We start from the raw sequence: 56,585 nt of genomic DNA on the forward strand, positions 1-56,585 counted from the left end.
TGGCGGACCTGGCGGAGGGGTTGCACCGCTCGCTATCCAAGCTGTTCGCCATCTTGCGCCGCGGCGACCCCACCACCGGCGCGGTGGCCAGTGACCTCACCCTGGCGCAGCTGTCGATCCTGATCACGCTGCTCGACCGGGGCCCGATCCGGATGACGGACCTGGCCGCACACGAACGGGTACGCACACCCACCACCACCGTGGCCATCCGCCGGTTGGAGAAGGTCGGGTTGGTGAAACGCTCGCGCGACCCGTCCGACCTGCGCGCCGTGCTGGTCGACATCACTCCGCAGGGCCGGGCGGTGCACGCCGAGTCCCTGGCCAGCCGGCACGCCTCACTGGCCGCGATGCTCAGCCAACTCCCCCACTCCGACCTGGAGGTGCTGATGAAGGCGCTGGCGCCGCTGGACCGGCTCGCCTCCAGTGAGCCGACGGGTCCCGCCCCGGCCTCGCCGTTGCCGAACCAGGTCTGAGATGCCCACCGCGTTGATCACCGGCGCCAGCGGCGGCATCGGTTCGGCGATCGCCACGGCGTTGGCACCCAGCCACACCCTGCTGTTGGCCAGCCGTCCGTCGGGACGTCTGGATGCCGTCGCGGAGCGCCTCGGCGCCACCACGTTTCCGTTGGATCTGACCGACACCGACTCGATCGAGTCCAGCTGCGAGGTCGTCGACGAACTCGACGTGCTGGTCCACAACGCCGGGGTATCCGTCCCGGGCCATGTCGCCGAGTCGCACGTCGACGAGTGGCGCGCCACGTTCAGCGTCAATGTCATTGGGGCGGTTGCGCTTACGCTGGCGCTACTGCCGGCGCTGCGCGCGGTCCGCGGCCACGTGGTGTTCATCAACTCCGGCTCGGGCCGCAACGTGTCCGCCGGCATGGCCTCCTACTCGGCCAGCAAATTCGCCCTGCGCGCGTTCGCCGACTCGCTGCGCGCCGACGAACCGCGGCTCTCGGTCACCTCGATCTACCCCGGTCGCGTCGACACCGACATGCAGCGCGAGCTCGTCGCGTACCAGGGCGGTGACTACGATCCGGCGAAGTTCCTGCGGCCGCAGACCGTCGCCGAGGTGGTGGCCAATGTGGTGGCCACGCCGCCGGACGGACACGTGCACGAAGTGGTGATCCGGCAGCGGTAGCCGCGTCCCCCGGCCCCACTGCCCGCCGAATGTGCGGCCTGCGACGGGATTTCCGCGAGTCGCGTCGTCACATGCACAGTCAGTGTTGCCGATGGCGTTAGATCACCAGGTTCACCATCCGGCCGGGGACCACGATGACCTTGCGGGGCTCCGCGCCTGCCAGGAAGGCCAGCACTTTCTCGTCCGCCAGCGCCGCGGCCTGCACGGCATCGGCGTCGGCGTCGGCGGCGACCAGCACCCGGCCGCGCACCTTGCCGTTGACCTGCACCGGGTACTCGACGGTGTCGTCGACCAGAAACGCCGGGTCAGCGACCGGGAACGGGCCGTGCGCCAGCGAGGTGGTGTGGCCGAGCCGTGACCACAACTCCTCGGCAAGGTGCGGAGCCAGCGGCGCCAGCAACAACACCAGCGGTTCGACGGCCGCCTTCGGGACACCGTCACGATGCACCTTGGTGAGGTGGTTGGTGTATTCGATCAGCTTGGCGGCCGCGGTGTTATTACGCAGTGCCGCATAGTCTTCGGACACGCCGGCGATCGTGCGGTGCAGGGCACGGGACGTCTCGGCGGCCAATTCGGCGTCCACCACCCGAAGTTCGCCGGTGTCCTCGTCGACGACGAGACGCCACACCCGCTGCAGAAAACGGTGCGCACCGACGATGTCCTTGGTGGCCCACGGACGCGACGTCTCCAGCGGGCCCATCGACATCTCGTAGACCCGCAGGGTGTCCGCGCCGTACGCGTCGCAGATGTCGTCCGGGGTCAGCGAATTCTTCAGGCTCTTACCCATCTTGCCGAATTCCTGGAACACCTCGATCTCGCCGTCCGGTGTGGGATACCGGAAGGTCCCGTCGCGCTCGATCACCTCGGCGGCCGGCACGTAGGTGCCGCGGGCGTCGGTGTAGGCGTAAGCCTGGACCAGGCCCTGGTTGACCAGCCGCCGGAACGGCTCGCGGGAGCTGACGTGGCCGAGGTCGTACAGCACCTTGTGCCAGAAGCGCGAATACAACAGGTGCAACACCGCGTGCTCGGCGCCACCAACGTAGAGGTCCACCCCGCCCGGGTCATCGACGCCGTGCTCAGCCGGGCGCGGCCCCATCCAGTAGGCCTCGTTCTCCTTGGCGCAGAAGCGCTCCGAGTTATGCGGGTCGGTGTAGCGCAGTTCGTACCAGCAGCTGCCGGCCCACTGCGGCATCACGTTCGTGTCGCGGCTGTAGGGCCGCAGACCGTCCCCCAGATCCAACTCGACGTGCACCCAGTCGGTCGCTTTGGCCAGCGGCGGTGACGGTTCACTGGCGGCGTCGTCGGGATCGAACAACACCGGCAGATAGTCCGGGACGTCGGGCAGTTCGACGGGCAGCGCGGCCTCATCGAGCGGGTGTGGGCGTCCGTCGGCGTCGTAGACGATCGGGAACGGCTCGCCCCAATACCGCTGCCGCGCGAAAAGCCAGTCCCGCAGCTTGTATTCGATCCGGACGCGGCCGCGGCCGGCCGCCTCGAGGCGCTCGGTGATGGCACGCTTGGCATCCGCGACGTGCAGGCCGTCGAGGTAGTCGGAATTGACCAGCACCCCGTCGCCGGGATACGCCGAGTGCGAAATGTCGCCGCCGGCAATGACTTCGACGATCGGCAGGTTCAACGCCCGGGCGAAGTCCCAGTCGCGTTGATCGTGTCCCGGCACGGCCATGATCGCCCCGGTCCCGTATCCGGCCAGCACGTAGTCGGCGATGAAGATCGGCACCGGTTGGGCGTTCGCCGGATTGACGGCGTAGGCGCCGAGGAAGACACCCGTCTTCTCGCGACTCTCCTGGCGTTCCAGGTCGGTCTTGGCCGCGATGGCGCGCCGGTAGGCGGCGACGGCTGCACCGGGTGTCGCGGCCCCGTATGTCCAGGACGGGTGGGTACCGTCCGGCCAGGCGGCGGCGACCAGCCCGTCGACCAGTTCATGCTCGGGGGCCAACACCAGATACGTGGCGCCGAACAGGGTGTCGGGCCGGGTGGTGAACACCTCGATGTCCCGGGCATCCCCGTCGGCCCCGGTGGCCGAGAACAGTGCGGCCACACCGGTCGAGCGTCCGATCCAGTTGCGCTGCATGGTCTTGATCGGTTCGGGCCAGTCCAGGGCGTCGAGGTCGTCGAGCAGCCGATCGGAATAGGCCGTGATCCGCATCATCCACTGCCGCAACCGTTTCCGGAACACCGGGAAGTTGCCGCGGTCGCTGCGGCCGTCAGCGGTGACCTCTTCGTTGGCCAGCACGGTACCCAGCCCGGGGCACCAGTTCACCACCGAGTCGGCGCGGTAGACCAGCCGGTGACTGTCGACGACGTCGGCCCGCTCCCCCGCCGGCAGCGTCGCCCAGTCCCTACCATCGCTCAGAGTCCTTGCACCGGAATCGAATTCGGCGACCAGTTCGGCGATCGGGCGGGCCTTGCCGGCGGCGGGGTCGAACCAGGCGTTGTAGATCTGCAAGAAGATCCACTGCGTCCACGTGTAGAACTCGACGTCGGTGGTCGAGAAGCTGCGCCGGCTGTCGTGGGCGAGACCCAGCCGACGCAGTTGCCGACGGATGTTCACCTCGTTGGCCTGGGTGCGGGTGCGCGGGTGGGTGCCGGTCTGCACCGCATACTGCTCCGCGGGTAGCCCGAACGAATCGAAACCGAACGCGTGCAACACGTTTCGGCCGTTCATCCGGAAATACCGGGCGTAGACGTCGGTGGCGATGTATCCCAGCGGGTGACCGACGTGCAACCCGTCCCCCGACGGGTAGGGGAACATGTCCAGCACGAAGAGTTTGTTGTCCGGGACCGCCGCGCCGTCCGCCGGCGCCAGCGTGCCCACCGGATTGGGCACGTTGAACGTGCCCTGCTCGGCCCAGTTGTCCTGCCAGGTGCGTTCCAGCGCAGCCGCCACCTCGACGGTGTAGCGGTACCGCGGCGCGTCGGCGTCTTTGGCGCCGGGCGGGTCGACGGGAGCGGTGGGCGGCGATTCGGTCACGCCCAACAGGGTATAAGGGGCCTTTCGCCGACCCGGCCCCGATCGCCCGGCCACGGGTTGGTCTCGGTTGCGTTGCACAGCGATCAGAGGTTCATCCCAGCTGTGTTTCGAGCGTGGTCGGCGCTGTGAGCAGTGGTTACATTCAGCCTCGATGGCGGGCTTGAACAAGCAGCTCTTCTGGAGGGACCGGGGCGAAATGATTCGAATCGCGTGCAGTTGGCGGACCTTCGCCGGCGGTGTTGCCGCCGGGGTCGTCGGCGTCGTGATGGCGGCGGGCGGGACAGCATCGGCGGAACCGCTGGTACCTCAGCCAATCAATCCCGGACAGGTCCCGATGCAGCAGACCAGCCCGCCGGCTCAAGGATCGGCAATCTTCCCGGGCGGCGTGACGAGCAACAGATTCGCCCCCGCCCCCGCGCAGGCACCCGCCGCCGTCCCGGTCCAGGCACCCGCGGCCGTCCCGGTCCAAGCGCCCGCGGCCGTCCCGGTCCAGGCGCCCGCGGCCGTCGCCCCCGCCCCGGCGGCCACGGCACCGGCCGTCACCGGGACCCTGCGCGAATACCTGGAGGGCAAGGGCGTCAAGCTCGAAGCGCAACGACCGCTGGGATTCAAGGCCCTCGACATCACCGTGCCGATGCCGCCCCGCTGGACTCAGGTACCCGACCCCAACGTGCCCGACGCCTTCGTGGTGATCGCCGACCGGGTGGGCGGCAACAGCGTGTACACATCGAATGCGCAGGTAGTCGTGTACAAGCTGATCGGCGACTTCGACCCTGCGGAGGCGATCACCCACGGCTTCGTCGACAGTCAGCGGCTGCTGGCGTGGCAGACGACCAACGCCTCGCAGGCCAATCTCGGCACCTTCCCGTCGGCGGTGATCGAGGGCACATACCGCGAGAACGACATGACGCTGAACACCTCGCGCCGGCACGTGATCGCCAGTTCCGGCTCCGAGCGGTACCTGGTGTCGCTGTCGGTGACCACCGCCGCGTCGCAGGCGGTCAGCGACGGTCCCGCCACCGACGCGATCATCAGCGGCTTCCGGGTCAGCGCACCCGGCGCTGCTGGCCAGGCACCGCCCGCCGCGGCTCCCGCACGAGTCGGCACGCCTGCCCCGGCCTCGCTGGTACCCGCCGCACCAGTACCGGCGCCTGCTCAGTCACCGGCTCCTGCCCAGCCGCTGCAGCCCGCACCTCGGGCCGCGGTCCCCGGGGCGGTCCAGCCCGGCGCCGCCCCGGCGCAGGCGGCACCACCGTTGCTGGCCGTGGTCCCATCGCGCTGACCCGCGGGCACGGATCCCGGCGCGCACAATCGTCGGCGGGCTCGTATTGTGAGCGCATGCTTATCGCGGGCGTGCTGTGCGTGTGTGCGGCGCTAGCCGCTGCCGCCTTCGGGATCTGGTCTCTTGCCCAACCGCCCGCCGCCGATCCCACCCAGCTGGCCCTGCGCGCCATGGCGCCGACCCAGCTGGCCGCGGCCGTGATGCTGATCGCCGGGGGAGTGGTGGCGCTGGCCGCGCCGGCGCAGACCGCGCTGGTGGTGGTGATCGTGTGCGTCACCGGCGCGCTGGGCACCCTGGCTGCCGGGTCGTGGCAGAGCGCGCGCTACGCACTGCGTCGTGAGGCCGCCGCGGCCGAGGCCGGCTGTGCCGGTAACTGTGCGGGCTGCACACTGTCCTGCAACTGAGGTCCTGCCACTGAGCAGACGGGCTAGTTGCGGCTGAGGTCGATCGGGTGAGTGGCCAGCAACGAAAGCGGCAGCGGCTGACGGCGCAGCACCTGACCCCAGAGGTCCGACCGCGGTGGCGCCAACACGTCAGATGGCAACGCCGACAACACAATCCAGTCGTCGCGCTCGATCTCGCCCTCCAGTTGGCCGATGGTCCACCCCGAGTAACCCGCGAAAATTCGCACCCCTTCCACCACCGGCGCGATCAGATCGGGGTCGGCATCCAGATCGACCATCACCATGCGCCCGGCTACGTGACGTAAGCCCGGCACACCGTCGGGTTCGGCACCGACGCGCAGTACCGCCAGGCACAGGGCGGCGTCGCGCTTGACCGGTCCGCCGATGAACATCGTCTTCGGCTTGGCCGCGAGCTTGGCCCACTGCGGCAGGACGTTGTACACCGCTGTCTCGCTGGACCGGTTGAGCACCACTCCCAAGGTGCCGCCGTCGTTGTGCTCGACGATGTAGATCACGCTGCGCCGGAACGTCGGCTCGAGCAGGTCGGTGTTGGCCAGCAGCAGGGTACCGGCGCGCACGCGTTGCGCGGCTGGAGCGACCGAGTCGTCAGGGTCATCGTGCTGAGCCACCACAACATCATCGCACTCGCGGTCGCCTCACCGGTGCAAACATCCGCCGCCGGCGAAGATTTGTACTGTATTGAGACGACGCACGGCCGCTTCAGCCTTCGCCTGCGCCGATCGTGGAAGTGGGTCCCGTGATTCGCAGCCGGTTGCAGGCGAGCGCGCCCGTCGAGCTCTGGCGGTCGGTGCGGGCGCTGCCCGACTTCTGGCGACTGCTGCAGCTGCGCATGGCCAGTCAGTTCGGTGACGGACTGTTCCAGGCGGGTCTGGCGGGAGCGCTGCTGTTCAACCCCGACCGGGCTGTCGGGCCGCTGGCGATCGCCGGGGCTTTCGCGGTGCTGTTTCTGCCGTACTCGCTGTTGGGGCCGTTCGCCGGTGCGGTGTTGGACCGGTGGGATCGGCGGCTGGTGCTCATCCGGGCCAACGTGGTGCGGCTCTGTTTCATCGGCGCGATCGGCGTCATCCTCGCCGTCAGCGCGGGGGAGGTGCTGCTGCTGTGCGCCGCACTGTTGGCTAACGGCATGGCCCGGTTCGTGGCCTCCGGGTTGTCGGCGAGCCTGCCGCACGTGGTGCCGCGCGAACAGGTGGTGACGATGAACTCGGTGGCCACCGCCTCAGGCGCGGTGGCGGCCTTCCTGGGCGCCAACTTCATGCTGGTGCCGCACTGGCTCGGTGGCCCCGGTGATCGGGGTGCGGCGGTGGTCATCTTCACCGCGCTGATCCCGGTGTCGCTGGCGCTGCTGCTGTCGCGGCGCTTCGCGCCCAAGGTGCTCGGACCCGACGACACCAAACGCGCCATCCACGGCTCGGCGGTCTATGCGGTGGTCACCGGGTGGTTGCACGGGGTTCGTACCGTTTTACAACGCCCGACGGTGGCCGCCGCCCTCTCGGGCCTGGCCGCGCACCGGATGGTGGTCGGGATCAACTCGCTGGTGGTGCTGCTACTGGTCCACCACATCAAGGACGCCGATAAGACGGGCTTCGGCACCGCGCTGGTGTTCTTCGCCGCCACTGGTCTGGGAGCTTTCCTGGCCAACGTGCTGACCCCGGCTCTGGTGCGGCGCTGGGGTCGTTACGCGACGGCCAACGCTGCGCTGGTCGCGGCCGCGGTCATCCAGTGCGGCGGCGCCACACTGCTGTTGCCGGTGATGGTGGTGTGCGGCTTTCTGCTCGGGTTGGCCGGTCAGGTGGTCAAGCTGTGCGCCGATTCGGCGATGCAGATCGATGTCGACGACGCGCTGCGCGGGCACGTGTTCGCGGTGCAGGATGCGCTGTTCTGGGTGTCCTTCATCGTTGCGGTCACCGTGGCGGCGGCGTTCATTCCCGACGACGGCCGCGCGCCGGCGTACGCGTTGTACGGTTCGGTGATCTATCTGGCCGGGTTGCTGGTGCATAGTCTTGTCGGCCGACGACGCGCGGCGGTCAGCAAATAGTCGAGGAGGAATCATGGCAGGTCCAGGTCCGTTCGTCGCCGACCTGCGCGCCGAGAGCGACGACCTGGACGCGTTGGTGGCGCCGTTGCCGCCGCAACGCTGGGCCGAGCCGACCCCGGCGCCGGGCTGGACCATCGCCCACCAGATCGGGCACCTGTTGTGGACCGACCGGGTGTCGCTTTTGTCGATCACCGACGAGAACGGGTTCGCCGACGTGCTGGCCGGTGCGGCTGCCGATCCCGGTGGATTCGTCGACGCCGGCGCGGAGGAGCTGGCGGCCAGGCCTGCCGCTGAACTGCTCACCGACTGGCGCGATACCCGCGGTCGGTTGCACGCGGCGCTGTTGGAGGTTCCCGACGGACGCAAGCTGCCCTGGTTCGGGCCGCCGATGAGCGCCACGTCGATGGCCACCGCGCGGTTGATGGAGACCTGGGCGCACGGGTTGGACGTCGCCGACACGCTCGGCATCGCCCGGCCGGCCACCGACCGGTTGCGGTCGATCGCGCATATCGGTGTGCGCGCACGGGACTACGCGTACCTGGTCAATAATTTGACCCCGCCCGCCGAGCAGTTTCGGGTGGAGTTGCGCGGGCCCGGCGGGGACGTGTGGTCGTGGGGTCCGGCAGAGGCGGCGCAGCGGGTTACCGGTTCGGCGGAGGACTTCTGCTTTCTGGTGACGCAGCGGCGGCCGCTGGGGTCTCTGGATGTGACGGCGGTGGGGGAGGACGCGCAGCGCTGGCTGGGGATCGCTCAGGCGTTCGCGGGGCCGCCCGGCGCCGGGCGATGAGCGCGCCCAAGCGCGCGAAGAGAGCCGGCGCCATCTACCCAAGCTCCGGGCGATGAGCGCGCCCAAGCGCGCGAAGAGAGCCGGCGCCATCTACCCAAGCGCCGGGCGATGAGCGAACCCAAGCGCGCGAAGAGAGCCGGCGCCATCTACCCAAGCGCCGGGCGATGAGCGAACCCAAGCGCGCGAAGAGAGCCGGCGCCATCTACCCAAGCGCCGGGCGATGAGCGCGCCCAGCTAGGTACGGTCGCCGACCACGACGCGAGCGCGGGCCACGTCTTCCTTCTCGGCGGCATTTCCGCGCGCAAGCATGCCGGCCGGCGTCATCGGCACCGGAGCGCCACCGGTCGATGCAGTCGGACCGCGTACCTCAGCGGCGTTCAGCATCCCGGCGCGCAGGCTGCTGGGTTTGCCACCCTCTGGCTCGAAACTGCTGGTCGGACGGGTGTAGCTGGTCAGGCCGGCCCCGGGGAACCCGCCACCGGCACCGCCCACCGTAGCGACCCCACCACCCGAGGCGCCGGCGCCGAGCACGGGTTCGGCGGTCAGCGCTGCGGCGTTCGGCGCCCCGGCCGTGGGGAACATGCCCCCGAAGCCCTGCATCAGGCTCTGCGGCATGCTGGTGAGCCCCTGCATCATCTGCATCGGCGCCTGCGCCATCTCCTTGAGCGGCCCGGTCACGCCGGACACCATCTGCATCGGTTCCTGCATGAGCGAACTGAGCTGCTCAGTGGCTTGGGCGGGGGCCGACGTCTGCCCGGCGGCCTGCGCGACCTGCGTCGAGGCCTGCACGGCATTCTGCATACCGGTCTGGGCGGCGGCCTGGGCCACCGCTTGCGCCGCGGTCGCCGGGGCGGCCGGAGAAGCTCCCATCGGGGCGACCGGCGGGGGTACGGCTAACGTCGCGATCAATGCGGTGAGCGCCGCGGAGTAGGTCCAGCCGACGCTGCAGTTGTGCGGCCAGTGCTCACCGAAATATTCCCCGTCCCGCTCAACGATCCCCGGCGTGTTCTGTCCGAAGAAATTGGTGGCGTTGAGCACGGTCCACTCGTCGCGGTTGGTCTGGGAAACCACCGACGGGATGACCGAGGACCGCGCCAGCATGAACGCCTCGACGGCGGCCTGGGTGACGCTGATCTTTTCGGCGGTCCAACCCACCAGTGTCTGCAGACCCGCGTTGAGGCCGGTCGCGGCGACCGTGGAGGCAACCGACCCCACGCCCTGCCATTGGGCGGCGGTGATGAGGCCGTTGATCTCCGAAAGCCCTGCGGAGATTTCGTTGTTGGCTGTCTCGGTGACCCACACCACGTTGTTGGCCAGCACGGACGCCGGAGAGCCCGCTTCGAAGATCGCCGCTACGACTTCAGGCGGCCCTGTCCACCGGGGGTCGGCCATGTGCTCAGAGCCCGACGGCGCCCGCGCTGAACCCTTCGGCGGCGACGGCGGTGGAAGAAGACAGACCCTGCGCGCCGGAGAACGCGGTGCGTTGGCCGACGTGTTCGGCGGCTGTCGCGAGGTAGGCGGCCCCAGCAGCGTTGAGGGCGGCCGCGAACTCGATCGAGTCGGCGTCTGCCGCCATCGGCAACACGCCGGTGAGCGCGGCGGACCCTGCGGCTGTCGTAGCCGCCATTTCCTCGCTGATCCCGGCCTCGGTCGCTGCCGAGAGGTCGACCGCTCCCGGCACCATTCCGAACAGGCCACCACCCATTTCTGCCTCCTCAAGCTCGCTTCCGGCGTCAAGTTGGGCTGAGTCTAGGGTGACGACCCGCCCCTGTCGATTCACCTCTGGGGATCGCCGACCAGCACTCCCTCCATCACGCCGTCGGTGGTGACCAGCAGGCCACGTCCGGGCGGGAGTTGCTGGGCAGCGGTTCTGCCGAACACCTTCACCGCCGCCGGGTCGTTGTCCATGAACAGCGTGGGCGCGCGGGAGCCGGTCATCTTCTGCAGGAAGGGACTGGTTACCGACACTCCCGCCCAGTTGCCGGGCAGGCGCGACGCGATGACGTGCAGACCGATTTCGCGGGCCCGTTCGATCAACCCCCACAGCGGTGCGGTGGCGGCGGCCTTGCCGATGACACCGTGCGGACGCAACTCCTGCTCGTCGTCGATCAATACGAAGTGGTGCGGCCCGTCCCAGGTCCGGCGGCTCAGCAACTCCTGCTGACTCAGCCCTGAGGGTGGCAGCCGGTCACGCAGCGACTGCGCCAGATCGCTGAGCACCGCATCGATGTCCTCGGGCGTGTAGGCGTACGCCCGCACATGGTCACCCTGGATCTTGCCGATCAGCGACGTCTTGGGGTCGATGATGGTGATCTGGGCCTGCTCCGGCGTGCACCGGGTGACGATCATCTGTCCGATCGCCGCCAAAGTCGTTGTCTTGCCGCATAGTTGGCGTCCGACCACCAGCATGTTCGGAACCACGCGGGCCGGCAGCACCGCAGGTCGCAGCGCGGTCTCGCCGATTCCGAACGGGATGTTGAACGGATCGGCTGCTGCGGCGGCACCGCTGAACGCCTCGGCGATCTCGGCCAGAGGGATCGCGTCCGGCAGCCGCGCCAGGCTCTCCACCCGTCCGGCACCGGTCAACTCCGCGATCAGCGCGCCGATGTCACGCGTGGTCACCCGTTCCCCGTTGACTCCGAGCACCTCGGGCACCCCGACCAGTAACTCGTGGCCGTCGCGGGTCAGCCCGAACCCCGGCCGGTCCAACGTGTTGCGGGCGGCTTTCTTTCGTTCGAAGCCCTCACCCATTTGGGTTTCGTCGGGATTGCTCAGCCGCAGTTGGATACGCGCGTTGGAGACGTTGACGAGTTGTTGCTTCTGACCGACCAGCCACGCCGTGGCGGTGGTCATGATGTGCACCCCGTAGGACAGGCCCTGCCGGGCTATCGCGATCGCCCGTTCGCCCATCGCGGCGTCTTTGTCGAAGAGATCGCTGAAGTTGTCGATGACGAGGAAGACGTCGCCGAACTTGTCGTCGGGATCGGTGTGGGCCGCACCCCCGTCGGCGTCGAAACCGAAACGGCGCTCCCGGAATTCGGAGATGTCGATCTGATACCGCTTGAACGAGGCCTCGCGCGCGAGGATGAGTCCCTCGATGGAGGCGATGGTGCGCGACACCCCCTCGCGATCGGTGGGGCTGACCACCGAGGCGACGTGGGGCAGGGACTCGACCGGAAACAGCGATGCCCCGATGCAGAAGAACGTCACCCGTTCGGGTCGGTACATCAGTGCTGCGGCAGTCATCAGGGTCATCAGCGTTGTGGACTTGCCGCGCTGCGCTGTCGCGACCACCATGATGTTGTCCATTTCGGCATTGATCGCGTGCACCCGCTGGTCGTGTTCTTCAGGTATGTCCACGATCCCGATCGGAAAGACCAGGCCGGGGTTCCGCCCGTAGGCGTCATCCCACGACCTGCCCCGCCAACGCGCCACCAGCGTATCGACGGTCTCACTGACTTCCAGTGGCGGCAGCCAGATTTGATGAGGCGGGCGGGCGGGATGCGAGACCAGTGACTCGCGGATGACGTCGACGAGTTTCTTCTTGCGGAAGCCGTCTGGGTGGAACAGGTATTCGTCGGGTTCCTCGGGTTCGTCGGCGACAGCCAGTGCGGCACTGTCGGACTCACTGAGCGGCTGGTAGGTCGAGGTGTAGGCGCGTGGCTGCGAGAAACTCATGGCCACAGTGGGATTGACGTTCGTGGCCCGTTTGGGCACTACGAACGGCGCTGATACGTAGAAACACCGAAACTGTTCGAGATCCCGGGGCCCCACCTTGAGCAGGCCGTAACCGTTCTCCTGCGACGGGAGATGCAGCGCGGCGTCACTGCCGATCACGTCGCGGGAGTCCTCGGCGGTCTCGGCGCGCAGCGCCACCCGGAAGGCGATGTTGCTCTTGGCTTTACTCAACGAGGACAGGTCCAGCCGCTGCCCGCCCAGGGTGAAGAAGACGTTGCACCCGCGGCCTTCCTGACCGATATGGATGACCAGGTCGATCCACTCCGGGTGGTGGATGAACAGTTCGAGGTACTCGTCGATGATCACCAACAGGATCGGAACGGGTTCCAGGTCACGGCCGGCAAGCCGCATCTCCTCGTACTCGTTGGCGTCGCGCGCTCCGGCATCCTTGAAAAGCCGGTAGCGGCGGGCTATCTCACCGTTGATGGCCTTACGCATCCGCTCGGCCAGATGCCGATCGTCCTTGCCCAGGTTGGACAGGGACCCCGCGACGTGCGGAAACCCCTGCAGGTCTTGAGCTGCCGACTCGAACTTCATATCGACGAAGATGACGACGAAAGCCTCTGGCGAGTGGGTCAGCGCGATACCACTGCACAACGACAGGAAGTACTCCGACTTCCCCGAACCGGAGGTGCCGATCACCACGGAGTGAAAGCCGTAGCCCCCGAAGTCCTTGGCCCGCAGTATCACATACTGCAACTCACCGCCCTGTTTGACGCCAACCGGCACCATGGCCCACTTCGGATCGCCGCGGCCCCGGCTCTCACCCCACAGTCTGTCCACATCGAGCTCGCGCGGGTCGCCGATACCCAACGCCCGCAACAACTCTCCGCCCTGACTGTCGGTCTCGGACAGCTCCCCGGGACTCATCGGCGACCAGCGGGCCAGTGCCCGCGCATACCGGTTGGCGGTGCTGTCGGCGAGCATGTCGGCTACGGCGTAGAACGTTTCACGGTGCATCAGCCTGCCCTGGTGCAACGAGAAGCGCTGTTCTGCTTCGGCAAAGCCCACACCGACCCCGACCCGGGTCGCCAGCCGCAATACGGTGATGCCTGCCATGCCTTTCTGTCCGGTGACCCCTTCCCACTGCTCCGGGGTTCCGACGTTGTCGTCCACGATCACCCAGTGCGGACCCAGCGCCTGACCGGTTGCCGACTCGATCGGCGACGGCATGGACGTCGGGTTACTGCCGACCGGCGGAGTCCACGGCCCCCGACCTTTGCGATGCAACTCGGCATCGAGCGCTTCTTCCAATTCCGTTGGAGATGCGAACACCAGCCGGCGCAGGCCGCATGCGTCGAACATCTCGTCGTGCTGGTTGTGCGGCAGCCAGACCAACCAGTGCCAGGCTTCGGGCTGCCGGGTCACTACCATCAATTTGACGTCGTGGGGGCTGTGGTAGACCGCCAGCGAACACAACATCGCGCGCAGCAGGCTGTGCAGTTCACCGGGATCGTCGGCGATGAAGCTGAACCCCGGCTTGGACCGCAGGTTCAGTACCTTGCCGATGCCGCGGATCTTGCTCTGTTCCAGGATGAAATCCCGGAGCGCACCGCCGGTTACCGGTTCCAGCTCCTCGCCGATCGGAACATCGGGCCACTGCAGCGAGACCGCGGATTCGCTGGCCTGCTGCACTCCGACGCCGAGCCGGACATCGAGGAAATCCGGATCAGTCGGTCGTCGCTCCCACATGCGCGGACCCCCGATGACGGTGTCGAACCGCTGCGGGTCCGCGTGCACGAAGAGCTGACCGCGCCGCTGCTCACCGGCTGCGCGCTGCACCTCCTCGCGGTCTTCATCGAGCTGGCGCAGATAGCTGCGCCGTTGCTTTTCCTGTTCCCCCCAACTGATTCGACGTCCGCGGCCGAAGCGTCCGCCGAACATCAGCGCACCGAATCCGACCAGCCCGACCATCGGAAAGAATCCCGACTGCAAGGACCGCACCCCGGATGCGTACATCACCACCAGGGTGCCGACGATGCCGACCAACACCGCGGGCAGGGCGATCATCAACAGAATGTTGCGTGGCTCGCGCTCGGGTAAGGCCAGCGGCGCCGCGACCGCGACCCGCACCGGCGGGATGTTGGGTGGTGGCGTGCGCTTCCCGCGGACGAATCCTCGTTTGGACATGGCTAACCTCCCGTCTCGGACGAATCGGGAATGGGTGCGACCACCCCACCCGCCGGCAAGGCGTCCCGGGCGACAAGGGCCGCTTCACGACTGATGGCCGGTCCGGGCGCAAAGGTGCGCACCATCGGCCAGGGCGCTTGCACCGCAAGTTTCGGGTCCAGCCCCAGTGCCTGCAACGTCCGCTGGTCCGACTGGATGCCGTACCGAACCCCTTGCGGCGAAAGCCAATAGAGGCTTTCCCGGCTGTCCGACGTCGCAACCCCACTGGTGGTGGCCACGAAGTTCGCGGCGCCGGGCAATATCAATGTCTGATGCGCCTCAGCGGAATCGGGGTTGCGGTCGTCGCGCACGAGGTGCACCAGGCGGGAGTCCATGCTGATCGGGACCGGCAGACCACGACCGTTGACGACGGTGATGCGTGCCTGCGGGTCGTTCTGCTGCTTCTCCCAGCCCACGCAGGTGACCGGATTCGCCGTGGTGTCAACGAAATTGAACTTGCCCGACGGGTAGTAGTCGACGTTGAGGATATCGACGACCGGGATGTGTATCAGTTTGTCCGGGGCGATCAGCGTCGGTGCGGTCGAACCCTGAGAATCCGCGGTGCGCAACAGGTCTGCGACGAATGCGGTGATCTTCTGTACGCCGCCGGGCAGCAAGACATAGAAACCCGTAACGGCACCGGCAGCGTCGCGGGACTCCAGCACGCTGCCGACCTTGGCGCCGGCCACCCATCGCGACGGGGAGCCGGCCTCCGGAATCGACGGCACCACAAGCGGTTCCGTCGACGGCAACGCATCGAACAGTGCGTTGGAGATCTCAATGGGATAGGTCACGCCGGGATCCAGACCGAGGTTGAAGGTCACCGACCGGTCGGTCGCGTCGATTCGCGAGCGCCGGCCACCCCAGATCACGTAGGTCGTGCTCTTGTGGGTTACCAGGATGGCCTGGGTCGGGCTCATCGCGGCGGCCCGTCCCGCAGCGAATAGCGGGCCCGCGATGGCGGTCACCACCGGCGGGGTTGCGCTGCCCCGCCCTGCGCCACCTGTCTGAGCGGTGTCACAGACGGCCCATGCCGAGCCGGCGCCGCCGGTGGCCGGGAGGCTGTCCGGCACACCCGGGATACCGATCATCGGTCCGGTCGGGTATTTCGCAATCTCGGCGGCTGTCACCCAGGTGGGCGCCGCGGCATTGCCGACGGCCAGTCGCGCCGACGTGAGATTGAGCGCGGGGTAGAGACGCCCGTTGATCTTGGCGAAGATCGCGCCGGTGTCCCGGTTGCCGACCACAGCCGACTGGGCGATAAGACCGGCCGGCTTCATGACGTGCAGCAACGCCATCCAGCCCACACCGATCAGGACAAGCACGATCGACAACGCCACCGCCGCTTGTTGTTTGCGGTCGTCATGCTTCATGCGCACGGAGAATCTGGTGATCGCCGCGCGCAGTCGCCGGCTATAGAACAGATGCCCCGAGTTCTGGTCCCGGTTGGACAGATTGAGTGGCACTGATCGTTCTCCTTCCGGCGGTCGGCGCATGTCTGCGTGCCGACGCCGACATCACTGCAGGCTGTCGCCGTACCGTGCCCGGTTCTCGGCTTCAGCCTCTTCTCGCAGCGCTGCGATGGCGAGGTTCATCCTGTCGGCCAATTCGGTGTGCGTGTAGCCGACCATCACGTCCGGGTGCAGCGTCAGCTGCAGCAGCCGCCCGTCCGAGTTGGCCACCGCCGACACGTCGCCCAAGTCCACGCTGTACGTGACGGTCTCGGCCTGTGCGACGAGTGCTTCCCACCGGTCGGCTGCTTCGCTCAGTTCACGAAGTACCGCTTCGACGAGTGCCTCGTCTTCGGCGGCACTGCGATCACCGCTGACGCTGAGGTCGCTGAGTTCGCCGCGACGACCCGACCCCGACACCAGGACAGTATGTCGAGGGCCCCGACCAGCGTCAATTCACGATTGAGCCGGTCTGCCGGGCGCTCGATCCGCCAGTTTCTGGAACCAGGCGAAGTGATAGTTCGCCGACGTCACGTCGCCGGTGGCGCTGCTTTCGGTGGCGGCGAGCAGCATGCAATTGAGCAGTTGTTCAGGATCGACGTCGGGATACTGGGCGAGCAGCTGGTAGCGGGTCGTGTCGAGGTGCACTCGCAGCAAATCCAGTTCTTGGTCGACGACGTCGGCCCCGGCAGCAGCGGCCTTGGCCAGCGTATTGACCAGGCGCGGCAAGCCCTGGCGCCAGTGCGTGGCGACACCCAGTTCCCAACCCAGGTCGGTGACAGGAGGCAGTTCCTTCGGCTGCACGGACGCTGCCACACCGGAGAGCCCGACGGACAGCTTCGACGAGTCGCCCGGCGCATAGGTCGCCGCCTGGATCGTGTTACCCAGCAACTCCGCGGCCCGTCCGGTCCGGGTGCCGGGTTCCAGCAGGCGCACGCCTTCGGGCACCGCGATGCCCGGCGGGATCCAGCCGTGCGCCAGGTCGGTGACCAGCACCGTCGTACCGTCCTCGTGTTCGCCGACAGCCCAGCTCAGTCGCGGTTCCTGGCGGGCGACGAATGCCAGCAATAGCGGCAACCGCTCCGCGGTGGTCGGCTCGGCGTCTTCGGGGGCGGCGTCCGCAGGGGGTGCGGCTTCCGGATCCGGAGGGGGCTCGGCGGGCGGCCCGTCGTCGACGACGGCCGGCAACACCTGGGTCGCGTCAACGTCCTGTGCCGGAACCTCGTCTTGCACGGCCGGCAACACCTGGGTATCGCCGATGTCGAACGGCTCGTCCCGTATCACTGGCAGCACCTGCGTCTTGGCCAGGTCCGGCCGGGGCGCCGGCCGGACCTCGGGTGGCGGCTGGACCGGGGCTTGCTGCGCCGTGCTCTGACGGAGTTGCCGCAACGTCGATTCGACTCGCCGCACTGCCAGGGCGCGGGCCTCCTCGATCACGCGGGCCTCGGCGGCCCGCCGCGCGGTGTAGACCATGCCGGCTTGGCCGATGCCCCTGAGTTCTTCGTTCGCGGTCGCCGCTATCCGCTGCAGGTCGGACTTGAGATACTTTGCCAGCGTTGCGGTTTCGTTCCTGCTCTGCGACAGCTCGACGGGCCACAGGCCGCCGATCACCCACGGCGTGCAGTCGAGCGGCGCACTGAAGGTGGGGACCGTGAGGGATTCTTCGGTCGCTCGGCGCAGACGCTGGCGCGCCGTCACCCTGCCGAAGATTCCCACCGGCTAAGCGTAGCGGTAGCCCGGTGTTGATCGCCTCGGCTTGTGCGAGCGGTGAATTGTGCGGTTGTCGTGGTGTGGGTAGCGTGCAACCATGGCCGATTCCGGGTTGCAGCAGCAACTCGACGAGGTACGTGCGCTGCTGGCACGCGCCCGAGAGTTGTTCGGCGCCAACCCCATCGAGCCACCCGCAGATGTCGCTCCGGATCCCGACAGTGCCAGGACCTGGCTGCTCTAATCTGCCGTGGCGCGTGCGTGCAGTTGGTGGGCGAGCAGTTTTTCGATTGCCGAGTCGAGATCGGCGGCGGTGGGCACCGCGGCGGAGGGTGTCTGCCCGGCGGCGATGATCTCGTCGCGCACTTCCAACAATGCCTTGAGGCAGGAAACGTCGGCGGTCAGCAGAATCCCCTCAGCCAGAGTTTGCGCATCTGTCTCCATTGCCGCCTCACTCAGCGCGACGCTGTGCAAATAGCCACCGCGGCACGAGCGCACCAGAATGTGCCCGCTGGGATGCACGGTGTCGAAGGCCGGATTGGCGTCTGTCATGGACTCTGCTGAAACCTAGCCGTCGACGATGTCGCGGAGTTTGGCCGCGGACTCTTGCTCGCGCTGCTCCCACGTCGCGGCCGAGGTCACCAGATTCTGCGCGAGATCGGCGTGGTCGTCGGCCTGCTGCTCGTAGCACCGCCGCCGGGCTTCGAGCAGCACGCGCCCGGCCTCGCGCAGATCGCCGAAGACGGGTCCCAGCGAATCCAGGCTTTCCTGGATCGCGGCGTGGGTGGTCGGGATGCTCCGCAGCTGGCCGGCGGTCTGCTCGTGCCGGGCCGCGGCTTCACGCAGGTGCGCCGGCACCACATGAATACGATCGGCCATCTGCTGCCTCCTCCTTCAGTGCCGGCACCGTGCCGGCGATTATCGTCTCGGTTCGCTGATCAGCCGGCGACGGCCGCCGGTCGGGTGGGCGTGGGTGTCTGCGTTGCGGACGGCACCGTCGCCTGCACCGGCGTCGGCGGGTGCTCCCAGCCTAGAAAGCTGGGTCCGCTTACGGCGGAGATGCGCTGGATTTGTCCGTCGAGCAGAGCCTTGCTGTTCCCCAGGGCCAGCGCGTGACGATCGGTGAGCATGCCGATATCACCCGGCACGACCTGGGCCGGATCCAGGGGATTGGTGACCGCCGTCCCGGGGGGCGGGATGGACATGCCCTGCTGTTGGAACGCGTCTGCAATGGGGGCACCCGCTGCGGCGGCCTTGATGGCGGCGGCAAGTTGTGGACTGGCCGCAGTCACCGTCTCGCCGTTGGGCAGACTCACCGTCGTCGGACCCGACGGCTGCGGTTGCGGCTCGCCCGGCTCCGGCTCGTGCCGCGGGTCGTCGTGGTCGTCCTTCTCGCGCTCGGTCTCGTCGTCGTCGGGTCGGTGCTCACGCGGGTCGAAGTCCTCGTCGAACAGCCCGTCTGATGCACCGCGCGGGTCCCGTCCGGTTCCGCCGCCCGACAGGTTAGGCACTGAGAAACCGCTCGGGGCGCCCCAACTGGGCGCGCCCGCCCCGCTGCTCGGACTCACCCCGGTCGGGGCGGCGCCCCCGGCGCCGGTGACCGGGAGCGGTGCAGCGGCCGCGGGCTGCTGGACCGGGGCGTCGAACAGCCCCGGATCGTCCAGCAACGTCGAGTCGAGCAGCGGATCCGGACTGCCCTTCGCTGCCGGCCCACTCGACGACGACGCGGCGGGCGGACCACCGTGCCCGGTCGCGGGTTCGGCCGCCGCCGGCCGGTGCTCCGCCGGGGCGTCCGGGCCGGCCTTCGATGCGTTATACAACGACGTCCACGCCGCCATCAACGCCGACTTCGAGGTGTCGTCGAGGCCGGCTGTCGCCACCACCGCGCGGATATCGCGGAGTTTGCTGATCAGGAACCGCTGGAAGTCCCGCGCGCCGGCCGGAGTGTCCAGGTCGGACCGCGTCGCGAGGGCGGTCTCGATCTCGTGCTGGAGAGCGTCCAGCGCAGTCCTGCCTTCGGCGTTGGTCAGATGCGCGTTGAGGATGGCGGTGACGACTTGCAGATCCAGCTGCGAGCTCGCCGAATTCTGATGTGCCAGAGCAGTTTCGGCCGCGCTGATGGCGCTGGCGGCTTCGCCTTCGGAACGTTGCGGCGGCGCCTGCGGGGCTGGCGCCGGAGTGAACAAGTCCGGATGTTGGTGGCGGATCTTGGCCAGGATCACGTCCAGACGCTGTGGCGGCGTCGCGGGCGACAGTACGTCGCCCATTTCACCCGGCGTCAGCCCCGACTGCCACGCGGCCGGATCGCCGGTGCGTTGCTGAACAAGTCGCATCACGTCGAAGACGTCCTGCTGGGTCGCCACGCCGCTGGACAGTACCCACGCGCACAGCCGCGGACAATTCACTCAGCGGCTCAGATGGAATAGGTGTCCCGCAGGCGGTGCAGCACCGCGCTTTTGCTGCGGCTGACCTCGCGGGCCTCGGTCACAACCTCGGCGATCTCGCGTTGCTTGGCCGCCAGAAATCTCTCGAATTCGCGCGCCCCCATCGGGGTATCGACGGGCTGCCCGGGCAGTGCCTGTTCGATCTCGGCGGAGATCGCGTCGAGTCGCCGGACGCTGTCGCGCATGACCTGATGCGCACTGGCGAGCGCCGCTGCCAGCACGCGGTCGGCCTCGGCGATTGCCCCGTGTCTGCGCGCGAGCGCGGCCTGCCGTTGCTGAATGGCCGCTACCGACGCCCCGCCTTGTTCCGACATGGCCTCAACCTTCTCATCCGGCCCAGCCGACTGGGCGATTGCTGGTACTCACCATGGCCGCCGGATCGCTACGCTGCCGCCCAGCCGGCTGATCCGGACCGAGGCGCCGGAATAGGGCGCCTCGACCACCAGGTTGTTGCCGATCGCCAGCTGTACGTGGCCGGTGTGCGGAAAGACCAGGTCGCCGGGCCGGACTTGCGACCGCGGCACCGGCACTCCGTCGTTGATCTGCTGATAGGTCGTGCGATCGAGGTGTACGCCGGCCTGCGCGTAAGCCCATTGGACCAAGCCGGAACAGTCGAACTGGTCGGGCCCGGTGGCCCCCCAGACGTAGGGTCGGCCCAGCCGGGACAGCGCGGCGCGTACCGCGAGTCCGGCGCGCCCGGCCGGTACGGGCAACCGCCCGCCGCGGTGGTGTGCTGCCCGGTAGCGCAACGCGCGTAGCGCGGCGGCGTGTCGTCGCGAGCGGCCCCTCGCGACGGCGACGTGCTCGCGTTGAGCGCGCAACCGCGCCACGCGGCGACGCAGCGCCTCGCGCTGGGCCAGCGGCGACAGTCCCGGCACCGGGGCATCGGCGCGAGCTTCATCGAGCACGCCACGAGTGAGCTGACGGGCGGCGGACCGATCCCGGTGCGCACCGGCGACGATCGCCGCCAGCGCCGAATCCGTGTGGCCGGCCGCGCTCAGGGCGGCGTGGGCGCGGGTCGCCCGTTGCTGGTAATGATGCTGTCCGCCAACAGGATTCGGTGGCACCGCACCGGCATCGAGGCCGGTTTCGATCGGCGGGTGCGGGCCGCTGCCGGTGAACAGACCGTGGGCTCGGCTCAACGTCTCGAGCTCGGTCGGACTCATCGGTTCTGCTCGCTGTCCGGACCGGACCCGGCCACGCCGACTCCGGCTTCGGCCTCCGTGGTTTCGGTGAATGCGCGCACCCGGGGGAGCGCGCCCGCTGGAATCGCACCCCGGTTGCGGATGTCCCAGACGTCATCGACCGCGACACCGATCAGTGCGGCGATCACGGGTTCGGGCAGCGTCGAGCGCGCACATGCGCGGTCGAAGCGCGCACTCAAACTGCTGGGCAGCCGCTTCAGCAGGTCGCCGCGCGTTGCTTCGAGTGCCTGCAGGTGCTCCATCAGGCGGTCCGTCGAATCGGCACTGGCGTTGACCGCGACCCGCCAGGAGCTGGCGGCCAGCATCTCCGCTTTCACGCATTGTGCGATCACAGAGAGAATATACGTCTCATATTCGTTTGATGTCACCGGCGGTAGTCGATCGATGACGGACTTGATGGTCTCCAGTTGTGCTTCGGCGTATCCCTCCAGCACATCGGTATCGCTGTGCCGGTCGACGACCGGTGCCCCGGCGCGTCGCGGCGGCACCGGTTCGGACGGCTGCGCGGCGATCAACCGGGCGAGTTCGGCGTCCGGGTCGGCGGCGACGATGAGCCGCGAATACGTGCCCGGCGGCAGGCCCAGGCCGTTTTCCACCTTTTGCACAGTGCTTTTGTGCGGTTTGCGGGCGCCGCGCTCGAGATAGCTGAGTCCCATGATGCTGACGCCGGTCGCCGCGGCCAGGTCCGCAAGGGACCAGTCCCGCGACTCACGCAACGCGCGCATGGCCGCACCGGCCGATTCACGGCTCACGGCCGCGCTCCCCGCATAGCCGGATATTACACAGGCCGTCCACCACCCCTCCGTTTATACGTTTTCTTCTCGTTTCGCTTGTCCATCCTGAGTATGTGTGTATACGATTCTGCCTACGTTTTCCGTCGAATGGAGGTCGGCTCGTGTCAAACCCTTGTGCAACCAACCCGGAACTCTGGTTCGGCTACCCCGACGACGACGGCGGCGACGGCGCGGCCAAGGCACGCGCCTACGAGCGGTCGGCCACCGAGGCACGCATTCAGTGCCTGCGCCGGTGCCCACTGGCGCAACAGCGCCAGTGCGCCGCGCGGGCGATCGCGCACCGCGAAGAATATGGAGTGTGGGCCGGCGTGAAGTTGCCCGGCGGTCAGTACCGCAAACGCGAACAGCTCGCCGCGGCCCACGAGGTGTTGCGCCGCATCGCCGCCGGCGACATCAATGCCCGGCAGTTGCCCGAGAACGCGGCGTTGCTGGAGCGTCGGGAAAGTGACGATCTCGCCGTCGGCGCCGTGGTGTTGCATCTTCCCGCCGCCCGCGTAGGCCCGCGCTCGGCGGCTTGACCGAGGGATTGTCGGGCCACACCCGGGGTATACGGGAATTCGACAGTGGCCCCGCTCGGGCCGAGGCAGCTGAGCAAAGGCGCAACCTATGACCTTCGACCTGACCCCGACGGCAGCGCAGCACGATCTGGCGCGGCGCACCCACGAGTTCGCCGAAGAGGTGATCCGGCCCGTCGCCCTCGAATACGACCAACGCCAAGAGTTCCCCTGGCCGGTTCTGGAAGAGGCTGCGCAGCGGGGCTTCTACAGCCCGCTGTTCTACCGCGACCTGATCGGGGACCCCACCGGCATCTCGCTGCCGATGTTCATGGAGGAACTGTTCTGGGGATGCGCCGGAATCGGTCTGGCCATCGTCATGCCGGCATTGGCCCTGTCGGCGATCGGCCAGGCCGCCTCGCCGGAACAGATGCTGGAGTGGGCGCCGGAATGTTTCGGGACCCCGGGCGACATCAAGCTCGCCGCCCTGGCGATCTCCGAACCCGAGGGTGGCAGCGACGTCCGCAATCTGCGAACCCGCGCCCGCCGCGACGGAGACGACTGGGTCATCGACGGTCACAAGATGTGGATCGGCAACGGCGGTATCGCCAACGTCCACGTCGTCAACGCGGTCGTCGACGAGGAATTGGGCCATCGGGGTCAGGCGTTGTTCGTGGTGCCGGGCGGCACACCCGGTTTGGAGCTGGTGCGCAAACTCGACAAATTGGGCTGCCGCGCTTCCCACACCGCCGAACTGAAGTTCGACGGGGTGCGGATTCCGGGTGCGAATCTGCTCGGCGGCGAGGACAAGCTGGAACACAAGCTCGCCAAGGCACGCGAAGTGGTGGCCGGCGCCAAGAAGTCCGGCTCGGCGACCATGGGCACCTTCGAGCAGACCCGGCCGATGGTGGCAGCCCAGGCCATCGGGATTGCCCGCGCTGCGCTGGAGTACGCGACCGCCTACGCGACCGAACGCGAGGCCTTCGGCGGGCCCATCATCGACCATCAGGGAATCGCATTTCCGTTGGCGGACTTGGCCACTCAGATCGATGCGGCACGGCTGCTGACCTGGCGGGCATCCTGGATGGCGGCCAACAACGTGTCGTTCGAACGGGGCGAGGGCTCGATGTCCAAGCTTGCGGCGAGCGAGGTCGCTGTCAAAGCCACCGAGCGAGCCATTCAGACGATGGGCGGCTGGGGTTACATCACCGATCATCCGGTCGAGAAGTGGTATCGGGATGCGAAGCTGTACACCATCTTTGAAGGGACCAGTGAAATCCAGCGCATGGTGATCTCCAACGCGCTGGGTGCCGCCGTCGACACCCCGCCGCTGCACATCACGGTCGAGCCGACGGGTGGGCCGTTCAACAAGATGTTCGGACGCGGTACCCCGCTGCGTTCCCGCGCCGCCGACACCGCACTGTCCCTGCGGGACCGCGTTCCCGAGCCGATCATGCGGATCGCCATGAAGGCAATCCAGCCGCCGGGCAGGTGAGCCCGCGAGTGCAGACGCGAAAGTGAGCAATCTCGAGACCGCTCCGGCCGAAGTCGCCTGCAGCGCTTCGCCGGTCGAGGTTGACGCCGACATCGTCGAAGTGCTGAACCCACGTGCGGTACCGCTGGGCGGACCGCGCGCGATCCACGTGCAGCGCACCCTCCCGCAACGGCAACGGTCGCTGATCGGGGCGTGGTGCTTTGTCGACCATTACGGGCCGACGGACCATCACATGGACGTGCCGCCCCACCCGCACACCGGACTGCAAACGGCGAGTTGGCTTTTCAGTGGGGAAGTGGAACACCGTGACAGCGCCGGCGTGCATGCCACAGTGCGGCCGGGCGAACTGAATTTGATGACGGCGGGCGCCGGCATCTGTCATTCGGAGGTGTCCATTCCTGGCCAGTCACTGCACGGTGTGCAGTTGTGGATAGCCCTGCCGGATTCGGCCCGCGACACCGACCGCGGCTTTGCCCACCACCGCCCTGAACCAGTCGCGCTGCCCGGCGCGATCGCCCGGGTTTTTCTCGGCCAGCTAGCCGGAAGCCGTTCGCCGGTAAGCACATTCACTCCGTTGATCGGTGCGCAGCTCGATCTCGACCCGTCCGCGTCGCTCGAGCTCGACGTCGATCCGGCCTTCGAACACGGGGTGTTGTGCGACCAGGGCGACATCCAGCTCGGCCGAACCACTCTCGCGGCGGCCGACCTCGGGTACCAGGGTCCGGGAAACTCCATCCTGCGGCTGCGCAATATGGTGGATCGGCCGGCCCGGGTGTTGCTGCTGGGTGGCACTCCGTTCTGTGAACAGTTGGTGATGTGGTGGAACTTCGTCGCGCGCAGTCACGACGAGATCGTCACCTATCGGCGGCTGTGGCAGGAGGACCAAGACGGCCCGGAGAACCGCTTCGGTGCCGTCGAGGGATATCAGGGATCGGTCATACGCCTACCGGCGCCGCCGATGCCCACCACTCGGCTGCTGCCCAGGCCGCTGCCCCAACCGAAGGAGCGCTCGTGACCACCGACAAGACCGGCGCAGAGACCACCGTCACGACCGGCGACAACAGGTATGACATTTCCGTGGCCGGCCAATCCGTCGGCTTCGCCGATTTCGCCGATCGCGGTGATCAGCGCGTCTTCCACCACACTGAAATCGATCCCGAATTCGGCGGTCGGGGACTGGCGACCATCCTGTTGGAAGAGGCGCTGCAGACCACCAAGGCTGACGGCAAGCGCATCGTCCCGGTCTGTTCCATGGTGGTCACCGTGCTCAAGAAGCATCCCGAATACGACGACATCACCGATCCCGTCACGGCCGAGGTGGTGGGCTGGGTGAACTCCCAACCGGGTCACTGAGTCGCGGGACTACTGCTCGTCGTCCCAGGTGGTGGGCAACATCGGAATGGTCGGCCCGCCGCCGTATCCGTCGGCCGGCAGGGTGATCAGGCCGGCGGCGTCCGCCTCGCCCCGGTAGGTGCCGCCCAAGCCCATCGCGCTCGCGCCGCGAGTCGACGCGGTGACCGCGGGTTCCCCGTCGGGATCGAGGTCGTAGTCCAGCACCTCGTCGGCGTACTGCCGCTCCGGCATGGTCGCGGCGCGCCGTCGCCGGGCCCGCCGTTTCTCGCGTGCCGCAACCCCGGCGGCCGCCGCCGGAATTCCCTGCGCCGGCGCCTTCGCGCCGGTCCCTTCTCGCAGGGTCGGCGGGACGCCACCGCCCGGGTCGAAGCCCGCCACGGCATACGGCACCAACGTGCCGGCCGCGGGTGCTGCCGAAGCAGGCGCTGCTGCAGTCCCGCCCGCGCCGACCGACCCGGTGGACGCGGCGGCGGATGTCACCCCACTCGGCGCCAGACTCGCCAGCGGCAAGGCCGTGGAATGCCCGCTCAACGTCAGCGGGGTCGGAGCGGCCGACGCGCCGGCGACAGCCGGTCCCAGCGCAACCAGCTGCTGGCCCACCCCGGCCACCACGCCGAGGGTGATCGCCAGCAGCGGCTGGAGCAGCAGCTGCGGATAGGTCAGCGCCGCCCCGACATTGGAGAACACCTGGTAGGCCACGGCGGACAGGAACGGCCCCCATGTCACCAACGCCTGCGACGGATTGGTGAGGAAGTCGGTGACGAGTTTGACGCTGTTGCCCAGCGGGTCCTGCAGAAAATTGGTGATCGGCTCGAACAAGTCCTGGACATAGCCGGTGTACCACTGCAGCAGCTGGCTGATCAGGTTGGCGATGTCGATTTGGGAGCCCGCGTCAGCGGCCGGGGCCGCCGCCGCAAGTTGGCTGGGCTCGGCGGCCGCGGTAGCCGAGTCGGCCTTGACCACCATCGGGGCCGGTCCGGTCGTCGGAACCGCGGCGGTCGCCGTCGTCGCCACGGTTTGGTACGTAGCCATCGTGGTCGCTGCCTGAATCCACATCCGCAGGTAGTCGGCTTCGTTCAGTGCGATCGGGATCGTGTTGATGCCAAAGAAATTCGTCGCGACCAGCACCCCGTGCACGACGTGGTTGGCGGCCAGTTCCGGCAGTGTCGGCATCGTGGCCAGTGCCGTCGTGTAGGCCGCGGCAACGGTCTCCTGCGCAGCCGCGGCGGCGGAGCTGTTGGCCTGCGCCACCGCAAGCCAGGCCAGGTACGGGCCGTGCGCAGCGCCGTAATCCGCAGCCGACGGACCCTGCCACGACCCCGCCTGCACCGCACCCAGGACGCCGGTGAGTTCGGCAGCGGCCGCAGCGTACTCCGCGCTGAGCGCCTGCCATGCCCCCGCGGCGGCCAGTAACGGGCCGGGACCCGGCCCGGCGGACAACAATGCCGAGTGCGCTTCGGGTGGCCAGGCCATCCACATCGGACCGGTCACCCGTCAACCCCCACACGACATCACACCCACCAGTGGTCTCCCCGCCATCGAGCAAGTTGACCCGGTAGGCCGGTGCTAAACCGATCGGCTATCTGCCGTTGCGCTCGCGGTGCTTGCAGCCCGGCCAGCAGCAGGGCCGCCACTTGCCTTCTTCCAGTTCCTCTTGAGTCCTGCGGATGCGGCGCTCGCGTGTCTTTTGCTGCTTGGCGTCCTCGACCCAGCAGATGAACTCGTTGCGTGCCAGCGGGGTGATGTCGTGCCAGAGGGCCAGTGCGGTGGAGTTGGCGGTCAACGCCTCGCGCAGGTCGGCGGGGAGTGGGTGCACCACACCGCCGGGCACTTGCTGGCTGTTCACGAGGCCAGGGTAATCGAGAGGGTCATCGGGGAGAACCCGGCGATGAGACGTTCCGGCCGACGATCCGACAGCTCAGCGCTCAACCGTCCTCGTCCGCTTCCAACCGGGTACGGGAGGTCTCCTGCTGCCCGAACAGCGGCCGGTGCACCTGCTGGTGCCCCAGAACGCCCTCGGTGTACGCCGTCTCCGCGTGCTGGCTGAGGTCGACGCCATTCACCTCATCCTCCCGGCTGATGCGGAAGCCGATGACGAGGTCGATCACCTTGGCCAGCAGATAGCTGACCGTGAACGCGTAAGCACCGACGGCCACCATGGCCAGCGCCTGCTTGCCGAGCTGGCCCACCCCGCCGGCGTAGAACAGTCCATTCGGACCCTTGGTCATCACCGCGGTCGCCAGCAGACCGATCAGCAGCACCCCGACCACGCCGCCGACGAAGTGCACGCCGACGACGTCGAGCGAGTCGTCGTAGTTGAGTTTGAACTTCACCGTGATGGCGAACGCGCACACGATTCCGGCCGCCATTCCGACGACAGCGGCACCCAGGGTGTTCACGTAGCCGCACGACGGCGTGATCGCCACCAGCCCGGCCACCACTCCCGATGCGGCGCCAAAGGTGGTGGGCTTGCCGTCGCGGAGCTGTTCGACCGTCAGCCAGCCCAGCATGCCCAGGCAACCGGCGACCAGGGTGTTGAGGAAGACCGCGGAAGCGAACCCGTCGGCGGTCAGGGCCGAACCGGCGTTGAACCCGAACCAGCCGAACCACAGCAGTCCCGCTCCCAGCAGCACGAACGGCAGGTTGTGCGGACGCATGGCCTCGGTCTTGAAGCCGATGCGCGGACCCAGCACCAGGGCCAGCGCCAGGGCCGAGGTGCCGGAGACGATCTCGACTACCAGACCGCCGGCGAAGTCCAACGCGCCCAATTTGGACAGCCAGCCCGCTGGCCCCCAAACCCAGTGCGCGACAACGGAATACACCGCGATCACCCATAGCGGGACGAAGATCAGCCAGGCGCTGAATTTGGCGCGGTCGGCGATGGCGCCGCTGACCAGGGCCGCGGTGATGATCGCGAAAGTCAGCTGGAAGGTCGCGAACAGCAGTTCGGGAACCTGGCCGTGCAGCGTCTGCGGACCGATCCCACTCATCCCGGCGTGCGACAGACCGCCCAGGAATCCGCCGGCGCCGCCGTCGGAGAACGCCAGGCTGTACCCGACGAGCAGCCATGCCACGGTGACCAGCGGGATCGAGATGAAGCTCATCATGATCATGTTCAGCACGCCGGTGGTGCGCACCATGCCGCCGTAGAAGATTGCCAACCCGGGCGTCATCAGCAGCACCAGCGCCGTGCTGGCCAGCAGCCACGCGGTGGCGGCGGGATCGATGTTCAACTCAGGGCTCCCTCGATAGTCGTCGATGAGAATGTAGGCGGCATGGGTGGGGCGGCCGCCAGAAGGGGCGGTGCTTGCGCCGGGGTGAGCGACCACGCGATGCCACTCACGGGTACTCGGGTGACATCGTCGGCAGCACTACTGTCGTGCCGATGAAGGGTGTCGTGCCGGTGAGGGATCGCTGTCGTTTCGGCCTCGGCCTGATCGCCGTTGCCGCCGCTGTGGTCGCATGCACGCACGATCAGCCTGCGCCGAAAGCCACCGACTCCGGGCCACCGGATACCAGCGTGGTCGCGCCCACCAACGACGCCGACCGTGAGCGGCTGCGCACGATCCAGCAGATCCGTGGCGTCGATATCTGCGCCCTGTACGGCGGGGCGCGCACGGTGGCGGGCAAGGCACTCACCATCGAGGCACCTACCTCGCCGATCCTGTGCCGCTCCCGCATCGGCCAAGACAGCGACAACATCACGGCGACCATCTCGTTGGCGGTCGGGCCGGTGGTGCTGCCTCAGCCGGCGGCCTGGGCCAAGCACGAAACGATCGACGGCACCGATGTCACCGTCGCCGACGCATTCGCCGGACCCAACATGCCCCCGCGCGACCAGATGGTGTCGGCGGGCTGTGAGTGGGCAGCCACCTATCCCGGCAGTGTGCGCCTGACCGCCATGGTGATGGCGCCACCGCGAATCGACGGCTGCGCCATTGGCCGCAAACTCATGCAGGTGGGCCTGCACGAATTCGCCCGCAAGCCGTCCCTGGCGACGAGTTCGGTGCCCCGCACCGTGATCACCGGCGCCGACCCGTGCCGGGCACCGGCGCGACTGCGCCCGGCGCACGGCATTTCCTGGGACATTGCAGAGTTCAGCACCCATGACTGCGCCTTCGGCGTCGACGGCGGGCCGAACGTCTACCTTTCATTGGACTACGCGGAGCCCGACGGGCTCACCTACGAGCCTGAGCATTTCGACGTCGGCGGGCACGCCGTCAGCGGCGACGGCGAGGCGGGCATCTTTACGGTGGTGATCGGCCCGCAGTTCCAGGTCGGCACCAAGACGATGGTCCCGGTCGCCACGATCACCGATCCGGCGAAGGACTCCGATCGGATCCGGCTGATCGCCCAGGCGGTTGCGGATGAATACTGACGACGAGGTCAGGGGACCCGACAAACACAGAGGCCACGGACTCTACGTCCGTGGCCTCGCGCGCCGCAGTTCGTGGAACCGCTCACTGTGGGCGAAGGGGGACTTGAACCCCCACGTCCCGAAGGACACTGGCACCTGAAGCCAGCGCGTCTGCCATTCCGCCACTCGCCCGAACAACCGGAGGACCATATCACTCTAGTAGCCGCGCGCCCCAACCGCTCGGCGGGCTCGACCGGCGTCGCGCGGTAATAAGGTCTCTGATCAGTATCGATGTGATTCCCAGGAATCTCACGGTGCCGCAGCATGGCGGTATCCCGATACGATGACGGCACTCGGCCGAGTCGTTTGCCCTCCGCCGACGATCCCTGGCACAGAGTGAAGCGAGCGCGCAACGATGGGTGGCCAACGCGGGCTAGTTCAGCGCATCGAGCGCAAACTCGAGGCGACCGTCGGTGATGCGTTTGCTCGGGTCTTCGGCGGATCGATTGTGCCGCAAGAGGTGGAGGCGCTGCTGCGGCGCGAAGCGAGCGACGGCGTCCGGTCACTGCAGGGAAATCGCCTTTTGGCACCCAACGAATACATCATTACCCTCAGTGTGCACGACTCGGAGAAGTTGAACGCCGATCCGGATCTCACGTCGAGCGCTTTTGCTCGGTACTTGGCGGACTTTATCCAGGAACAGGGGTGGCAAACGTATGGTGATGTGGTCGTCCGGTTCGAGCATTCCGCGAACCTGCATACAGGCCAGTTCCGCGCCCGCGGGGCTGTCAACCCCGACGTCGAGCCCCGCCCGACGGATACCGATTCCGCCCCGCCACAATCAGATGATGCGTTTGGCGCAGAACCAGGAGTACGACCGATGACTGACAACCCAGGCTACCGCGGTCAGGGGCGGCCCGACGAGTATTACGACGACCGCTACGGACGGCAGGACGACCAGCGCGGTTACCCGCCGGAACAGGGCGGTTACCCACCGCAGCAGGGATACCCGCCGCAGGGCGGGTACGGCCAGCAGGGTGGTTACCCGGACCAGGGCGGCTACGGCCAGCAGGGTGGATACGGCGACCAGGGCGGCTACGGCCAGCAGGGCGGTTACGGCGACCAGGGCGGTTACGGCCAGCAAGGTGGCTACGGCCAGCAAGGTGGCTACGGCGACCAGGGCGGCTACGGCCAGCAAGGCGGTTACGGCCAGCAGGGTGGCTACGGCGACCAGGGCGGCTACCCGGACCAGGGGCACGGCGGGTACGGCGAGCCGGGCCAGAGCGGCTACGCGCCCACCCACGAAGCTGCGCCGCCCGCTACGCCCCAAGGTCCGCCCGGTGGCGGCTACGGCGGTCAGGGCGGCTACGGCCAGGACCAGGGTTACCAGCAGGGTGGGTACGGTCAGCCGCCGGGCGGCGGCTACGGCGATTACGGTGACTACGGCCGCGAGCCCGCCCGCCAGGACGCCGGCTACGGCGCCCCGCCGGCTCCGCCGGAGCCGCAGCGCTCGGCCTACCCCGAGGGGGGCGGCTACCAGGACCAGGGCTATCAGCAGGGCGGCGGCTACGGCCGACAGGATTACGACGCCGGGGCCTACACCCAGTACGCCGAAGCCTCGCCCGCGGGATACGCGCCTCAACAGGGCGGTTACGGCGAGCCCGCCGGCCGGGACTACGACTACGGCGCTCAGGGCCAGCAGCCGGCCTCCGACTACGGGCAGCCGCCGGCTTCGGACTACGGGCAGGGCGGTGGCTACGGCGGCTACGGGCAGGGCGGGTACGGCTCCGCCGCAGCGCAGGTCACCCTGCAGCTCGATGACGGCAGCGGCCGCACCTATCAGCTTCGCGACGGCTCCAACATCGTCGGGCGCGGCCAGGACGCCCAGTTCCGGCTGCCCGACACCGGGGTTTCCCGCCGGCACCTGGAGATCCGCTGGGACGGTCAGGTCGCATTGCTCTCGGACCTGAATTCGACCAACGGCACCACCGTCAACAACGCACCGGTGCAGGAGTGGCAACTAGCTGACGGCGACGTGATCCGGCTCGGTCACTCCGAGATCATCGTCCGCATCCACTGAGCCACACGCTCACGCTGTCGAGCCTCTCCCCACGGCGACCACCGTCCCAGTATCGTGTCTTTGCTGAGGTGCTCGGTCTCGCGGGCAGGGGGTGGGCAATGCCGGCACGGAAAGGACCGTCAGATGCAGGGGTTGGTACTGCAGCTGTCGCGTGCCGGCTTCCTGATGTTGTTATGGCTGTTCATCTGGTCGGTGCTGCGGATCCTGCGCACCGATATCTACGCCCCCACCGGAGCGGTCATGGTGCGGCGCGGGCTGGCGTTGCGGGGCAGTCTGCTTTCCCCGCGGCAGCGGCGCGACTCCGCGCGCTACCTGGTCGTGACGGAGGGCGCGCTGACCGGTGCCCGGATCACCCTCAGCGGACAGCCGGTGTTGATCGGACGCGCGGACGATTCGACCCTGGTGTTGACTGACGACTACGCGTCGACGCGGCACGCCAGGCTGTCTCAACGCGGTTCGGAATGGTATGTGGAAGATTTAGGGTCGACGAACGGCACTTACCTTGACAGGGCGAAGGTGACGACTGCGGTACGAGTTCCCATAGGTACGCCGGTTCGGATCGGCAAGACGGCGATCGAGCTGCGCCCGTGACGCTGGTATTGCGCTATGCGGCCCGCAGCGATCGCGGCCTGGTGCGGTCCAACAACGAGGACTCGGTGTATGCCGGTGCACGGTTGTTGGCCCTGGCCGACGGCATGGGCGGGCACGCCGCCGGCGAGGTGGCGTCGCAACTGGTGATCGGCGCGCTGGCGCCACTGGACTACGACGAGCCCGGCGGCGATCTGCTGGCCAAGCTCGACGCCGCGGTTCGCGAGGGCAACTCCGCGATCGCCGCGCAGGTCGAGATGGAACCCGATCTGGAAGGGATGGGGACCACCCTCACCGCGATCCTGTTCGCCGGGGACCGTCTCGGACTGGCCCACATCGGTGACTCGCGCGGCTACCTGTTCCGGGACGGCGAACTGACGCAGATCACCAAAGACGACACGTTCGTGCAGACCCTGGTCGACGAAGGACGCATCACCGCCGAGGAGGCCCACAGCCACCCGCAACGGTCGCTGATCATGCGGGCGCTGACCGGTCACGAGGTGGAGCCGACCCTGACGATGCGCGAAGCCCGCGCCGGTGACCGCTACCTGCTGTGCTCGGACGGTCTGTCCGACCCGGTCAGCAACGAGACCATCGCCGAAGCACTGCAGATCGCCGATGTCGCCGAAAGCGCTTACCGGTTGATCGAACTCGCGCTGCGCGGCGGGGGGCCCGACAACGTCACGGTGGTGGTCGCCGACGTCGTGGACGACGAGTTCGGCCAGACCCAGCCGATCCTGGCCGGCGCGGTGTCCGGCGACAGCGACGAGGACCAGCTGACGCTCCCCAACACCGCGGCCGGCCGCGCATCAGCGATCCGACCCCGCAAAGAGGTCACCAAACGCGTTGCGCCGCAAGCAGAACCGCCGAGCAAGCCGCGCTGGCCGCGGCGCCGGATCATTCTGGCCGCCGTGCTGGCGGTGCTGGTGCTGCTGGCCGGCGTGTTCATCGCCAAGCTCATCATCGGCAACAACTACTACGTCGCCAACGACAACGGCACGGTGGTCATCATGCGGGGGGTCCAGGGATCGCTGCTGGGTATCTCCCTGCACGACACGCACTCGTCGAGCTGCTTGAAAGGCAACGAGATCTCCGAGGCTCCCGCCGGACAGCAGTGCCGGCCGGTGAAGCTGGAGTACCTCAACCCGTCGGCCCGGAAGACGGTGCAGGACGGGTTGCCCGCCAACACGTTGGAGGGTGCGCGCCAGCAGCTGCGCGACCTGTCCAAGCAGCTGCTGCCGGAGTGCCCGCAGCAGCGCACGTCGTCGACAGAGCCAACAGCCCCGTCCACCAACAGCAGGGGCACCCCCGAACCCGGCAACGGCTCGACGCCGCCGGCCACCAGCTCCACGGCCCCGGCGACGACTCCGACCACGCCGGCGCAGAGCTCGCTGCCTTCGTCCAGCACCACCCCGGTAGCGCCCGCCCCGCCGTCTCCGCCGGCAACGGAAACCCAGCAACCCTCTCAGACACCAGGCGTGGACTGCCGGGCAGCGGCATGACCACAACGGAATTGCCCGCACCGGTTGCGGTGACTCCTCCGCTGCCGACCCGGCGCAACTCCGAGTTACTGCTGCTGGTGTTCGCCACGGTGATCACCGTCGCCGCGTTGGTGATCGTGGAGACCAACCAGGAGCGCGGCGTGCACTGGGACCTGGTCAGCTACGGGTTGGGCTTCCTGACACTGTTCATCTTCGCCCACCTGGTTCTCCGGCGTTTCGCGCCCTTCACCGATCCGCTGCTACTGCCGGTGGTCGCGCTGCTCAACGGTCTGGGTCTGGTGATGATCCACCGCCTGGACCTGGTGGATAAAGAGGTGGGCCGGCACGGTCACCCCAGCGCCAATCAGCAGATGCTGTGGACCCTGCTCGGTGTCGTGGCGTTCGCGCTGGTGGTGGCGCTTCTCAAGGACTACCGCCAACTGGCCCGCTACGGCTACATCTGCGGCCTGACGGGTCTGGTCTTCCTGGTCATTCCCGCGCTGCTGCCCAAGTCGCTGTCCGAGCAGAACGGCGCCAAGATCTGGATCCGGCTGCCCGGCTTCTCCATCCAGCCCGCCGAGTTCTCCAAGATTTTGCTGTTGATCTTCTTCGCCGCGGTATTGGTCGCCAAACGCAGCCTGTTCACAAGCGCCGGCAAGCACGTGATGGGGATGAACCTGCCGCGCCCCCGCGACCTGGCCCCACTGCTGGCCGCGTGGGCGATCTCGGTGGGCGTGATGGTCTTCGAAAAGGATCTGGGCACCTCGCTGCTGCTGTACTCGTCTTTTCTGGTGCTCGTCTACCTGGCGACGCAACGGTTCAGCTGGGTGGTGCTCGGGCTGGTGTTGTTCGCGCTCGGCAGTGTGGTCGCCTACTACTCGTTCAGCCATGTCCAGGTGCGGGTCCAGACCTGGCTGGACCCGTTCGCCGATCCCGACGGGGACGGCTACCAGATGGTGCAGGCGCTGTTCAGTTTCGCCACCGGTGGGATCTTCGGCACCGGTCTGGGCAACGGCCAGCCCGACACCGTGCCCGCGGCGTCCACCGACTTCATCATCGCCGCGTTCGGCGAGGAGTTGGGTCTGGTGGGCCTGGCCAGCATTTTGATGCTCTTCACCATCGTCATCATCCGCGGCATGCGCACCGCGATCGCCACTCGTGACAGCTTCGGCAAGCTGCTGGCCGCCGGTCTGGCCTCGACGCTGGCGATTCAGCTGTTCATCGTGGTCGGCGGGGTCACCAAGCTGATTCCGTTGACCGGATTGACCACGCCCTGGATGTCCTACGGCGGATCGTCGCTGCTGGCCAACTATGTGTTGCTGGCCATCTTGGCCCGCATCTCCGACGGCGCCCGGCGTCCGGTGCGCACCCGTCCCCGCAAGAAGTCGCCGATCGCGGCGGCCAGCACCGAGGTCATCGAGCGCGTATGAACACCTCGCTGCGCCGGATTTCGGTGACCGTGATGGCGCTGATCGTGCTGCTGTTGCTCAACGCCACGATGACGCAGGTCTTCACCGCCGACGGGTTGCGGGCCGACCCGCGCAATCAGCGTGTGCTGCTCGACGAATACTCGCGCCAGCGGGGCCAGATCATCGCGGGCGGCCAATTGCTCGCGTATTCGGTCGCCACCGACAGCCGGTTCCGTTTCCTGCGGGTGTACCCCAACCCCGAGGTGTACGCGCCCGTCACCGGCTTCTACTCGCTGCGCTATTCCAGCGCCGGCCTCGAACGGGCCGAGGATCCGCTGCTCAACGGGTCCGACGAACGGTTGTTCGGCCGGCGGTTGGCTGACTTCTTCACCGGTCGCGACCCGCGCGGCGGCAACGTGGACACCACCATCAACCCGCGTGTGCAGCAGGCCGCCTGGGACGCGATGCGGCAAGGCTGCAGCGGCTCCCCGTGCAAGGGCGCCGTCGTCGCGCTGGAACCCTCGACCGGCAAGATCCTGGCCCTGGTGTCCGCACCGTCTTACGACCCGAACCTGCTGGCGTCGCACAATCCCGACATCCAGGCGCAAGCCTGGCAGCGCCTCCGGGACAGCGCCGACAATCCGCTGGTCAACCGGGCGATCTCGGAGACATACCCGCCCGGTTCCACGTTCAAGGTGATCACCACCGCCGCGGCCCTGGCCGCCGGCACCAGTGAGACCGCGCCGCTGACGGCAGCGGCCAAAATTCCGTTGCCCAACAGCACCGCCACGTTGGAGAACTACGACGGCACCCCGTGTGGGCCAGGTCAGACCGTGCCGCTGAACGAGGCGTTCGCCAAGTCCTGCAACACCGCCTTCGTCCAGCTCGGACTGCTCACCGGCGCCGAGGCGATGCGCAGCGTGTCCCGGGCGTTCGGCCTGGACGACACCCCGGCGCCGATCCCGCTGCAGGTGGCCGAATCGACCGTGGGCCCCATCGCCGATGGTGCCGCGCTGGGCATGACCAGCATCGGGCAGAAGGACGTCGCGCTCACACCGTTGCAGAACGCCGAGGTTGCCGCGGCGATCGCCAACGGCGGCATCTTGATGCGGCCCTACCTGGTAGAAAGCCTCAAGGGACCCGACCTGGCCAACATCAGCAGCACTGCGCCGTATCAGCAGCGCCGCGCAGTTTCGCCGCAGGTCGCCGCTAAGCTGGCAGAGCTGATGGTCGGCGCCGAGAAAGTCGCACAGCAGAAAGGGGCCATCCCCGGCGTGCAGATCGCATCGAAGACGGGCACCGCGGAGCACGGCTCCGACCCGCGGAACACGCCACCGCACGCGTGGTACATCGCCTTCGCGCCCGCGCAGGCGCCGAAGATTGCCGTGGCGGTGCTGGTGGAAAACGGTGGTGATCGCCTGTCCGCGACCGGCGGCGCGGTCGCCGCGCCGATCGGACGGGCAGTGATCGAAGCTGCGTTGCAGGGGGGACCATGAGTCCGCGCGTCGGGGTGACGCTGTCGGGTCGTTACCGCCTGCAGCGGCTCATCGCCACCGGCGGCATGGGCCAGGTTTGGGAAGCGGTGGACAGCCGCCTGGGTCGGCGCGTCGCCGTGAAGGTGCTCAAGCAGGAATTCTCACAGGACCCGGAGTTCATCGAACGGTTCCGCTCCGAGGCCCGCACCACTGCGATGCTCAACCATCCCGGTATCGCCCAGGTGCACGACTACGGCGAAAGCCAGCTGGACGGCGAAGGCCGCACCGCCTACCTGGTCATGGAGCTGGTCAACGGTGAACCGTTGAACTCGGTGCTCAAACGCACCGGCCGCCTCTCGCTGCGGCACGCCCTGGACATGCTCGAGCAGACCGGCCGCGCGCTGCAGATCGCGCACACCAACGGTCTGGTGCACCGTGACGTCAAGCCGGGCAACATCCTGATCACCCCTACCGGTCAGGTGAAGATCACCGACTTCGGTATCGCCAAGGCCGTCGACGCCGCACCGGTCACCCAGACCGGCATGGTGATGGGCACCGCCCAGTACATCGCGCCCGAGCAGGCCCTGGGCCACGACGCGACACCGGCCAGTGACGTCTACGCGCTGGGAGTTGTTGGCTACGAAGTGGTTTCGGGCAAAAGGCCGTTCACCGGGGACGGTGCGCTGACCGTGGCGATGAAGCACATCAAGGAGCCGCCGCCGCCGTTGCCCAATGATCTGCCGCCCAATGTGCGCGAGCTCATCGAGATCACCCTGGTGAAGAATCCCAGCCAGCGCTACCGCAGCGGGGGACCGTTCGCCGACGCGGTGGCCGCGGTGCGAGCCGGCCGGCGACCACCCCGACCCAGCGCGTCCCCACCGGCCGGCCGGGCCGCCCCGGCGGCGGTCCCGTCGGCCGCCCCGGCGCGGATCGCGCCCGCGTCCTCCACCAGCCGCACCGCCGCGCCACGCCGCTCGCAGGCCGCCTCGGGTCGCCGGCCGCCGCCGGCCCGGCGGACGTTCTCCTCCGGCCAGCGGGCGCTGCTGTGGGCGGCCGGGGTACTCGGCGCGCTGGCGATCATCATCGCGGTGCTGATCGTCATTTCGAAGAACGACACCGCACAGCAGCAACAGGTGCCGCCGACGGTGAACAACACCGGAAGCGCGTCGGTCAGCCATTGGACTGACAGTGGGGAAACGGGTATCCCTGGGATGCCGGCTCAATTCGGGACCCCAGGATGACAACCCCTCAGCATCTGTCCGACCGTTACGAACTGGGCGACATCCTCGGCTTCGGAGGTATGTCCGAGGTTCACCTCGCCCGCGACCTGCGGTTGCACCGCGACGTCGCGGTCAAAGTGTTGCGCGCCGACCTCGCTCGCGACCCCAGCTTCTACCTGCGGTTCCGGCGTGAAGCGCAGAATGCCGCCGCGCTCAACCATCCGGCGATCGTCGCGGTGTACGACACCGGCGAGGCAGAGACACCGGCCGGACCGTTGCCGTACATCGTGATGGAGTACGTCGACGGCGTGACCCTGCGCGACATCGTGCACACCGAAGGCCCGATGACGCCCAAGCGGGCCATCGAGGTGATCGCCGACGCCTGCCAGGCGCTGAACTTCAGCCACCAGAACGGCATCATCCACCGCGACGTCAAGCCGGCGAACATCATGATCAGTTCCGCCAACAACGCGGTGAAGGTGATGGACTTCGGCATCGCCCGGGCAATCGCCGACGGCGGCAACAGCGTCACCCAGACCGCCGCGGTGATAGGGACCGCGCAGTACCTGTCGCCCGAGCAGGCCCGCGGCGACCCGGTGGACGCCCGCTCTGATGTGTATTCGCTGGGCTGTGTGCTCTACGAAATGCTCACCGGGGAGCCACCTTTCACCGGTGACTCACCGGTCTCGGTGGCCTACCAGCACGTCCGCGAAGATCCGGTGCCGCCCTCGGAACGGCACGAAGGAGTTTCCGCCGACCTCGACGCCGTCGTGCTCAAAGCCTTGGCCAAGAACCCGGAGAACCGGTATCAGACGGCCGCCGAGATGCGGGCCGACCTGGTCCGGGTGCACAACGGCGAGGCCCCTGAAGCTCCCAAGGTGCTGACCGGCGCCGAGCGCAAGGCATATATGTCCTACTCGGGTCCCAGCCACACCGGACCGCGGACCGACCCGCTGCCCCGGCAGAACTTCGACGAATCCGACAACCGGGGTGCGGGGTCGGTGGGTCGCTGGGTGGCCGCGGTGGCGGTACTGGCGGTGCTCACGATCGTGGTCACCATCGCGATCAACACTTTCGGTGGCAATCCCCGCAACGTCCAGGTTCCCGACGTGCGCGGCCAAGCGTCGGCGGACGCGATCGCCGCGCTGCAGAACAAGGGTTTCAAGACGCGCACCCAGCAGAAACCCGACTCGACGATCCTGCCCGACCACGTCATAGGCACCGACCCGATCGCCAACGCCTCGGTGGGCGCGGGCGACGAAATCACCATCAACGTCTCCACCGGTCCCGAGCAGCGCGAGCTGCCCGACGTGTCGTCGCTGACCTACGCCGAAGCAGTCAAGAAGCTCACCGCCGCGGGTTTCAGCAAGTTCAAGGAAGCCAAGGCGCCGTCCGCTGCGGAGCAGGCCGGCAAGGTCATCGGGACCAACCCGCCGGCGAATCAGACGTCGGCGATCACCAACGTGATCACGATCATCATCGGTTCGGGTCCAGAGACCAAGCAGATCCCCGACGTCGCGGGCCAGACGTTGGAGATGGCGCAGAAGAACCTCAGCGTGTACGGCTTTTCGAAGTTCAGTCAGGCGTTGGTGGACAGCACGCGCACCGCCGGCGACGTGATCTCCACCAATCCGCCGGCAGGCACCACGGTCCCCGTCGACTCGGTGATCGAACTGCAGGTATCCAAGGGCAATCAGTTCGTGATGCCGGATCTGTCCGGCATGTTCTGGACGGATGCCGAGCCTCGGTTGCGTGCACTGGGGTGGACCGGGGTGCTGGACAAGGGGCCCGACGTCGACGCCGGTGGTCCGCTGCACAACAAGATCGTGGTTCAGAGCCCGTCGGCCGGCAGCGGCGTCAATCGGGACGGCGTGATCACGCTGAAGTTCGGTCAGTGACTCCGGCCGGCCGGGTGGACGGTTCGACCGGGAAGTGCGGCCGCACCGCGGTAGAGACTTCGTTCTCCAAGCGACGCACCAACGTGTCGTCGCGCACCCAGCCGCAGTAGGCGAGCCAGTTCGCCAGCATCCGGTGACCGCCTTCGGTCAGGATCGACTCCGGGTGGAACTGGACGCCGTGGATGGGCAGACCGGTGTGCCGCACTGCCATGATCACCCCGCTGCGGGTGTGCGCGATGGCCTCCAACTCGGCTGGCAGCGACTCCGGCAGGATGGTCAGCGAGTGATACCGGGTGGCCGTAAACGGATCCGGAAGTCCTTGCAGCACACCGGCATTAGTGTGCAGCACACTGCTGGTCTTGCCATGCAGCAACTCGGGTGCGCGGTCGACGGTGGCACCGAACGCCACCCCGATGGCCTGGTGCCCCAGGCACACCCCGAGCAGGGGCGTGCTGGACTCGGCGCACGCGCGGACCAGGCCGATCGAGGCGCCCGCGCGCTCGGGTGTCCCCGGCCCCGGGCTGAGCAGCACACCGTCGAACTGGGTGGCGACGGCGTTCGCATCGGCCAGGCGCGCGTCGTCGTTGCGCCACACGGCGGCCTCGACGCCCAGCTGGCCCAGATACTGGACCAGGTTGAACACAAAGCTGTCGTAGTTGTCGACGACCAGGATCTGCACCGTGACAGGTTACCGCCCAGGTGCGGTGCTGTTGTCAGTAGCCGATCGGGCCCATCGGCTGCGCATAGTGCAGCCGCACCGGCTCGGAATGGCCGGCGATCTGGACGTCGGCCTTGACTTCCTCGCGGTACCCGAGCCCGAACCGGACCACGTACTGCTTGTAGAGGGTCACCAGGGGAGCGGCGGCCAGCGCCGCCTGCATGGCGGCGGCGTTGCCGATGGCGGTGATGGAATAGGGCGGGCTGTAGGTGCGACCGTTGAGCAGCAGGGTGTTGCCCACGCAACGGACCACCGACGTGGCGATGATGCGTTGGTCCTGCATCTGGATGGCTTCCGCGCCGGCACTCCACATCGCATTGAGCACCCCGTCGATGTCCTGTTGGTGCACGACGAGGTCGTCCGGGGTGGCGTCCCGCGGGAACCGGCCGTTGGCATCGCGCTGCGCGTCGTTGAGGACCACTACCAGGGCGGGGCCGCGCACCGGGTTCATGTCGGCCTCGCCGGCCAGTTCGGCGGCCCGTTGCAACATCGCGCGTAGTGCGGTGTCCGACGACCGGCCGTGTGCGGCGTCGAGCTTGCGGCTGAGCGCTTCGCGTTCGGCGTCCAGTTGACTCACCGAGGACCGGGTTTCACGGACCAGGTCCACCAGCCGCGGCGCGTCGCTACGACGGATTTCCGCACCCCCGGACACCCCGTGCGTCGCGGCCAGCAGCAGCCCGGCCAGCAGACACACCACCGGGACACCGAAGTGCCACAGCGAGCGGCGCTGATCGGATCCCTGTTCGGTCAACGGTGTGTCTCCGGCTCCTGATCGCGGTTCGCGGTGGGTGGTCGCGGATCGCCTTGAGTTAAGGTCGTACCCAAGCTCCGCGCTGCAACCGTAATCGTTGCACCTGTTCCGCATCGTTGCACCTGCTCTGCTCGTTTGACACCAGAGGTAGTAAATGCCCAAGTCCAAGGTCCGCAAGAAGAACGACTTCACCGTCAGCGCGGTGAGCCGTACGCCGGTGAAGGTGAAGGTGGGGCCGTCCAGCGTCTGGTTCGTCGCGCTGTTCATCGGGCTCATGCTGGTGGGGCTGGTCTGGTTGATGGTGTTCCAGTTGGCGGCTTACGGTCCGCAGGCTCCGGCCGCGCTGCACTGGATGGCCGAACTCGGTCCGTGGAACTACGCCATCGCGTTCGCTTTCATGATCACCGGGCTGTTGCTCACGATGCGCTGGCACTGAGCGTTGACTCAGGGGTAATGGCGGGGTGATATGTCGGTCTTGTTAGCGAGCTAGCAACCCCGCCGTTACCCAATCACACGCGTGTGATTCATCCCCACTGTTGATAGCTGCTGTGGATTAATCGTATCCATGGTGGTGAGAGGGCTCCGATAACGCATGCAGCAAACTGAATGGTCGCCGCCCACCGCCGGAATCGCAGCTTGCGGCGTCGGCGGCATGATGTTGGCTATCGCCGCTGTGACGCTGGTCACAGACCCGCCCGGGCGCTTCATCGCCGGGATTGCCGCGCTGGGTCTGCTCGTGTTTGCCGGCGCGTCGTGGCGGGCCCGTCCCAAGCTGGCTATCACCGACGACGCGCTGGTATTGCGCGGCTGGTTGCGCACGCAGCTGTTGCGCCGCGACGCGATCGACATCATCCGGATCACCGAATTCCGCCGACACGGGCGGCGGGTGCGGCTGCTGGAGATCGAGACGGTCAGCGGGGGACTGATTGTGCTGTCGCGCTGGGACCTGGGCACCGACCCTTTGGACGTGCTCGACGCCCTCACCGACGCCGGCTGGGCGGGTCACCCTTAGTGCCGAACAGACGCAAAAGCCCCCATTTCGGCACGAAATTAGGGGCTTTTGCGTCTGCTCGGCGGGGGACTGGTCAGGAAATGGTGATCGACTCGATGACGACCGGTTCCAGCGGGCGGTCGTTGCCGTCGGTCGCCGTGGTGGCGATGGTGTCGACGACGCGCTGCGACTCGGGGTCGATGACCTCGCCGTAAATCGTGTGGCGACGGTTCAGGTGCGGGGTCGGGCCCACCGTGATGAAGAACTGTGAGCCGTTGGTGCCCGGCCCGGCGTTGGCCATCGCCAGCAGGTACGGCCGGTCGAACTGCAACTCGGGGTGGAACTCGTCGGCAAACTTGTAGCCCGGACCGCCACGGCCGGTGCCGGTCGGGTCGCCGCCCTGGATCATGAAGCCCTTGATCACCCGGTGGAAGACCGCGCCGTCGTAGAACGGGCCCGACGGGCCGCCGGAGGCGTTCTGCGTCGAGTACTCCTTGGTGCCCTGCGCAAGCCCGACGAAGTTGGCGACGGTCTTGGGCGCGTGGTTGCCGAACAGGGCGACCTTGACGTCTCCCCGGTTGGTGTGCAGCGTGGCGGTGGCGGTCTGAATCGGGTTGGTCACGGGATCACAGTCTGCCACCACACCGCATCCGGCCCGCAGCCGGTGCACCTGCATCCGTTTGAGGTCAGGTACTAGCTCGACGGCGTGGTACCTGATAGGACTCGTAGGATCCGAGCGGCACGGCGAAAGGCGGCAGATGAGTGTGACGGTGGATGCCCGGTTGACTCCGCGCGAGCGACTCACCCGGGGCCTGACCTACTCGACGGTGGGACCGGTCGACGTCACCCGCGGCGTCGTCGGCCTCGGAGCCCAAGGTGCGCGCTCGACGGCCACGGAGCTCCGGCGCCGCTACCGGGAGGGCCGCCTGGCCCGCGAGCTCGCCGCCGCCCAGGAGACGATCGGCCAGGAGCTGGCCGCCGCCCAGGAAGTGGTCGCCAACCTGCCGCAGTTGCTGCAGGATGCCCGCCGCACCCAGCGCCGCAGCAAGAAGCCCTGGGTGGTCGCGGGTGCCGCCGGGGTGGCGGTGCTGGCCGCCGGTGGGGTCGCGTTCAGCATCGTGCGCCGCTCGACGCGTCCGGATCCGTCGCCGTTGCCGCCCAGCGTCGATGTGCAACAGCGTCCCTAGGCAGGTGGGTTTCACCTCCGCGCGCGCAGGGAGTCACCGATGACCGGGCACGACGTACGAATGATCATCTTGGCGACCGACGATCTCGACGAGTCGATCCGGTTCTACACCGAGACGCTGGGGATGGCGTTGAAGTTTCGCGACGGAGCCCACTTCGCGGCGCTGGACGGTGGCTCGGTGACGCTGGCGTTGGCGACCGCGGTGGACCATCCGATTCCGGGCCAGGTTGTCGTCGGGATCAAGACCGCTGACGTCGACGCCGCGGCCAAGGCGGTGGAAGCTGCCGGCGGTGGCATCGTGCAGGGCCCCCACGACGACGCGCACGAGCGGCGTGCCGTGGTCTACGACAACAAGGGCAACGGGCTGGTGTTCTACAGTCCGCTCAACCGCTGACGCCTGCCTCGCATGGCCGGCGATGGTCACGGCCAGTGTGTGGAGCCTAGGGGAATCGAACCCCTGACACCCGCCTTGCAAAGGCGGTGCTCTACCAACTGAGCTAAGGCCCCTCGTGGTGATCGGGTGCGTCATCAGAGGTCGGATCGGGCGCCACGTGCCAGACTTCGACGTCGCGCCGCGCACGGAACACGGCAGCCGCGCCGGCCGCGGCGGCCGCCGCCAGCGCGAACTTCACCCGACGTCTTGACGAACCCATGGTCGTGGGCCTAGGAGGACTCGAACCTCCGACCTCTTCGTTATCAGCGAAGCGCTCTAACCGCCTGAGCTATAGGCCCGTACTGCGCATACGGCCGAGCGAGGAGATTACCGCACCGGCCACCCGACACCCAAAACAGGCCAGCTAGTCCCGATCCGCCAGCGTCACTTCGATACCACCGATCAGATCGGTGGTGAGGTTGTAAACGAACGCGGCGATGGTGGACATCGCGGTCATCAGCACGATGTTGACCAAACCGATCAGGACGGCGCCGCCGAAGATGGTGCCGCTGGAGACGAGCTCACCGCTGCTGCCGCTGGTGTTGTTCAGCAGATCGCCGACGTTGCTGTTCAGCTTGGCCCACACGCCCATGCCGCCGAGCACCAGGTACAGGAACGCGACCGCGATCATCCAGACGAAGAACAGCGCCACCGACAGCAGCAGCGACACCTTCAATGTGCTCCACGGGTCGATGCGACGGATCTGCATGCTGGCCCGCACCGGCCCGCGGGCCCGCCGGGACCCGACCGCCACCCGCGACTCCCGCGATTCGCGGCCTTCGCTGCTGGACCGGGTTGTTCCTGACGAGGTGTCCGAGCTCCGCTCGGGAGTGGACTTGCGCGGGGTGGCCCGCGGAATCGGCCCGGACAGATCGGGCAGTTCGCTGGCATATGCCTCTGCAGGGGTGTTGTCGCTACGCACAGCTGGCGCCTCCGGCGGTGAGCCGGTGGTCGGACCCGACCCGCCGGAGATGAAACGATTCAGCCGCGCTTCGGAGCTGCTGGGCGGCCGCACTTCGGTGGGTGGGTCTGCCGCTGGACGCGGTCCCGACTGCGATGACGTCCGCGCCGCTCCGCGCTGCCACGGCGGGGCGTCGCCCGCATCCGGGATGCGGCCGGACCCGGTCGCGGCTCGGTGCGCACCGGCCCGTTCGGTTGAGCCATCCCCGTTCGGCTGGTCGCCCGGACTGGGGGCGCCGCCCGGCTCGTTCGGTGAACTCACCCCGACTCCTCACATGTGTGCTCAAGTAGCCGAGTCTATGCCCGGCTAGCTGACCGGCCCCTCTTCGCCCTCGACCTCGGCCTCGACGCTGGCTTCGGCGTTGCGGGCGATGGCCAACAGCGTGTCGCCCTCACCCAGGTTCATCAGCCGGACGCCCTTGGTCTGCCGTCCGGCCTTGCGGACCTGCCGGGCGGTGGTGCGGATGACACCGCCGCCGGAGGTGATCGCGTAGAGCTCGCTCTCGTCGTCGACGATCAGCGCCCCGACCAGTCGGCCGCGCCGCCGGTCGTACATGACCGTCAGCACACCCTTGCCGCCGCGCCCCTGCACCGGATACTCCTCGATGCCGGTCCGCTTGGCGTAGCCGCCCGAGGTGGCGACCAACAGGTAGGTGCCTTCGTGCACGACGTTGAGCGAGAGCAGCCGGTCGTCGGCGTTGAACCGCATACCTTGCACCCCTGAGGTGGCGCGGCCCATCGGCCGCAGCGCCTCGTCGGTCGCCGAGAACCGGATGGATTGGCCGTTGGCCGACACCAGCAGCAGGTCGTCATCCGAGGAGCACAGCACCGCGCCGACGAGCTCGTCGCCGTCGCGCAGGTTGACCGCCACGATTCCGCCGGACCGGTTGGAGTCGAAGTCGGTCAGTTTGGATTTCTTCACCAGCCCGTTGCGGGTGGCCAGCACCAGGTACGGCGCGTCCTCGTAGCTCTTGATCTGGATGACCTGGGCGATGCGTTCTTCGGGCTGGAAGGCCAGCAGGTTGGCGACGTGCTGACCGCGCGCGGTCCGCAACGCCTCCGGTAACTCATAGGCCTTGGCCCGGTACACCCGTCCCTGGGTGGTGAAGAACAGGATCCAGTCGTGGGTGGAGCAGACGAAAAAGTGCCGCACGATGTCGTCCTGCTTGAGCCCGGCACCCTGCACGCCTTTGCCACCGCGTTTCTGGCTGCGGTACAGATCGGTCTTGGTGCGCTTGGCGTACCCGGTTTCGGTGATGGTGACGACGACGTCCTCGCGGGCGATCAGATCTTCGTCGCTGACCTCACCGTCGGCGGCGATGATCCGGGTACGACGGTCGTCGCCGTGCTTGTCCACGATCTCGCCGAGTTCGTCGCGCACGATGCCGCGCTGCCGTTCCGGTTTGGCGAGAATGTCTTCCAGGTCAGCGATTTCGGCTTCGATCTTGGCCAGGTCGTCGACGATGCGTTGACGTTCCAGGGCGGCAAGCCGGCGCAGCTGCATGTCCAGGATCGCCTGCGCCTGGATCTCGTCGATGTCGAGCAGTTCGATCAACCCGGTGCGGGCGACGTCCACGGTCTCCGATGCCCGGATCAGCGCGATGACTTCGTCCAGCGCGTCGAGGGCTTTGACCAGACCGCGCAGAATGTGGGCCCGCTCGTTGGCTTTTCGCAGTCGGTAGGTGGTGCGCCGGACGATCACGTCGAGTTGGTGCGCGACGTAGTAGCGGATCATCTGGTCCAGCCGCAGGGTGCGCGGCACGCCGTCGACGATCGACAGCATGTTGGCACCGAAGCTGGTCTGCAGCTGGGTGTGCTTGTAGAGGTTGTTGAGCACCACCTTGGCCACCGCATCGCGCTTGAGTTCGATGACGATGCGCAGCCCGACGCGGTCGCTGGACTGGTCCTCGATGTTGGAGATTCCGGCCAGCCGGCCGTCGCGGACCTGCTCGGCGATCGAGGTGATGAAGTTGTCGTGGTTGACCTGATAAGGCAGCTCGGTAATCACCAGCGAGGTCCGGCCGCGCGAATCCTCTTCTACCTCAACGACTCCGCGCATTTTGACCGAACCGCGGCCGGTCTTGTACGCGTCAGAGATTCCCTGTGATCCGACGATCAGACCGGAGGTGGGAAAGTCCGGTCCCTTGACGCGCTCCATGACCGCGTCCAGCGTCGCCTCTTCGTCGGCGTCGTGGTTGTCCAGGCACCAGAACACCGCTTCGGCGAGTTCGCGCAGGTTGTGCGGCGGGATGTTGGTGGCCATGCCCACCGCGATGCCGCCCGAGCCGTTGGCCAGCAGGTTGGGGAACCGGCTGGGCAGCACCGTGGGTTCCTGCACCCGGCCGTCGTAGTTCGGGATGAAATCGACTGTCTCCTCGTCGATTTCGCGCAGCATCTCCATGGCCAGGGGGGTCAGCCGTGCTTCGGTGTTGTGACTGATGAAGCCGTTGGTCAGGAACGCGTGGTCTTCGGTGTCGACCCGCAGGCTGTAGACCGGTTGCACGCCGGCGTCGGTAACGGATGCGACTCGTGCGTAGTGGAAACGGCCGTCGGTGAGTTCGGATGCAATGGCCGCGGCATCCGCGTCATCTACGTAGGCCTGCAGGAATTCGGCAAGTCCCGGCACCTCGTCGACCGTGGGGGATAGGCACCCCATCGTCGGCGTGTTGGGTTCACGACCCCCACCCTCGGTGCTGAGGACCACACAGTCACCCGGCGCAATCTCTTCGATGAGCTTCCACAACAACGTGGGCACCGGTCCGATGTTCACCAGGCACAGCAGCGGGTGATTGGCCGTGCCGGTTAACTCGTGACCGCCGTTCGTGCGGACCCGGAACGTGGGGTGTTCACCCGAATGGAACAACCTGTCTGCGGAGACCGGCAGGCCGTGCCGGTCAAGCACTTTCAGGTCAATGGCGTTGTCGCTGTTGGCTTCAGCGCCCGGAACCACCTCTGCGATGGGGATGGAGCGGCCCTCGGGCAGTCCGATCAACGTGTCCCCGGTGACGCAATACCTCATTGCCGCCGGCGGATCGTTGCCCGGCGATCCGAAGTTGCCCTGCCCGTCGACCAACGGGTACCGCAGCGACCACGGCTGCGCCATCCGCACCAACGTGTCGTAGATCGAGGCGTCGCCGTGCGGGTGGTAGTTACCCATCGTCTCGGCCACTGAGCGAGCCGATTTGGCGTGGCTGCGGTCGGGACGGAATCCGGAGTCATACATCGCGTAGAGCACCCGGCGGTGCACCGGCTTGAGGCCGTCGCGCACTTCGGGCAGCGCGCGGCCGACGATCACGCTCATCGCGTAGTCGATGTAGCTGCGCTGCATCTCCTGCTGGATGTCGACCGGTTCGATCCGGTCCACCGAGTCGTCGCCGGGCGGCAGCGTCGTGTCAGTCATCTATTCCTCGTTGTATCGAAGGCGGACTGGGGATCAAACGTCAAGGAAGCGAACGTCTTTGGCGTTACGGGTGATGAAGCTGCGCCGGGCCTCGACGTCCTCGCCCATCAGGATGGAGAACAACTCGTCGGCGGCGGCGGCGTCATCGAGGGTGACCTGGCGCAATACCCGCACCGAGGGATCCATCGTGGTTTCCCACAACTCCTTAGCGTCCATCTCGCCCAGACCCTTGTAGCGCTGAATGCCGTCTTCTTTGTTGATCTTCTTCCCGGCCTTCTGGCCGGCCTCCAGCAGGCCGTCGCGTTCCCGGTCGGAGTAAGCGAATTCGGGTTCGCTGCGCTGCCACTTCAGTTTGTAGAGCGGCGGCTGCGCAAGGAACACATGGCCGTGTTCGAGCAGCGGCCTCATGAACCGGAACAGCAGCGTCAACAACAACGTCGAAATGTGTTGTCCGTCAACGTCGGCGTCGGCCATCAGCACGATCTTGTGGTACCGCAGCTTGGCGATGTCGAACTCGTCGTGGATACCGGTGCCGAGCGCGGTGATGATGGCCTGAACTTCGGTGTTCTTCAGCACCCGGTCGATGCGGGCCTTCTCGACGTTGATGATCTTGCCGCGCAACGGCAGGATCGCCTGGAACATCGAGTCCCGGCCGCTCTTGGCCGAGCCGCCGGCCGAGTCACCTTCCACCACATACAGTTCCGACTTGCGCGGGTCCGTGGAGCGGCAGTCGGCCAGCTTCCCGGGCAACCCCCCGAGGTCGGTGGCGCTCTTGCGGCGCACCAGCTCGCGGGCCTTGCGCGCCGCGATTCGGGCCTGCGCCGAGGAGACCGCCTTGTTCACCACGGTTTTGGCTTCTGACGGGTTGGACTCGAACCAGTGCGTGAGCTGCTCGTTGCACACCTTCTGCACGAACGACTTGACCTCGGTGTTGCCCAGCTTGGTCTTGGTCTGACCCTCGAACTGCGGTTCGGCGACCTTGACCGAGATGACGGCAGCCAGGCCTTCGCGGATGTCGTCACCGGTGAGGTTGGGGTCTTTGTCCTTCAGCAGCTTCTTGTCTTTGGCGTACTTGTTCACCACGGACGTCAGCGCGCTGCGGAAACCCTCTTCGTGCGTGCCGCCCTCGTGGGTGTTGATGGTGTTGGCGAAGGTGTGCACCGATTCGGAATAGCCGCCGTTCCACTGCATGGCGATTTCGACCTCGTGGCCGGTGCCTTTGCCGTCGAAGTCGATCACGCTCTGCTGGATCGGGCTCTTGGTGCGGTTGATGTGCTTGACGAAATCCACCAACCCGCCGGGGTAGTGGAAGGTGCGGTGCTTGACCTTGTGCGGCCTCTTGGATTCGGCGGCTTTCTCCTCGGCGGACTTGGGGGCTTCGGCGTGGTCGCTGACCACCTCGTCGACCACTTCGTCCTGTTCCACCCGCTCGTCGGTGAGGTTGATCGTCAGGCCCTTGTTCAGGAATGCCATCTCCTGCAGACGGCGGGCCACTGTCTCGAAGTCGTACTGGGTGGTTTCGAAGATGTCCGGGTCGGCCCAGAACCTGATGGTGGTACCGGTCTTGCGGGTTGCTTCGCCCTGTTTGAGGGTGCCGGGCACGGCCCGCTCGTAATACTGCGACCACTGGTGACCGTCGCGCTTGATGTCGACTTCCAGCCGGGTGGACAGTGCGTTGACCACCGAGACGCCGACGCCGTGCAGACCGCCGCTGACGTTGTAGCCGCTGTTCTCCCCACCGAACTTGCCGCCGGCATGCAGCTGGGTCATGACGACGTCGACGGTCGGGGCACCGGTGGCGTGCATGGCGACCGGGATACCGCGACCGTTGTCGGCCACCTCGACGCTGCCGTCGTCGAGCAGCTTCACATCGACCTGGGTGGCGTAGCCGGCCATGGCCTCGTCGACGGAGTTGTCCACCACCTCCCAGACCAGATGGTGCAGACCACGCTCCCCGGTGGAGCCGATATACATGCCCGGGCGTTTGCGGACGGCCTCGAGCCCTTCCAGAACGGTGATCGCCGAAGCGCCGTATTCGTCTTGTGCCTTCTTCTTCTGGGCAGCCACGTGCGGAACGCTCTCCTTGGGGATCGCAGCGACGATATTGGTTACCGTCGGCAAGTCGTCTATCACTCTACCGTGATGCACTGTCAGCACCGATCTTGCGGCCGCGTTTCTACCCATCTGATTGCGCCGTGCGCTCAGTTTCGTCGTTGTGGGCGCGTCCTGACGTTCCAGATATCAGTCCGCTAATTTCTGGCGGCTCTGAGACGGTGGCGTGTGAAGCGCCCCCGAGCGCCGGACGGTGCTTATCCGTACGTGTCGCGGGGTCCCCGGCCCGGGGAAGTGCGGCGTCCTTTCCGCCACGACGGGGTGGCCGGACCGGTGATCTTCAGCGAGGTCACCACACCGTTGCCGACAGCGGCCGCGATCTTGGCCAGCAGCTGGGCCTGCATCAGTCGCAGTTGGGTGGCCCAGGCCGTCGACTCCGCCGTCACACTGAGCACGCCGTCGGTCAACGACGTCGGATTCGCATGGTCGGCGATCTGATGTCCGACGACCGAATTCCACTGGCCGAACACGGTTCCCTCGGCCACCTGCGCGGTCCAGCCTCGCTGCTTGGCCAGCTCGCTGGTCAGCCGGCCCAACGGTTGGGGATCGCGCGCGTCGGGTCCCGGTCCCGACCATCGGCGCCGTGAACCGGCCACCCGGCGGCGCGGCTCGACGGGAGCCGCCCGGCCCCGGCCGGCGTCCTGTCCCCGCGCCCGGGCCGCCGCACGCGCCTCTTCCAGCGTTCGCCGAACCAGGTCCAGGCCGCGCTGGTTGACTTCGTCCTGATCGCTCATGCTGTGACCTCCGAGACCGGACCGGCGTCGCTGTCGTGTAACTCGATGTGCACACGGCCGGCCTCCCAGCCCGCGGGAATGTCCTCGGGTACGGCCGCGGTCACCAGCACCTGCTCGGCCGACTCCGCCACCGTCGCCAAGGCCCGGCGCCGCTTGGTGTCCAGTTCGGCGAACACGTCGTCGAGCAACAACACCGGGTCGCTGCCATCGGCGCGCAGCAGTTCGTAGGCGGCCAGCCGCAACGCGACCGCGAAAGACCAGGATTCCCCATGGCTGGCAAAGCCTTTGGCGGGATGCTCGCCCAGCCGCAATTCCAGGTCGTCGCGGTGTGGGCCGACCAGACACACCCCCCGCTCCAGTTCGGCGCCGCGGCGGGCGGTCAGGGCGGCCAACAGCACCGACTCCAATGAGTCGCTCTCCGCCTGCGGCGCCACCGTATCCGTGCTGGCGCGGTAACCGATTGCCGCCGAACGTGATTCGGGCGCCAACAGTTGATAGGCCTTCTGCACCTGCGGTGTCAGTTCATTGACCAGATCGATCCGGGCCGCCATCAGTTGGGCACCGATTTCGGCCAGCCGGCCGTCCCACACCTCCAGCGAATCCAGCGCACCCCGATCACTGCGAAACCGGGCCCCGGACAACGATTTCAACAAGGCGCTACGTTGCCGCAGCACCTTGTCGTAGTCGGCACGCACCCCCGCGATCATCGGCCGCCGCACGGTGGCCAACTCGTCGAGATAGCGGCGCCGGTCCGCCGGGTCGCCGCGCACCAGTGCCAGGTCCTCGGGAGCGAACAACACCGCCCGCAACACCCCGACGATCTCGCGCGTGCTGCGCACCGGCGACCGGTTCAGCCGCGCCTTATTGGCGCGGCCCGCGGCGATCTCGAGGTCCACCGCGCATTCGCGACCCTCGTTCACCACGATGGTGGACACCACGGCGCGTTCGGCGCCCGCGCGGATCAGCGGCGCATCCGTACCGACCCGATGGGATCCCAGCGTGGTCGAATACCACAGCGCCTCAAGCACATTGGTCTTCCCGAAGCCGTTACGACCGACGAATACCGTGCGCCCCGGCGCCAGTTCGAGATCCAACCGTGCCCAGGACCGGAAATCACGCAAGCCCAGATGCCGGACGTACACGTGTGCGTCCCGGCGATCAGCCCGGCAGCCGCACCGGCATCAACAGATACACGTAATCCGTCGGTACCGCGGGGAACGGACCACTGCCGCTGGGCACCGCATCGTCGGCCGAGGCCGGACGCAGCAAGGCCGGTTTGCCCGGAGTGGTGAACCCGAACGACACCCGCTCGGAATGCAGCGAACCCAGCCCGTCGGTCAGGTAGGTCGGGTTGAAGGCGATGGTCAGCGGTTCCCCGGCGTAGTCGACGGCCAGATCCTCCTCGGCACGTCCGACGTCGTCGGCGCCGGCCGACAGCCGCAGCATGTCGTCGGCGAATTCCATCCGGATCTGTGCGCCGCGTTCGGCGACCAGCGCCACCAGCTTGATCGCTTCGGTCAACTCGGCGACGTTGATGGTGGCCACCGCGCTGTGTTCAGCCGGTAGCAGTTGCCGGAATTTCGGGAATTCGGCGTCCAGCAACCGGGTGGTACTGCGTTTGCCGTTGCCGCTGATACCGAGCAGGCCTTCTTTGCCGACACCGGATCCCGAACCCAGCGACAGCCGGACTTCCGAACCGTCGGCGCCAGCCTTGGCGGCTTCGGCCAGAGTCTTGGCCGGCACCAGCACCGAGGCCTCGATGTCGGGGGACAGCGCCGACCACGTCAACTCGCGGACCGCCAGCCGAAACCGGTCGGTTGCGGCCAAAACCACCGATTCACCGGAGATCTCGACCCGGATGCCGGTGAGCATGGGCAGCGTGTCATCCCGGCCGGCAGCGATGGCGACCTGGCCGATCGCCTCGGCGAACAACTCGGCCGGCAGCGTCCCGGTCTCCTCAGGCAGGGTCGGCAGGGTCGGGTAATCCTCCACCGCCATCGTCGGCAACGAAAACCGAGCGCTACCGCAGGTCAAGGCGACCCGGTTGCCGTCGACGTAGAAATCCACCGGCTTGTTGGGCAGCGCCCGGGTGATTTCGGACAACAGTTTCCCGGACACCAAAACGCTTCCCGGGGAGGCGATTTCAGCAGCGACCTGTACTTCGGCGGAGACCTCGTAGTCGAATCCGGAGATGGTGAGCCCATCCTCGGATCCGGTCAGCAACACCCCGGACAGCACCGGCACCGTCGGCCGTGACGGCAGGTTTCTCGCCACCCACGACACCGCTTCGGCGAAGGACTCCCGGACCAGCCGAAACTTCAAATCGGTGACCGCACGTGTTGTAGCCGCGTCCATTGCGTCCCTTCACACCTGTGAACTCAAATCCGTGGGCCAGCTCCCCCGCCGGCGTTGGGGACTCCCCGTGACGACCGCCGGCGGCAGGTATCCGCCCCGACGACCGCAACAGCAGTCGAAGAACAACCGTAGAGCTTCTGGGGCGAACTTGAAAGCTCATCGCGCACCCCCGCAAACCAAGCTCGGGCCGCCGCGCAACGCCCCCGGACGAGGCTTGTCCCCAAGGGTGTACTTCAAGGAAGAAATGATGAAGAGATTTCAATAACAGTATTAGGGCGTGTGGAATCTGGGGACAACCCGGGCTTCGCGCAGCTAGCGGCCAGACGGGGCTGGGGATGACCGGGTCGCTGCCTGTGCGGGACGCGGTGGACGGCTGGGGATGAGCCACGGTTGTGCACTCAGGACGCACTGATGCACGCCGAACTCGCAGGGTTTGTGCACAGCCTGCGCACATCATCAAGCTGTTGCAGCTGTGACTCGAGGGAAGAAAGTTTTTCACCAAATTCGCGCGGGGGTGACGCAAGAACTCAGCGCTTGGAGCGCTGCCGGATCCGGGTGGTGAGTTCTTTGACGTTGTCGAAGATCTCGCGGCGCTGGGCCATCTCGCCGCGGATCTTCTTCTCCGCGTACATCACCGTGGTGTGATCGCGGCCGAAAGCCTGCCCGATCTTGGGCAGCGAGAGATCGGTGAGTTCGCGGCACAGGTACATGGCGATCTGGCGCGATTGCGCCAGCGGGCGCGCCTTGCCGGGCCCGCGTAGTTCTTCGACGGTGGTGTCGAAGTATTCAGCGGTGGCCGCCATGATGGTGGCCGCGCTGATCTGCATGCCGCTCGCGTCGGCGATCAGGTCGCGCAGCACGATCTCGGCCAGGGCCTTGTCGATGGGTGTCTTGTTCAGCGACGCGAACGCGGTGACCCGGATCAGGGCTCCCTCGAGTTCGCGGATATTGCGTTCGATGCTGCTGGCGATCAGTTCGAGGACGTCGTCGGGCACGGCCAGCCGCTCCACTTGCGCTTTCTTGCGCAGGATCGCGATGCGTGTTTCCAGGTCGGGGGGTTGCACATCGGTGATCAGTCCCCACTCGAACCGGGTGCGCAGCCGGTCTTCGAGGGTGGCCAACTGTTTGGGGGGCCGGTCGGAGGAGATGACGATCTGCTTGTTGGCGTTGTGCAGGGTGTTGAAGGTGTGGAAGAACTCTTCCTGGATCCCGTCCTTGCCTTCGATGAACTGGATGTCATCGACGAGCAACACATCGACATCCCGGTAGCTGCGTTTGAACGACACCTTGCGGTCGTCGCGCAGCGAGTTGATGAAGTCGTTGGTGAACTCCTCGGTGGAGACATACTTGACCCGCATGCCGGGGAACAACCGCTGCGCGTAGTTACCGGCGGCGTGCAGCAGGTGGGTCTTGCCCAGGCCGGACTCACCCCAGATGAACAGTGGGTTGTAGGCGCGCGCGGGCGCTTCGGCAATGGCCAGGGTGGCGGCATGGGCGAATCGGTTGGACGAACCGATGACAAAGGTGTCGAACGTGTAGCGCCGGTTGAGGCTGGTTCCGCTGGCGGCCGCGGTGTCGGTGGTGTGCGGGCGTTCGGTGAAATACGAGGGCCAACTCTGTGCGTTGCCGGCGGGCGCATCGGTGTCGGCGGTGTCGTCGGCATCGGTGCCGGGCGGCGGGCCCGCGTCGGAGGGTGCGAGCGCTCCGTCGTCCTCGGTGGGTGGGGCGATGCGGACCCCGAGTTGGATCTGTTGTCCGAGGCGACGGCTGAGTGCGTCGGTGATCTGGGTCCGCAGGTGTCGTTCGATCTCGTTCTGGACGAACACGCTGGGAACCGAGAGCAGCGCGAATCCCTCGACGATGGTCAGTGGTCGTACCAGATTCAGCCAGGCCCGTTGCTGGGGTGTCAGGGGAGTGGCGGGAGCGGATCCGTTACCGGAGTCACCGTTGAGTTCGGAGACGACCGCGTTCCACACTGTGGCGAATCCGGAACCCGGGTCATCGGTCAACGACGCATCTCCTGATCCGACGGTCGAGGGGGGTGGCGACGAACAGCTGTCCACATAGTTATCCACAGGTGTGGAAAGGACGGTCGATTACGTGCCGCAGCATAAACCACGGTCCGCGATCTCCGTGCTGGAAGACAATCATGAAGACTGTCCGGTCAGCTAGTCGATCCGCCATCCTCGCTTCATGGTCGACTCCAAACTTTTTGTCGACGCCGTTCCAAGTTCGCCCCAGCTTGGAAACGACACCCCGCGAAGCTAACAGTTTTCGTTGCGGCTGCCAACAGTTCTGTTGTATTCCGCTGGCGTTCTTGATGTTCTGGATCTTTCGGCGCTGAACGCCGCGTCACCACCGGCGGTGATATGCCGGTGGTGCTGGGTCTGCTGGGGCGAGCGAGGTTTGACCAGGCGAACCCGCATCAGTACCCTCAAACAGTCGCCCGAAAGTCGGCGATACGGCTGCGACCCGGACCCAATGCCCGGGGACCGCGCCGGCCAGCTAGCGAGACACTCTCCGACCAACGGGCTGCAAAGCATCTGCGGGCGGATGGTTATGCCAAACACAGCGAGGAGAACGCCGTGGCCAAGGGCAAGCGGACCTTCCAGCCGAACAATCGGCGTCGAGCCCGCGTACATGGTTTCCGGCTGCGGATGCGCACCCGTGCCGGGCGGGCCATCGTCGCCAACCGGCGCAGCAAGGGTCGCCGCGCTCTCACTGCCTGATCGCAAGATCGGGTTTGCCAGCAGGTGCTTTCTCCACGCAACCGCATGAGGCGGTCGACGGAGTTTGACGCGACGGTGAAGTATGGGATGCGCACAGTGCAGCCCGACGTCGTCGTCCATGTGCGCAGAGGCAGCGAGTCGTTGGGCGACCCAACCCGATGCCAAGCCCCGAGAGTCGGCCTGATCGTGGCCAAGCG

The 56,585-nt window shown here is 67.3% G+C and carries 53 protein-coding genes and 3 tRNA genes (2 of these 56 only partly in view); 25 read left to right on the forward strand and 31 right to left on the reverse strand.

Features of this window, described 5'->3' with window-relative positions; genetic code table 11:
- Together AC5Y6Y_RS12370 and AC5Y6Y_RS12375 are read left to right on the forward strand one after the other, a co-directional pair.
- Positions 1-473, forward strand: the 3' portion of a protein-coding gene (locus AC5Y6Y_RS12370; protein WP_463826326.1) for a MarR family winged helix-turn-helix transcriptional regulator. Its footprint begins 31 nt before the window's first position; 473 of the gene's 504 nt are visible here — the last part of the coding sequence; its start codon lies off the left edge, out of view; its stop codon occupies positions 471-473.
- 1 nt (position 474) lies between these two features.
- Positions 475-1,140, forward strand: a complete 666-nt coding sequence (locus AC5Y6Y_RS12375) for an SDR family oxidoreductase (protein WP_473138728.1) — start codon at positions 475-477, stop codon at positions 1,138-1,140.
- 97 nt (positions 1,141-1,237) lie between these two features.
- Here AC5Y6Y_RS12375 and leuS read toward each other — a convergent pair whose 3' ends face one another.
- Complete coding sequence (gene leuS / locus AC5Y6Y_RS12380) at positions 1,238-4,132, reverse strand: leucine--tRNA ligase (RefSeq protein WP_473138727.1); 2,895 nt, start codon at positions 4,130-4,132, stop codon at positions 1,238-1,240.
- Between the two features lie 196 nt (positions 4,133-4,328).
- On the opposite strand from leuS, the gene AC5Y6Y_RS12385 reads away from it, so the two are divergent.
- Positions 4,329-5,414, forward strand: a complete 1,086-nt coding sequence (locus AC5Y6Y_RS12385; protein ID WP_473138726.1) for an LpqN/LpqT family lipoprotein — start codon at positions 4,329-4,331, stop codon at positions 5,412-5,414.
- 56 nt (positions 5,415-5,470) lie between these two features.
- Positions 5,471-5,818: a hypothetical protein gene (locus tag AC5Y6Y_RS12390; RefSeq protein WP_473138725.1), complete on the forward strand. Its 348-nt coding sequence runs from the start codon at positions 5,471-5,473 to the stop codon at positions 5,816-5,818.
- A gap of 23 nt (positions 5,819-5,841) precedes the next feature.
- Here the strand turns inward: AC5Y6Y_RS12390 and AC5Y6Y_RS12395 are convergent, their stop codons facing one another.
- Positions 5,842-6,450: a YqgE/AlgH family protein gene (locus tag AC5Y6Y_RS12395; RefSeq protein ID WP_463826321.1), complete on the reverse strand. Its 609-nt coding sequence runs from the start codon at positions 6,448-6,450 to the stop codon at positions 5,842-5,844.
- A 125-nt stretch (positions 6,451-6,575) separates the two neighbouring features.
- Here AC5Y6Y_RS12395 and AC5Y6Y_RS12400 point away from each other — a divergent pair, with 125 nt between their 5' ends.
- Positions 6,576-7,874, forward strand: a complete 1,299-nt coding sequence (locus tag AC5Y6Y_RS12400; RefSeq protein WP_473138930.1) for an MFS transporter — start codon at positions 6,576-6,578, stop codon at positions 7,872-7,874.
- A 13-nt stretch (positions 7,875-7,887) separates the two neighbouring features.
- Positions 7,888-8,661 (forward strand): TIGR03084 family metal-binding protein, encoded by a 774-nt coding sequence (locus AC5Y6Y_RS12405; RefSeq protein WP_473138724.1) that lies wholly within the window; start codon positions 7,888-7,890, stop codon positions 8,659-8,661.
- 234 nt (positions 8,662-8,895) lie between these two features.
- Here AC5Y6Y_RS12405 and AC5Y6Y_RS12410 read toward each other — a convergent pair whose 3' ends face one another.
- From AC5Y6Y_RS12410 to AC5Y6Y_RS12435, 6 genes are all read right to left on the reverse strand, one after another.
- Positions 8,896-10,053, reverse strand: coding sequence for a PPE domain-containing protein (locus tag AC5Y6Y_RS12410; protein WP_473138723.1), 1,158 nt, complete (start codon positions 10,051-10,053; stop codon positions 8,896-8,898).
- A 4-nt stretch (positions 10,054-10,057) separates the two neighbouring features.
- Complete coding sequence (locus AC5Y6Y_RS12415; RefSeq protein ID WP_473138722.1) at positions 10,058-10,366, reverse strand: PE domain-containing protein; 309 nt, start codon at positions 10,364-10,366, stop codon at positions 10,058-10,060.
- A gap of 71 nt (positions 10,367-10,437) precedes the next feature.
- A complete protein-coding gene (eccCa, locus tag AC5Y6Y_RS12420) occupies positions 10,438-14,529 on the reverse strand; it encodes a type VII secretion protein EccCa (protein ID WP_473138721.1) in 4,092 nt (1,363 codons plus the stop codon).
- A 2-nt stretch (positions 14,530-14,531) separates the two neighbouring features.
- Positions 14,532-16,034, reverse strand: coding sequence for a type VII secretion protein EccB (gene eccB, locus AC5Y6Y_RS12425; protein ID WP_473138720.1), 1,503 nt, complete (start codon positions 16,032-16,034; stop codon positions 14,532-14,534).
- A 51-nt stretch (positions 16,035-16,085) separates the two neighbouring features.
- Positions 16,086-16,442 carry a DUF2710 family protein gene (locus AC5Y6Y_RS12430; RefSeq protein WP_473138929.1) on the reverse strand — a complete coding sequence of 119 codons (357 nt, stop codon included), beginning with the start codon at positions 16,440-16,442 and terminating at the stop codon, positions 16,086-16,088.
- A 33-nt stretch (positions 16,443-16,475) separates the two neighbouring features.
- Positions 16,476-17,735 carry a DUF5631 domain-containing protein gene (locus tag AC5Y6Y_RS12435; RefSeq protein ID WP_473138719.1) on the reverse strand — a complete coding sequence of 420 codons (1,260 nt, stop codon included), beginning with the start codon at positions 17,733-17,735 and terminating at the stop codon, positions 16,476-16,478.
- A gap of 91 nt (positions 17,736-17,826) precedes the next feature.
- Between AC5Y6Y_RS12435 and AC5Y6Y_RS12440 the strand changes: the two genes are divergently transcribed.
- Positions 17,827-17,970 carry a hypothetical protein gene (locus tag AC5Y6Y_RS12440; protein WP_473138718.1) on the forward strand — a complete coding sequence of 48 codons (144 nt, stop codon included), beginning with the start codon at positions 17,827-17,829 and terminating at the stop codon, positions 17,968-17,970.
- Here the strand turns inward: AC5Y6Y_RS12440 and AC5Y6Y_RS12445 are convergent.
- Genes AC5Y6Y_RS12445 through AC5Y6Y_RS12470 form a run of 6 tightly spaced genes read right to left on the reverse strand, consistent with a single transcriptional unit; the run spans position 17,967 to position 22,127 of the window.
- Positions 17,967-18,278 (reverse strand): DUF2694 family protein, encoded by a 312-nt coding sequence (locus tag AC5Y6Y_RS12445; RefSeq protein ID WP_473138717.1) that lies wholly within the window; start codon positions 18,276-18,278, stop codon positions 17,967-17,969. The two genes, AC5Y6Y_RS12440 and AC5Y6Y_RS12445, sit on opposite strands and share 4 nt — an antisense overlap.
- A gap of 15 nt (positions 18,279-18,293) precedes the next feature.
- Entirely contained in the window at positions 18,294-18,605 is a 312-nt protein-coding gene (locus tag AC5Y6Y_RS12450) for an ESX-1 secretion-associated protein (protein ID WP_473138716.1), read from the reverse strand.
- 59 nt (positions 18,606-18,664) lie between these two features.
- The gene (locus AC5Y6Y_RS12455) at positions 18,665-20,089 is read right to left on the reverse strand and encodes a DUF4226 domain-containing protein (RefSeq protein WP_473138715.1); all 1,425 of its coding nucleotides are present in this window, start codon (positions 20,087-20,089) and stop codon (positions 18,665-18,667) included.
- A 50-nt stretch (positions 20,090-20,139) separates the two neighbouring features.
- A complete protein-coding gene (locus AC5Y6Y_RS12460; RefSeq protein ID WP_473138714.1) occupies positions 20,140-20,484 on the reverse strand; it encodes a DUF4226 domain-containing protein in 345 nt (114 codons plus the stop codon).
- A 48-nt stretch (positions 20,485-20,532) separates the two neighbouring features.
- A complete protein-coding gene (locus tag AC5Y6Y_RS12465) occupies positions 20,533-21,336 on the reverse strand; it encodes a C40 family peptidase (protein ID WP_473138713.1) in 804 nt (267 codons plus the stop codon).
- Positions 21,333-22,127 (reverse strand): helix-turn-helix domain-containing protein, encoded by a 795-nt coding sequence (locus AC5Y6Y_RS12470; RefSeq protein ID WP_473138712.1) that lies wholly within the window; start codon positions 22,125-22,127, stop codon positions 21,333-21,335. Before AC5Y6Y_RS12470 ends, AC5Y6Y_RS12465 begins: the two co-directional genes overlap by 4 nt.
- A gap of 143 nt (positions 22,128-22,270) precedes the next feature.
- Here AC5Y6Y_RS12470 and AC5Y6Y_RS12475 point away from each other — a divergent pair, with 143 nt between their 5' ends.
- From AC5Y6Y_RS12475 to AC5Y6Y_RS12490, 4 genes are all read left to right on the forward strand, one after another.
- Complete coding sequence (locus AC5Y6Y_RS12475; RefSeq protein WP_473138711.1) at positions 22,271-22,687, forward strand: WhiB family transcriptional regulator; 417 nt, start codon at positions 22,271-22,273, stop codon at positions 22,685-22,687.
- Between the two features lie 88 nt (positions 22,688-22,775).
- Positions 22,776-24,158 carry an acyl-CoA dehydrogenase family protein gene (locus AC5Y6Y_RS12480; protein WP_463826317.1) on the forward strand — a complete coding sequence of 461 codons (1,383 nt, stop codon included), beginning with the start codon at positions 22,776-22,778 and terminating at the stop codon, positions 24,156-24,158.
- A 22-nt stretch (positions 24,159-24,180) separates the two neighbouring features.
- Entirely contained in the window at positions 24,181-25,173 is a 993-nt protein-coding gene (locus AC5Y6Y_RS12485; protein ID WP_473138710.1) for a pirin family protein, read from the forward strand.
- On the forward strand, positions 25,170-25,511 hold the full coding sequence (locus tag AC5Y6Y_RS12490; RefSeq protein ID WP_473138709.1) for a GNAT family N-acetyltransferase: 342 nt from the start codon (positions 25,170-25,172) through the stop codon (positions 25,509-25,511). Before AC5Y6Y_RS12485 ends, AC5Y6Y_RS12490 begins: the two co-directional genes overlap by 4 nt.
- A gap of 9 nt (positions 25,512-25,520) precedes the next feature.
- Here AC5Y6Y_RS12490 and AC5Y6Y_RS12495 read toward each other — a convergent pair whose 3' ends face one another.
- The 3 genes from AC5Y6Y_RS12495 to AC5Y6Y_RS12505 form a co-directional block, all read right to left on the reverse strand.
- Positions 25,521-27,002, reverse strand: a complete 1,482-nt coding sequence (locus AC5Y6Y_RS12495; RefSeq protein WP_473138708.1) for a PPE family protein — start codon at positions 27,000-27,002, stop codon at positions 25,521-25,523.
- An 88-nt stretch (positions 27,003-27,090) separates the two neighbouring features.
- A complete protein-coding gene (locus AC5Y6Y_RS12500) occupies positions 27,091-27,357 on the reverse strand; it encodes a YdeI/OmpD-associated family protein (protein WP_473138707.1) in 267 nt (88 codons plus the stop codon).
- A gap of 79 nt (positions 27,358-27,436) precedes the next feature.
- A complete protein-coding gene (locus AC5Y6Y_RS12505; protein ID WP_463826432.1) occupies positions 27,437-28,684 on the reverse strand; it encodes an ammonium transporter in 1,248 nt (415 codons plus the stop codon).
- A 212-nt stretch (positions 28,685-28,896) separates the two neighbouring features.
- On the opposite strand from AC5Y6Y_RS12505, the gene AC5Y6Y_RS12510 reads away from it, so the two are divergent.
- The gene (locus AC5Y6Y_RS12510) at positions 28,897-29,889 is read left to right on the forward strand and encodes a hypothetical protein (protein ID WP_473138706.1); all 993 of its coding nucleotides are present in this window, start codon (positions 28,897-28,899) and stop codon (positions 29,887-29,889) included.
- 88 nt (positions 29,890-29,977) lie between these two features.
- Here AC5Y6Y_RS12510 and AC5Y6Y_RS12515 read toward each other — a convergent pair.
- Positions 29,978-30,060: transfer RNA gene (locus AC5Y6Y_RS12515), tRNA-Leu, on the reverse strand.
- Between the two features lie 223 nt (positions 30,061-30,283).
- Between AC5Y6Y_RS12515 and AC5Y6Y_RS12520 the strand changes: the two genes are divergently transcribed.
- The 7 genes from AC5Y6Y_RS12520 to pknB all read left to right on the forward strand — a co-directional run bounded on the left by AC5Y6Y_RS12520 (position 30,284) and on the right by pknB (position 40,019).
- Positions 30,284-31,948: an FHA domain-containing protein gene (locus AC5Y6Y_RS12520; protein ID WP_473138705.1), complete on the forward strand. Its 1,665-nt coding sequence runs from the start codon at positions 30,284-30,286 to the stop codon at positions 31,946-31,948.
- Positions 31,949-32,071: 123 nt separating this feature from the next.
- Positions 32,072-32,539, forward strand: a complete 468-nt coding sequence (locus AC5Y6Y_RS12525) for an FHA domain-containing protein FhaB/FipA (protein WP_463826294.1) — start codon at positions 32,072-32,074, stop codon at positions 32,537-32,539.
- Positions 32,536-34,038 (forward strand): PP2C family protein-serine/threonine phosphatase, encoded by a 1,503-nt coding sequence (locus AC5Y6Y_RS12530; protein WP_473138704.1) that lies wholly within the window; start codon positions 32,536-32,538, stop codon positions 34,036-34,038. The genes AC5Y6Y_RS12525 and AC5Y6Y_RS12530 overlap by 4 nt, the downstream gene beginning before the upstream one ends.
- Positions 34,035-35,447, forward strand: coding sequence for an FtsW/RodA/SpoVE family cell cycle protein (locus AC5Y6Y_RS12535; RefSeq protein ID WP_463826292.1), 1,413 nt, complete (start codon positions 34,035-34,037; stop codon positions 35,445-35,447). Before AC5Y6Y_RS12530 ends, AC5Y6Y_RS12535 begins: the two co-directional genes overlap by 4 nt.
- Positions 35,444-36,922, forward strand: a complete 1,479-nt coding sequence (gene pbpA, locus AC5Y6Y_RS12540) for a D,D-transpeptidase PbpA (protein WP_463826291.1) — start codon at positions 35,444-35,446, stop codon at positions 36,920-36,922. Before AC5Y6Y_RS12535 ends, pbpA begins: the two co-directional genes overlap by 4 nt.
- Complete coding sequence (locus AC5Y6Y_RS12545) at positions 36,919-38,142, forward strand: serine/threonine-protein kinase (RefSeq protein ID WP_473138703.1); 1,224 nt, start codon at positions 36,919-36,921, stop codon at positions 38,140-38,142. The genes pbpA and AC5Y6Y_RS12545 overlap by 4 nt, the downstream gene beginning before the upstream one ends.
- Positions 38,139-40,019, forward strand: coding sequence for a Stk1 family PASTA domain-containing Ser/Thr kinase (gene pknB / locus AC5Y6Y_RS12550; protein WP_463826289.1), 1,881 nt, complete (start codon positions 38,139-38,141; stop codon positions 40,017-40,019). The genes AC5Y6Y_RS12545 and pknB overlap by 4 nt, the downstream gene beginning before the upstream one ends.
- On the opposite strand, the gene AC5Y6Y_RS12555 is transcribed toward pknB, so the two are convergent.
- Together AC5Y6Y_RS12555 and AC5Y6Y_RS12560 are read right to left on the reverse strand one after the other, a co-directional pair.
- Positions 39,997-40,698, reverse strand: a complete 702-nt coding sequence (locus AC5Y6Y_RS12555) for an aminodeoxychorismate/anthranilate synthase component II (RefSeq protein ID WP_473138702.1) — start codon at positions 40,696-40,698, stop codon at positions 39,997-39,999. The two genes, pknB and AC5Y6Y_RS12555, sit on opposite strands and share 23 nt — an antisense overlap.
- A gap of 34 nt (positions 40,699-40,732) precedes the next feature.
- Complete coding sequence (locus AC5Y6Y_RS12560; protein ID WP_473138701.1) at positions 40,733-41,488, reverse strand: DUF881 domain-containing protein; 756 nt, start codon at positions 41,486-41,488, stop codon at positions 40,733-40,735.
- 154 nt (positions 41,489-41,642) lie between these two features.
- On the opposite strand from AC5Y6Y_RS12560, the gene crgA reads away from it, so the two are divergent.
- Both crgA and AC5Y6Y_RS12570 read left to right on the forward strand, forming a co-directional pair.
- On the forward strand, positions 41,643-41,924 hold the full coding sequence (gene crgA, locus AC5Y6Y_RS12565; protein WP_418013974.1) for a cell division protein CrgA: 282 nt from the start codon (positions 41,643-41,645) through the stop codon (positions 41,922-41,924).
- A 156-nt stretch (positions 41,925-42,080) separates the two neighbouring features.
- Positions 42,081-42,500: a PH domain-containing protein gene (locus tag AC5Y6Y_RS12570; RefSeq protein WP_473138700.1), complete on the forward strand. Its 420-nt coding sequence runs from the start codon at positions 42,081-42,083 to the stop codon at positions 42,498-42,500.
- 73 nt (positions 42,501-42,573) lie between these two features.
- Here AC5Y6Y_RS12570 and AC5Y6Y_RS12575 read toward each other — a convergent pair whose 3' ends face one another.
- Positions 42,574-43,119 (reverse strand): peptidylprolyl isomerase, encoded by a 546-nt coding sequence (locus tag AC5Y6Y_RS12575; protein WP_463826431.1) that lies wholly within the window; start codon positions 43,117-43,119, stop codon positions 42,574-42,576.
- Between the two features lie 118 nt (positions 43,120-43,237).
- On the opposite strand from AC5Y6Y_RS12575, the gene cwsA reads away from it, so the two are divergent.
- A complete protein-coding gene (gene cwsA, locus AC5Y6Y_RS12580) occupies positions 43,238-43,666 on the forward strand; it encodes a cell wall synthesis protein CwsA (RefSeq protein ID WP_473138699.1) in 429 nt (142 codons plus the stop codon).
- Positions 43,667-43,705: 39 nt separating this feature from the next.
- Positions 43,706-44,059 carry a VOC family protein gene (locus AC5Y6Y_RS12585; protein WP_473138698.1) on the forward strand — a complete coding sequence of 118 codons (354 nt, stop codon included), beginning with the start codon at positions 43,706-43,708 and terminating at the stop codon, positions 44,057-44,059.
- Between the two features lie 40 nt (positions 44,060-44,099).
- Here AC5Y6Y_RS12585 and AC5Y6Y_RS12590 read toward each other — a convergent pair.
- The 10 genes from AC5Y6Y_RS12590 to dnaA all read right to left on the reverse strand — a co-directional run bounded on the left by AC5Y6Y_RS12590 (position 44,100) and on the right by dnaA (position 55,668).
- Positions 44,100-44,172, reverse strand: a tRNA-Ala gene (locus AC5Y6Y_RS12590).
- On the reverse strand, positions 44,163-44,318 hold the full coding sequence (locus AC5Y6Y_RS12595; protein WP_473138697.1) for a hypothetical protein: 156 nt from the start codon (positions 44,316-44,318) through the stop codon (positions 44,163-44,165). Before AC5Y6Y_RS12595 ends, AC5Y6Y_RS12590 begins: the two co-directional genes overlap by 10 nt.
- 5 nt (positions 44,319-44,323) lie before the next feature.
- Positions 44,324-44,397: transfer RNA gene (locus AC5Y6Y_RS12600), tRNA-Ile, on the reverse strand.
- 65 nt (positions 44,398-44,462) lie between these two features.
- Positions 44,463-45,320, reverse strand: a complete 858-nt coding sequence (locus AC5Y6Y_RS12605) for a DUF3566 domain-containing protein (RefSeq protein WP_463826283.1) — start codon at positions 45,318-45,320, stop codon at positions 44,463-44,465.
- A gap of 45 nt (positions 45,321-45,365) precedes the next feature.
- On the reverse strand, positions 45,366-48,458 hold the full coding sequence (gene gyrA / locus AC5Y6Y_RS12610) for an intein-containing DNA gyrase subunit A (RefSeq protein ID WP_473138696.1): 3,093 nt from the start codon (positions 48,456-48,458) through the stop codon (positions 45,366-45,368).
- Positions 48,459-48,491: 33 nt separating this feature from the next.
- Positions 48,492-50,525, reverse strand: coding sequence for a DNA topoisomerase (ATP-hydrolyzing) subunit B (gene gyrB / locus AC5Y6Y_RS12615; protein ID WP_463826281.1), 2,034 nt, complete (start codon positions 50,523-50,525; stop codon positions 48,492-48,494).
- 242 nt (positions 50,526-50,767) lie between these two features.
- Positions 50,768-51,304: a DUF721 family protein gene (locus AC5Y6Y_RS12620; protein WP_473138695.1), complete on the reverse strand. Its 537-nt coding sequence runs from the start codon at positions 51,302-51,304 to the stop codon at positions 50,768-50,770.
- Positions 51,301-52,446 (reverse strand): DNA replication/repair protein RecF, encoded by a 1,146-nt coding sequence (gene recF, locus AC5Y6Y_RS12625; RefSeq protein WP_473138694.1) that lies wholly within the window; start codon positions 52,444-52,446, stop codon positions 51,301-51,303. The genes AC5Y6Y_RS12620 and recF overlap by 4 nt, the downstream gene beginning before the upstream one ends.
- Before the next feature lie 16 nt (positions 52,447-52,462).
- Positions 52,463-53,659: a DNA polymerase III subunit beta gene (dnaN, locus tag AC5Y6Y_RS12630; protein ID WP_463826278.1), complete on the reverse strand. Its 1,197-nt coding sequence runs from the start codon at positions 53,657-53,659 to the stop codon at positions 52,463-52,465.
- Positions 53,660-54,186: 527 nt separating this feature from the next.
- The gene (dnaA, locus tag AC5Y6Y_RS12635) at positions 54,187-55,668 is read right to left on the reverse strand and encodes a chromosomal replication initiator protein DnaA (RefSeq protein ID WP_473138693.1); all 1,482 of its coding nucleotides are present in this window, start codon (positions 55,666-55,668) and stop codon (positions 54,187-54,189) included.
- Positions 55,669-56,244: 576 nt separating this feature from the next.
- Here dnaA and rpmH point away from each other — a divergent pair.
- Both rpmH and rnpA read left to right on the forward strand, forming a co-directional pair.
- The gene (gene rpmH, locus AC5Y6Y_RS12640) at positions 56,245-56,388 is read left to right on the forward strand and encodes a 50S ribosomal protein L34 (protein WP_003898363.1); all 144 of its coding nucleotides are present in this window, start codon (positions 56,245-56,247) and stop codon (positions 56,386-56,388) included.
- Positions 56,389-56,412: 24 nt separating this feature from the next.
- Positions 56,413-56,585 carry the beginning of a ribonuclease P protein component gene (gene rnpA, locus AC5Y6Y_RS12645; protein ID WP_463826276.1) on the forward strand. Its footprint extends 202 nt past the window's final position, so the window shows 173 of its 375 coding nt (coding positions 1-173); its start codon is at positions 56,413-56,415; its stop codon lies off the right edge, out of view.

Source organism: Mycobacterium sp. NGS24, assembly GCF_059813065.1.

Excerpts from the sequence above, each read along its gene's own strand:
- AC5Y6Y_RS12545 (WP_473138703.1), top strand. The coding sequence starts at position 36,919 with ATGAGTCCGCGCGTCGGGGTGACGCTGTCGGGTCGTTACCGCCTGCAG.
- pknB (WP_463826289.1), top strand. The coding sequence starts at position 38,139 with ATGACAACCCCTCAGCATCTGTCCGACCGTTACGAACTGGGCGACATC.
- AC5Y6Y_RS12375 (WP_473138728.1), top strand. The coding sequence starts at position 475 with ATGCCCACCGCGTTGATCACCGGCGCCAGCGGCGGCATCGGTTCGGCG.
- AC5Y6Y_RS12410 (WP_473138723.1), bottom strand. The coding sequence starts at position 10,053 with ATGGCCGACCCCCGGTGGACAGGGCCGCCTGAAGTCGTAGCGGCGATC.
- AC5Y6Y_RS12510 (WP_473138706.1), top strand. The coding sequence starts at position 28,897 with ATGAAGGGTGTCGTGCCGGTGAGGGATCGCTGTCGTTTCGGCCTCGGC.
- cwsA (WP_473138699.1), top strand. The coding sequence starts at position 43,238 with ATGAGTGTGACGGTGGATGCCCGGTTGACTCCGCGCGAGCGACTCACC.
- AC5Y6Y_RS12385 (WP_473138726.1), top strand. The coding sequence starts at position 4,329 with ATGATTCGAATCGCGTGCAGTTGGCGGACCTTCGCCGGCGGTGTTGCC.
- AC5Y6Y_RS12585 (WP_473138698.1), top strand. The coding sequence starts at position 43,706 with ATGACCGGGCACGACGTACGAATGATCATCTTGGCGACCGACGATCTC.
- AC5Y6Y_RS12460 (WP_473138714.1), bottom strand. The coding sequence starts at position 20,484 with ATGTCGGAACAAGGCGGGGCGTCGGTAGCGGCCATTCAGCAACGGCAG.
- AC5Y6Y_RS12620 (WP_473138695.1), bottom strand. The coding sequence starts at position 51,304 with ATGAGCGATCAGGACGAAGTCAACCAGCGCGGCCTGGACCTGGTTCGG.
- AC5Y6Y_RS12570 (WP_473138700.1), top strand. The coding sequence starts at position 42,081 with ATGCAGCAAACTGAATGGTCGCCGCCCACCGCCGGAATCGCAGCTTGC.
- dnaN (WP_463826278.1), bottom strand. The coding sequence starts at position 53,659 with ATGGACGCGGCTACAACACGTGCGGTCACCGATTTGAAGTTTCGGCTG.
- AC5Y6Y_RS12450 (WP_473138716.1), bottom strand. The coding sequence starts at position 18,605 with ATGGCCGATCGTATTCATGTGGTGCCGGCGCACCTGCGTGAAGCCGCG.
- AC5Y6Y_RS12440 (WP_473138718.1), top strand. The coding sequence starts at position 17,827 with ATGGCCGATTCCGGGTTGCAGCAGCAACTCGACGAGGTACGTGCGCTG.
- pbpA (WP_463826291.1), top strand. The coding sequence starts at position 35,444 with ATGAACACCTCGCTGCGCCGGATTTCGGTGACCGTGATGGCGCTGATC.
- AC5Y6Y_RS12505 (WP_463826432.1), bottom strand. The coding sequence starts at position 28,684 with ATGACGCCCGGGTTGGCAATCTTCTACGGCGGCATGGTGCGCACCACC.
- AC5Y6Y_RS12390 (WP_473138725.1), top strand. The coding sequence starts at position 5,471 with ATGCTTATCGCGGGCGTGCTGTGCGTGTGTGCGGCGCTAGCCGCTGCC.
- AC5Y6Y_RS12405 (WP_473138724.1), top strand. The coding sequence starts at position 7,888 with ATGGCAGGTCCAGGTCCGTTCGTCGCCGACCTGCGCGCCGAGAGCGAC.
- AC5Y6Y_RS12465 (WP_473138713.1), bottom strand. The coding sequence starts at position 21,336 with ATGAGTCCGACCGAGCTCGAGACGTTGAGCCGAGCCCACGGTCTGTTC.
- AC5Y6Y_RS12415 (WP_473138722.1), bottom strand. The coding sequence starts at position 10,366 with ATGGGTGGTGGCCTGTTCGGAATGGTGCCGGGAGCGGTCGACCTCTCG.
- gyrA (WP_473138696.1), bottom strand. The coding sequence starts at position 48,458 with ATGACTGACACGACGCTGCCGCCCGGCGACGACTCGGTGGACCGGATC.
- AC5Y6Y_RS12535 (WP_463826292.1), top strand. The coding sequence starts at position 34,035 with ATGACCACAACGGAATTGCCCGCACCGGTTGCGGTGACTCCTCCGCTG.
- AC5Y6Y_RS12595 (WP_473138697.1), bottom strand. The coding sequence starts at position 44,318 with ATGGGTTCGTCAAGACGTCGGGTGAAGTTCGCGCTGGCGGCGGCCGCC.
- crgA (WP_418013974.1), top strand. The coding sequence starts at position 41,643 with ATGCCCAAGTCCAAGGTCCGCAAGAAGAACGACTTCACCGTCAGCGCG.
- AC5Y6Y_RS12525 (WP_463826294.1), top strand. The coding sequence starts at position 32,072 with ATGCAGGGGTTGGTACTGCAGCTGTCGCGTGCCGGCTTCCTGATGTTG.
- AC5Y6Y_RS12480 (WP_463826317.1), top strand. The coding sequence starts at position 22,776 with ATGACCTTCGACCTGACCCCGACGGCAGCGCAGCACGATCTGGCGCGG.
- AC5Y6Y_RS12445 (WP_473138717.1), bottom strand. The coding sequence starts at position 18,278 with ATGACAGACGCCAATCCGGCCTTCGACACCGTGCATCCCAGCGGGCAC.
- eccCa (WP_473138721.1), bottom strand. The coding sequence starts at position 14,529 with ATGTCCAAACGAGGATTCGTCCGCGGGAAGCGCACGCCACCACCCAAC.
- AC5Y6Y_RS12520 (WP_473138705.1), top strand. The coding sequence starts at position 30,284 with ATGGGTGGCCAACGCGGGCTAGTTCAGCGCATCGAGCGCAAACTCGAG.